The sequence below is a fragment of the Streptomyces bullii genome (genome assembly GCF_042657145.1).
Lineage (GTDB): Bacteria > Actinomycetota > Actinomycetes > Streptomycetales > Streptomycetaceae > Streptomyces > Streptomyces bullii.
This window is the reverse complement of sequence record NZ_JBHSNY010000004.1, coordinates 173015-230685: the sequence shown is the minus strand read 5'-3', so window position 1 is coordinate 230685 and position 57671 is coordinate 173015. Positions and strand designations below refer to the sequence as shown.

Genomic DNA, 57671 nt, shown 5'->3' with positions numbered 1-57671 from the left:
GACCGCCCACAGGTACGGTGCGCCGAGCGCGGGCTCGGCCCACGCTTGCCAACCAGCCAGCCCCGCCTCGTCGGTCTCAGTGATCAGGGCGCGCGGGTCGGCGTCCTGGATGAGCGGCGGCACCTCGCCGAGGCTCATGTGCGAGGTGAACGTCGGGTCCGTCGCTGCCACCTGGGGCTGGTCGATGTCGCGGAGCCATCCGTGTGCGGCGACGGCGTCGAGGACCAGCTCGGGGCCGGCGAGCGGCATGGCGGGCTGGTCGCGGGCGTCGAGCGCGAGGAGGAAGTCGGCCACGGCCTCGCCGGGGACGTCGGGGGTGAAGTAGGCCGACCACTGGGCGAGCGGGCTGCTCGTGTCCGCTCGGGCGGAGATCTGCCAGGCGATCGGCAGGTCCCCCAGGTGGAACGGTTCGTCCGCCAGGCTCCACTGGGCCCATCGGAGGGCGTCGGGGCTGATGTGCAGGACGGTGCTGCGCAGGACCTGGCGGTCCTCGGGAGCGTCGTCCGGCTCGTGCCGTCCGCGGACGATCGTCAGGCTCGTCCAGCCCAGGCCGACGAGCGTATCGGCGACGGCGTCGTAGAGGCGCCCATCGTCACCGGCCAGGTGCCGGGGGCCGACCCAGAACGCGGGCTGGCCGCCAGGTGGAGTGGACGGGTCGGGCGGGAATTCGGGGTACAGGGGCGCCTCCAAGGGGCTCGGTGCGGGTCTAGTTGCCGCCAGCACGGCGGCGGGGGCGGCGCGGGGGTGCCTGCGTGTCGCCCTGCCAGGTCAGGGCGACGGCGACCTCGGGCGGCAGATGGCCGAGCTGTGAGCTCTCGTCCCGCCCTTCGGCGAGGTAGACGACGGTCTGGCCGGTCTCGTCCACGGACTGCACGACCTGCGCCAAGCGGTGTGCCATCGGAAAGAACGGGTTCATGGCCTGGCGGACCGGTGCACTGCGGTCGCAACCGGACAGCAGGTCGATGAGATCGCCGACGGTCATCTCCGTGGACGTCATGAACGGCCTCCTTGGGTGAGGAAAACGGTGAGCGATGGAATCGGCCAGCGTCAGCCGACCACCCCCGGCGAGGACTACGCGTGGGCGCCTGCACTGTCATATGCGACGTGAGGTTTCCAGCACGCGCGCCACGGCGGCAGCGACGATGTCGGCCGGCGTCTCGGTGTCGAACGACAGCTGGTAGCCGGGTACCTTGGCGGTTCCGGTGACGGCGATCTTCCATCCCTCGCCGTCGGTGCCGGGACGACCGAGCGGGAACCAGCCGAGGTAGAACCGGCCGTCCTTGGAGCTGACGTGCACGTCCGCACGGTCGTCCACGATGAGGTTGAAGTCCTCGGCGCAGAACTGGTCCATGACGAGCGTGGGCTGGCCAGGGCCCAGCTGCCACTCGCGCAGCCGCAGGGCTTCGACGGTGGTGGAGAAACCGGGGCCGACGGAAGCCACGGTCACAGACAATCACCTCTCTGACCTGGGGTTTCTTGCAAGGTCGTCTACGTTGACATGCTCCCGCGCAGGTTGGCCAGTCTTTCCGTGATCTTTCCTGTCTGCCCCCGGCGAACTGTCGTCCTTGGACAGTGAAGCCAGTCGCCCTGGCATCTGATCCAGGCGCTTGACAGCGAACCGAGTCGTGGGGGCTTCCCACGCCGCCACGGGCCCGAGGAAGTCAGCGGGAACGTCGCGATGCGGGTCTCTTGTCAGCGGCACCTCCTACACTCCGCAGATGCCACAGGCCAGGATGATGAGCTGCCTGGCCGTGGCCCTCCAGGCCATCAGGGCTGATGGGCATGGCGTCTGCCAGGCGCCTGCATGTCCCACAGGTCGCCGACAGCACGCGCCGGCAGAGCTTTCACGAGGACGGTCTCCGGTGCGGATGTCGGAGAGGGTTCCATTACCGTCCTTGTCTAACAGGGGGATTAGAGCTGTGCCTTCCGCTACTGGCTTGACCGACCTGCGCGAGCAGTGGATCCAGAAGATCTGCGCGGGGATTGCCACCTCTGTCGGTCGCCACCACCCGTTGCTGGATCCGGCGCGGATCGTCGGTAACCCGAGTGATCTGGATCTATTGCGTGCCCTCCTGATCCTGCGGATCGCCGTCTTGGACGCGCGTGGCCGGTCCACCGCGCACATCACGGGACTGCTGGCAAAGCACCCGGTCTTCGCCGATCCCAAGCCTGACACGGATCAACTCACCAGCCTGGTCGAGCATGTCCGCCGGCACGTGGGGCGCGACGGCCTTGTCGGTTCCGTCCTGCTGTTCGGCCTCGGACTGCGCGCTGCGGATCCAGAGAGCACGTATGCCCTCCTCCTGGACCACTGGTCACGTCGGTCGTCCCGCGCGGCGACCGCCGCCCAGGTGGCCAGGGAACTGGCCCGGCACTGGGGCGTGGAGGCTCGCACCGGAGAGGCTCTGGTGCCTCTCTCAGTCATATCTCTTGATGCGTACTCCGACACCATCTGGTCCAGGCTGGAAGCGGAACGCGACGCTCATGTGCGGCATGCCGCCTCAGTTGCCTTGATCAGGAAGGGCAACGACGCTCATCGCCTGTGGCTGGCGCAGTTTCCCGCCGACGAGGCCAGGCACCTATGGAAGTTGGGCGCAGATGTGGCCTACTGCACCGCGGCCAAGGAGCACCTTCGAGAGGTAAGCCGACAGCTCCGGAAGAATCACGCTCTGCGGCCAGTGATCGCCCGAGCCTTGAAACTGGTCAACGAGCAGCTAGAGATGCTCGGCGAGGCGATCGGCTGCCTGAGCGACACAGAGCGCGACATGCTGCGGGCGCGCACCCATCAGGAGCGCTTCCAGGACGCTTGCATTCAGACCTTCCTGAACCACTCCCTCGACTTCCGGCAGTCGTACCCAGGCAGTTCCTGTGTTCCTGATGCCGAAGCGGTACACGGCACCTTCGGCCCTCTGCCCTGGTGGAACATCATCGTCCGAACCGCAGCAGAGGCGGAGGCTGCCCTCGCCGCATTCACAGAGGGGGTGCTGCCCCTCGGTTTCGAGCGGGATCCCGAACATCGGAACCGCCTTCTACTCATCTGCCGTAAGCCCAGGACGGAGTCCCCGGGCATGCACGCCCACTTCGTCTTCGACCTGGACAACCCAGGCCACGCCTGCGAGCTGCTCCTCATCGCGAAGCGTGCCGGCGTCCCTATCGACCTCTATGCCCAAGCACACAACGAGTACGACGAAATCGAGTCCACCCACCTAGGCACTGTGTACGCACACATCGGTCCGGAGCTCGCCAGTCTGATCACGGAAGCCGCCACCAATGCACTGGCCCGATCCCTGCCAGACTTCCGTAACCGCGACTACGACGAACATGAGGGGATCGAACCGCTCGAAGAAGCGTTGCGCTGTCTGTCCCGCGCTGAGGTGGAGCACTTCTCCTCGGGACGCCGCATCACCGTCTCATCCCGTCACAACCTCAAAGGTGGGATCGAAGTACTGTCGTCCGACCCGCCAGTCACGCTCTCCGGGTTCTCCAGGGGCACCAAGAGGCAGAAAACCGGCAGCTCACGGAAGACGGGCAACGGGACTCCTCTGCCCCTTCCTCGGACCACTGGGTTCGTGTACGTCCAGCGGAACCCTGCCTTCCCGGACATGCTCAAGATCGGCTACACAGACCTGCTCGCGGAGGACCGAGCCAAGAACCTGTCGGGCACATCGGTCCCCTTCCCCTTCGACGTGCTCTTCAGGGCCCACACGTCCCGGCCCAAAGACGTCGAACAGGCTGTCCACCGCCTCCTCACCGCCCAACGCGTTAACGCAAGCAAGGAGTTTTTCCGCGTCTCCCTGGACACGGCCATCGAGGCGATCCGCCGGTGCCAGAGGGAGGTAACCGGTATCAACAGCTGGGAGCCGATCCCTGCGCTGCATCGCCTGCCCGCGAATGACCGAGTCGTCCTGCCCCTGAGGGCAGGGCAGTTGTTCGTGCTCACCGCGTACCCCCATCTACTCAGCTCGTCCGCTGAGGTTCTCGACATCTGGATGGCCCACGCGGACGGCGACCTCCTGGAGATCCACTCCACGCATGACCCCGGGCACGTGGCCGGAATCAGCGACAACGATCCCGGCGCTTACGAGGACCCCGTTCCCTTCCTCGACAGAGACGGAACCGTGCGGAACGGCATGCTCCATGGCAGGGAGCGCCTGGTAGCCGGCGACCGGCTGATCTGGTTCTCGGACGAGGAGGGGCCGACCGACGCCCGCGGCGTCGTCTTCGAAGCGAACGCCTCCTGCCAGGTCACCTACCGGACATCAGCCCCCCAACGGGGCCCGCTGGGTATTCCTCTCCTGCTGAACGATCCTGACCGGGACCTTCCCGATGCTATGGGGGCACTCGTCAAGGATGTCCTCGCACTGCGCCCGCCGCGCACCTGGGCTCCCCGGAACCCTCAAGAAGAGGACGGCTGGGCGGTAGCAGCCACGGATCCCCAGCCGCCCGAGCACTGGCTCCCTCAACTCGAACCACGGCGAAAGGACGTGCGCCGGGACCGCTCCTGAGTACCGTGCGGTATGGGGGCCAGCTCGACGAGTCCATGTCCAGCGCCAGGACTGAATTACCAGCAGGATCGATTGCGCCGCGGCTCCGTAGACGGCTCGATACCCGGCTCCGGGAGCGGTCTGAGCACATGCCAGAGTGAACCGCATGATCCCCGCGCACATCCCCGACGAGCCGCCGCTGACCTACCCCGACAGCTTCGACATACCAGTCCTATTCCGAAACGGACCCGCGAAGAAGCCTCGGCGGCAGTGGCGGACGGCCAAGCACAAGGCGTGGGCGGGATCGGACGGGTTCCCGGCGGCCGACGGCTGGTACGCCCCGACCACCACGTGGCGGGAGATCATCAAGGCTGCCACCGAAGTCGGCCGGGACGTCACCCCGCACCTGCAGAACCAGCCGCGCTACGCACACGGGGAACTGGTCGCTCGGGTCTCTCCGCTGTACGCGTACCTTGGCGCGCACGTCGTTGAGCCCCGTCACCCCGTGCCTGGGTACAAGGGGCGGCGCCTGACCTGGAACCCGGTGTACGCGCACGGCACCGAGCGCAGCGCGAAGAACGCCGCCGGCTACCGGCTGGGCATGACGATGACCGAGTGGGCCTGCCGTTCGTTGCTGGGCCTCGGCCAGACCGAGCACCTCGAACTCGGCGGGCCCATCCCCGCTCTGTACGACACGTTCAAGGACCCGAAGAAGAAGCTGCCCGACCTGTGGGGGCGCCACGAGGCAGAGGAGAGGTACTGGCTGATCGAGGCCAAGGGTGGCGACGTCGGCCTGGGCACGCTCCGCAAGGGGTGGGCGCAGCTGGCGGCCGGCAGCAAGATCCTCGGCGCGTATGCGCACCGCACCGTCCTGGTCGGAGCGTCCGTACGTCCCGGTGACGATCTCTTCCTCACCATCGACCACGACCTGCACCCTGGACAGCCGCCCCTCAGCCCTGATGGGTCTGGCATCGACGAGGAGGCGGCGGGCGCGGGCAACCTGGAAGACCGCCTCGGCGACAGCGACGACGCGCTCATTGGCGCGGCCCGCGCCCAGATGCTCACCTACCTCGCCTTGCGCTCCGCTCCCGCCTCGCAACTGCGCACGGTGCCCGTGCCCGCCGACCGCACTTCTCGCCGTCGGCGCACCGGACTCACCACGCCCCTGGAGCACGACGGCCTCACCCTCGCCATGCGGGCCGATGCCCGCGGAGCAGCGCTCCAAGCCGAGCAGCACACCTTGCGCGCCGGTATCCGCTCCATAGGGCTCGACGACTTCCTCACCTGCCGCATCCCCGGAACCGAAGTGCACCTCGGCATGTCCCGGAAGCTCTTCGCCGCCTGCGAGCGCCTCCATGAGGAAGACCTCGCCATCGCCCGGCGCACTCCAGGACTGCGCGCCGAGGACGAGCCGAGTGGTGACCAAGAGCTCAGCGACGAAGCCCAGGAAGAACAGCGGCTCACCCAGCGGCGGATCTTCCGCGAGCAGCAGGAGGAAGCCCGCCCCCGGCTGCGCCTCCTGCTCCGCGACGCCTACGAGCGGGGTGCGACGAGCGACTGGAGCAGCCTGCTGCGCCGATCCCAGGAGCCGGCACTCGACCTGGAAGGCGACGAGAGCCTCCTCGAAGCGGCGACACCAGAGACGTACCTGGCGGTCAGCCGCTACGACCTGCCCCCGGCACGCGCCTAAATCTCCACATCAGCCGATACCAAGCGTGCGGGGGTGCGCCAAGGAGCAGCTCCCCTTGCCGGCATGACAGGCGGCAGCTGGCGCCTGGCGGTTGGAGCACCGAACGCACAGAGCCGATTCGCCGCTGTGGGGGCGTAGCTGAACAGTCGGGCGCGTGATGGCATCGATCAAGGTATCGGGGTAGACCGAAGGGTGTTCGCAATGGGATCTCTGGCCGCTGCCGCGAGGGCTGCCCGGCAGCGGCCGGGCAGAACTGCGAGGGCTTCGCGCCGTCGCCTACGGCTCTGAGCGCGGCTGATTCGACAGCGACGGTCGCAAGTCGGGAGACGGGGCTGCCGCCCGTGCGGCAGCCCCTCGCGGTGGTGCCCGCCCGCTCGTTCGGGAGGGGATCATGCGTGTGAACTGGGACGCGTTCCTGGCAGCGGTCCAAGAACGGGGCGAATACTCGACCATGGAAGAGGCAGAACGATCCTCCCGCGTCGTGCTCGCTCTGCTGGGCGCGCGCACCTGGTGGGCGAGGTGCGAAACGAGCTGGCCGCCCGCCTCCCCGAGACGCTCGCGTTGGTCCTGCTCAACCCGCTCCAGGCACACGAACCGCTTGTGCCAGAAAGGTTCGTCCGGGCGACAGCGGCCTGGATCGAGGGCGCCACTGAGCAGACCGCGGCCTGGGATGTCAGCGCCGTGCTCAGCGTCGTCGCCGACATCGCTGGCGACGACCTGCTGAACCGGATCCTGCTGCAGCTCCCCCGCGGGCTACGACCTTCTCTTCGGTCGCCCCCAGCCAGCCTGACCAGTCGGGGCGCAGCACGACACAGCGCTCGGCCGTGCCGGTGCGAACGGTCCACGCGCGGACCGGCCTGCGCTATGCCAGGCCAGGCATAGCGGCGGCACGCCGCACGTGCCAGAGGTGGGGCAGCGGTTCGGCGTCGATAAACGCCAGCAGGCTCCCGGATGCGCTTCACGGGAACCTGCTGGCGGTGGTTGATCTTCGGCTAGTTGGTCTTGCTGTTGTCGTCGGTCCCGGACTCGGCAGCCCTACGACGGCGCACAGCGACCAGGGTGACGGCGCCGGCAACGATGAGGATCCCCGCGCCTGCGGCGATCCAAGGGGTTCCGTCGGCACCGGTGTGGGCGAGGGAGCCTGCCGGGGTCGCCGGCGTGGAGCCGCCGTCCGGGACTGCGGCTGCGGTGGACGAAGGGTCGCTATCCGGCGTGCCGGTGCCCGGCGCGGAGGGCTTGACCCCGCCGGTCTCGCTGCCCGGCCTATCCGCAGGTGTGGACGGGGTACCGGTGGGCTCGGTGGTCGGCTTGTCCGAGGTGTGGGGCTTCGGGCTGGTCGCGGCCTTGGTGTTGGTGACGGTCACAGTCACCGGTGCGCCGGGGCCCGCGGAGAACGTCTTGGACGGCTTGTGTAGGTCGTATCCGGCGGGTGCCTTGACCTGCTTGACCCAGAACTCCGTCTTCCGGCTCGACACCGGCAGTTCCCCGGAGGCCGTGCCCTTGGCCCCGGTCGTCAGGGTGAGCAGCGTCGAGGTGCCGGTGCCGATGTTCACGGTCGCGCCGGGCAGGAGCTTGCCGGTCTTGTCGTCCTTGGCCTGCAGGAGGACCTTGGCGGCCTTGAACGAGTCCGTGATCGTCAGCCGCGTGGTCACCCCGGGCGTGACGATGACGTCTTGGTCGGCGACAACCTCGTGGAGCGGGCTGCCGGAGGCCGTCTCCTTGAGCCGGTAGACGCCCGGCGTGAGGTCGGGGAAGGTCAGCTTCCCCTGCGCGTCGGTTGTCCCGCGCCCGTCCTCCTGACCGGCTGAGTCGAGCAGCAGGAACGCGGCGCCGGGGAGCACATCTCCGGCCGTGTCCCTGGTGGTGATCTCGACGCTGCCCGCGTCCGCGGCCGGCGTGTCGGCAGCGACTGCCGAGGTCGAGGGTGTCGATTCGGAGGGCTGGGCGTTCGCGGCCGGCGCCCAGGTGAGGGTGCCGGTCACTGCGGCGGCGACGGCGGCGGATCGGACGGCGCCACGGACGAAACGAGCGTGCACGAGGAAGGGGACTCCTTGATCAGTTGGTGGAAGGTCGGTCACCGGACGGGGATCCAGGTCAGGACTCAGCGGGTGCGGGCTTGGCTGCGGGTGGCCAGCGGGGCGGGCGCCCGGTGCGAGGAACGACCCGCGGTGCGGTTCGGCATGGACGCGGCCCAGGCGCCGGGGAACCAGACGGCGGTGTACTGCTCGATGGCGTCGCGCAGCCCGGTGGTGACGGCTCCCTCCCACGGTGGACGGCCGGGATAGCGGTAGGTGCGGAACGTGCTGTACTGCTTGGTGTTCGGCTGGGTGTTGTGGGCTTCGTCGCGGCGGTGGAAGGTGCCGTGATCGAGGAAGCTGAGGGCGACCGCGTCGATTTCACCGCGGTCCGGGTGGATGACCGCTACACGAAGACCGCCGTAGGTGTCCGCGTGGATGGTGGCGGTGAAGTCGATTCGCAGCCGCAGCGGTGCGCCCGGGACCGGCACGGCGAAGTAGGTGGCTCCTACGACGGCGAAGTCGTGTAAGGGAAGGCACAGCTCGGCGAAGAACTCGGCGGCCTGCAGGGACAAGAGGAATCTCCGGTCGGGGGTGGGGCCGGCGTCATCGGCGCGGGCCGGGCAGGGCCGGTCGGCTGGTGGTGCTCCAGCGTGGGACGCTGGCCGCGGGCAGCGCGGCCGGGCGGCGGGATGCGGCAGCCCGCTGCACGTCGAGCGGGGTAGGGGCTGGCGGCTGCGGGGGAACGATGGGGGTGAGCTGGGCCATGCCCTCGATGTAGCTGAGGGTGTCCTGGCGCCACCGGGGAAGCGGGGCCGGATCGGCGACGCACTGCGTAACGGCGGTGAGCAGGGCGACGGGGGTGTCGGTGCTGGCCGTCGCGTACCAGACGGGCCGGTCGATGGATTTTCCCGCCCACAGCTGCCAGCGGGCGTCACGGGTGGTCAGCTCGGCTTCCGGATCGAGGTCGCCGGTGGTGAACTCCATGCCGGCGAGCCCGTCCGGGGCTTGGACGGCGAAGACGCCCCAGCGGGGACGGTCGATCTCCCAGCCCTGCTGCAGGAGCGGGACGACGGCGAGGAAGGGATCGTGCTCGTGGATCCCGGTAACCGGCCGGGCGAGGTAGGCGTCCGGCCCCTGCTCGTAGGCGGTGGCGAGCGCGGTGGTGAACGCCTGGACGAACTCGGTGGGGACGCGGTCGTTGAAACAGACGCCCCATGTCGGCGGGCCGAACGGGTCCTTGTGGGCGTTGATGCGCCAGAGTCCGTCGTCCTCGCCTTCGGGCAGGTAGCCCAGGCGCACGCGCCGGTCGGGGGAGTTCACGTACACGTTGCCGAGGTCGTCGTGCTGGAGGTCCCAGCCATGGTCGAGGAGCGGGGTGAGGGCGGGGTCGCCGGTGAAGGTGCTGCTGGCGAGATGGCGTGGGGAGACGAAGACGTCTCCGTCGAGCGTGTGAAGGTCGTCGTGGAGGGACACGGGTTCCTCAGTAGCGGCGAGGCGGATGAGTCAGGCAGCGGGCAGCAAGGCTGTTCGGAGGGCGTCGGTGGAGCCGGTGTAGTGCAGCGTGCGAAGGCCCAAGCGGGCGGCGGCCTGGCAGTTGTGGGCGCGGTCGTCCACGAACAGGACACGTCGTGGATCACGGACCCCGGTGGCGTGCAGCGCCTGCTGGTAGGTGGCCGGGTCGGGCTTGCACAGCTGGAGGCGGGCCGAGTAGAGCGCCTGGGTCATCATGCGGCGCCAGTCGTGGGTGTCGAGCACGGTACTGAGGTGGGCGGGTGCGTTGGACAACAGCACCATCGGCAGTCCGGTGGCATGGGCGCGGCGCAGGACGGACAGGACACTGGCGTCGGTCGCGGTCCACATGTCGGTGTCTGCGGCAAGGAGTTCGCGCAACAGGCGGGGGCCGGGGTGGGAGCCGAGGACGCGGGCCCAGTACGCCAGGTCGCTGAGCTGGCCGGCGTCGTAGAGGTCGCGGGCGTTCCAGAAGGCGCGCTGGAATGCTGCGAGATCGTCTTCGGGCCAGGAAGCGGTACGGGCCAGCCGTAGCCACTGGGCGCGGGTGGGCTGCAGGCCGAGGACGCCGTTGTAGTCGAGGATGACGGCGTCGGGGCCGGTGGGGCGGGTCAAGGGGCGGTGTTCTCCAGGGCTCGGCGGGTGAGGGCGGCGAGAGCGGCTGCGAGGAGGGCGGGCAGCAGCAGGGCCGTGGGCAAGGTGGTGGCGCTGGCGAGGGCGCCGATGACGGCGGGGCCGGCGAGGAGGCCGAGGTAGCCGGTGACGGAGATCGTGGCGACGGCTCTTGGGCCGTGTCTGCCGGCGGCGGTGATCAGGGAGGGCACGGTGCCGGACAGGCCGAGTCCGAAGACCGCCCAGCCGGCCAGCGCCGCAGGCACGCTGTCGACCAGGACGCCGGTGGCCAGTCCGGCGGCGGCGAGCGCAGCGCCGGTGCGGACCACGGCAGGGGCGCCGATGGCGGCGGTGACGCGGTCGCCGGTGAGCCGGCCGATCGCCATGCCCGTGCTGTAGAGGGCGAACGCTGTCGCGCTGAGGGCGGTTGTGGCGTGCAGCGTGTGCAGGTGGACTGCGGCCCAGTCGGCTGCCGCCCCTTCGCCCAGCAGGCTGGCAGCCGCCAGCGCCCCCAACAGCCACACACCTCCCGCCCTGCCCTGACCGGGCTCCTGGGGCTCGGGGAGCTTAGGCTGGTCGGCGCCGCTCAGTGCGAGGGTGCGCGGGCTGGCCACGAGCACGGTCGCGGTCAGCGTGAGCCCGGTGGCCAGGAACAGGGTGCTGTGGGCTGTGCGGGCCGTGGCGGCGGCCAGGGCGGCACCGCCCAGGGCGCCGATCGAGTACGCGGCGTGCAGGGAGGACATGACCGGCCGGTCGGCGGCGTTCTGGCAGCGGACCGCCGCGGTGTTGGCGGCGACGTCCAGGACACCGTGCGCGGCACCGAAGGCAAGGGCCGCCGCGAGTAGCGAGGCCAGCGTCCGGCACTGCCCGAGCAGGGCGAGGGCCGCTGCCAGTGCGACCGCTCCGCCGATCAGGAGCAAGGGGAGTCGGTCGGGCCGGGCGAGCCGACCGCCGGCCTGCAGTCCGGCAACCATGCCGAGGGCTGCGGCGAGCAGGACGAGGGACAGGCCGGCGGTGGTGAGGTGGGCGGCGTGCTGGACGGCAGGCATCCGGGCGCCCCAGACCGCCATCACCACGCCCAGGCCGAAGAAGTAGCCGGTCAGCAGGACACGGCTGCGGCGAACGGAAGCGTCGGTGCAGCTCATGCAGGGCGGCCACCTGGAACAGGCTCGTCGGTTGTGCGGGGCGCCACGTCGACCTGCAGATGGCGCACAGCCTGCTGGGCCCGGTCCTGGGCGAGGTCCGCGGTGGGCGCGGTGGTGATCAGGTAGCCGATACGGGCGGTGAACATGTTGCCGCCGTCGGCCGGGAGGAGCAGTTGGTCGCCGACCTGGTGCTGGAAGTGCACGCGTTCCAGCCAGCGCGGGCTGACGCCGTCGAATCCGAGGCGGAGCAGGGTTCCGGAGGTGTCGGGGTAGAGCAGCTGGATCGCGGCGGCCGAGGACCGGGTCGGGGTGAGGTCGGGGGCACGGCCGCAGGCGATGTCGGCGGCGGCGCGCGGTAGGTCGATGCCGGTGGCGAGCTGGACGAGGTGGCCGATCATGTCGCCGGCGATCCGGCCGTTGACCTCGACCAGCCGCGGCCTGCCGTCGACCAGCCGCATCTCGACATGGGAGACGCCGTCGGTGATCCCCAGGGCGTGGATCGCGGCGCGTGCCGCCGGGGCGACCAGGTCGAGCAGCGGGTCGGCGGCGTCGACGGAGTGGGCCAGTTCCTCGAAATACGGCGGGGCGCTGACCGTCTTGCGGGTGACGGCCACCACGGTGGTCTCACCGCTGTAGGTGACACACTCGGCCGACACCTCGGGCCCGTCGAGATATTCCTCCACCAGCACGCTGGTGGACTCGAGCCCCAGCCCGGCCGCCTGGTCGGCGAACGCGAAGGCGGCGGTGAGCTGTTCGGGGATGTCGGCGCGGATCACCCCGATGCTGGCCGCGTGCGCGGCGGGCTTCAGCACGACCGGGTAGCCGATCCGCTCGGCCGCTGCCTCGGCCTCGGCAGGCGTGCGCACGCTCACCGAGGCAGCCGACGGAACCCCGTGCCGGGCGAACAATGCACGGGAGGTGGCCTTGTTACGGCATGCCTGCATGGCCTCCGGGACGGTGGTGGGCAGGCCGAGCTGGCGCGCGAGGCGGGCGACCGGGACGAGGTACCACTCGGTCCAAGTGAACACGCCTGCCAGGTCGTAGCGGTCGGCCAGGGCCCGGCCGGCGGCGGACAGCGCCGCCTGGTCGGTCGGGTCGGGCACGACCACGCAGTCCCGCAGGTACGGCGTCTCCCAGGAGGGCTCTTCGCCGGTGATCAGGACGATGTCGTAGGCGGCGGCCACGGACTGAAGGCAGTACCCGCGGTACGCCTCGGCCTCCATGTCGGATGCAGCGACGACCAGGACGACAGGGCGGTCGGACAAGAAAGGGCTCCTCGGAGGGGGCGTGGATGTGTGGACGGCGGACCTCGGCGGCCGAGGAACGCTGCGCCTGCCCCGCCTGCTCCAGCGCGAGCGGGACAGGCGGGGCTGAGCGGCGTAGTCGGTGCAGGGCCGGGTGCTCAGAGGGGAGGAAACGGACGGGGAGCTGTCAGTCGGCCCGGCTGCGGCGCAGCTCGAACGCGCTGGCCCAGTTCGGGTGCGCGGCGATCAGCCGCCGGGCGTAGAGGGCGGTGAAGTTGTTGTTCAGCCCGGCGACTCCGTACGGGAGTTGGCGGCGCAGGTCTTCGAAGAGGTCCTTTACGCCGACGCGTGTGGCGCCTGCGGCCAGGCGGCGGGCGGCCATGCGTTCCAGGGCGCGGTAGACACGCGGGTTCTGCGTGTCGAAGGCGTGGAACCGCTCGGTGATGGTGCGACCGCTCGCACGGTTCATCCTGGAGACGGCGGTGGGCATGGGGTTCTCCACAGGCTGGGGGAAAGTGCAGGGTCAGGTGCGCAGGGCTGGGTCGGTGCGCAGGCGCGTGAAGGCGAGGGCCAGTCCGAGGCCCTGCAGGACGGCGCAAGCGGTGATGACGTGGCCCAGTGCGTCGGGCGGCGTGAGCGCGGTCAGTACGCCAGCGACGGGGTAGGGCAGCAGGAGGATGAGGATGGTCGCCGACAGGGTGCTGCCGAACTTCTCCGGTGGGATCAGCAGGGAGCGCAGCGTGCGCAGCACCACCGTCATGCCGCCCTCGGCCGCCATGAGGACCGCGACCAGGACAAGGTAGGAGAGGTAGTCGGGGGCTTGGGCGGCGGCGAGGGTGGCGAGCGAGGCAAGGGCCGCGCAGGCGGCGCCCACCGGCCACAGGCCCAGGCGGTCGATCGCAACCCGGCAGAGGGTGACGCTGAGGAGCGTCGCTGCGGCAGCGGCGGACCAGACCAGGCCGACGTTGGTGGTGGACTGCCCGAAGTGCTTAACGACGATCACGGGACCGGCCGCCTGGAGGAGCCCCGTGGCGAGGTTGGACAGGGTCAGCCCGGTCACGAGCCAGCCGAGCGCGGGCAGCGATCGGATGGTGCGCCACACGGTGAGCAGCCCGGCGCTGGCCTGCCGCTTCGGCGTGCGGGCCGGGGCGACGGGCGAGGGGGGTGTGCGCAGGGCGAGCAGGGCGGCGAGAAGCGACAACACGGTGATCACCGTGAGCATCGGCGGCGGCCCGGCGAGCAGGAGCACTGCGGCGAGCGCCGGCCCGGCCAGGGTCGCAATCTGGTCGATGCCGAGCAGGACGGCCTGAACGCGATGGGCCCGCGTTCCCGCTCGGCGGCCGGCGGCGGCGCCCGCGGTCTCGGCCGCGATGTAACTGAACTCGGTGAGCACGCCCGTGACCGCCGCGAGCACCATCACGGTCACGCTCGCCACCGTGCCGGACAGGTGAAGGTGGAGCAGGACCGCGCCGGCGGCGAGAGCCATCGCACGTCCCAGGGAGGCGAGGTGGAAGACGACGGACGCCCCGCGCCGGTCGACGATCGATCCGGCCCACCCGAACGCCGCCAGCCTCGGGATCCACTCCAACGCGAACGCCGCTCCCGTGAGCGCGGCGGAGCGCGTGGTGGCCAGGACCAGCAGCGGGATGCCGTAGGTGGACATGGCGAACGCCAACGCGTCCGCCGTGCGCGGCAGGTAGATGCCGCGCAGCAGCCCGGCGGTGTGGCGTGCGTGCCGGGGTGTAACCGCTGCGCTCACGCGACCGGCTCAGGCTCGAACGCCCTGGCCACCTGGGGGTTAGCGGCCAGCCACTGGATCAGCAGCGTGCGGGGACGGGCAAGGCCCGCCGCCCCGGCGCCGGTCACGGCGGACAGCGGTGCGAGGCCATCGCCGTGCTCGGTGGTGAGCGAGGGCGCCAACAGGTCGAGGACGTGCCGGACACGGCGGCTGAACTCGCAGACGGGGGCCGGGACGGCGTGACGTCGGGCCCAGCGCGCCACCGCGTCGTACAGGTCGGCCAACTCCGATCCACTGTCGGTGAGTTCCAGACCGGCGCCGGACGCGACCCGGATGAGACCGTGGGTGCGGGCCGTGTCGGAGGCGCTTCGCAGGTGGTGTGTGGAGAGGTCGGGCAGGGTGCCGGCCAGCCGTCGCGGCGGTATGGCGCCGTTGTCGTCGATCTCGGTGACCAGGCGGATCAAGGAGCGCGAGGCGAGAAGTTCGACGGCGTGGCGTACTTCGGCAGGGGTGAAGGGGGTGCTCATCGGCGCGGGCCTCCCGCCGGGATGGCTGCCTTCGGGCGGGCGGTCGGGGCGTGCGAGAAGAGATCGCGGTGGTGCCACGCCGGAGAGGATCCGGTCGTGCGAACGGGTGGGAGCGCCGCGGGGGCCGGCCGTGGCTGGCTGCTGAGCCACGGCCTCGGCGCGGGCGTCGCCTGCGGGTGTCCCCAGACCGGATGGTGGGACGCCTGGTCGAGGGGCTGCCCGGCGGACCAGGCGGACAGGGCTCCGAGCACGGGGCCAAGGCCATCGCCGGCTGCGGACAGCCGGTAGGGCTGGCCGATGCCCTCGGTGTCGACCAGGCCGTCGGCGACGAGCTGCCGCAGCGGCGGGTAGATGTTGGTCCAATCGCTGCTGGGCATCACGATCCGGGCCAGGGCCCGGCCGCTGACCTCCTGCCGGGACTTGAGCACCCACAGGATGGCGGCGGCGTGGCGCCGGGTGAGCAGGGTCAGGCTGTCCTCGATCTGCTCGATCGCGGGCAGCGGGCGGTCCGCCTTCTCCAGGTGTTCCTCGGCCCAGGTGACGATCACCGGCAGGACCTGCAGCAGGGCCGCACCGCGTTCGGTGTGGCGGTAGGTCACGTGCCGTGCGGTGTGTTCGGTGCGTTCGACGAGTCCGGCATCGCACAGCGACTTGAGCTTGGGGTGGAGCTGGCCGTTCTGCAGCCAGGACACCTTGGCCGCCAGCTCGCTGTAGCGCAGCGGCGGGCCGGAGAGGGCCAGGAGGATCCTCACGTTCCAGCGCGGGGTGATCATGGCAAGGGCCTCGGTGACCCGGGCGATGTCGGCGTCGGTGTCAGGGGGCAGAGCGGTGATGGCCAAGGGAGGAGCTCCTGGGTGAAGGAAAGAGAGGGATCGCCTGGGGTCAGCGGCTGTGCGCCGGGCTCGGCGCCGCAACAGGTGGAGCCGGAACGGGCGGCGAGCAAGCCGGCGGGGCATGCGTGGGGGCTGGGACGCGGGCCAGGCTTTGCAGAACGGCGGCGGCCGACTTGGCATGGACGTCGCGGACGGCGACGGCTTCGGCTAGCCGGCGTGCACCGTCGAGGAGGTGGGAGACCTCGTGCGGGCCGATCTGCCGCTCGGGGTGGAGCAGCCGGGCGAGGTGGTCGCGGTGGACGTCGATGCTGCGCTCGGCGAGGGCGAGGCCCTCGTGCATGCCGAGCAGGGCGGAGAGCATGCCGGGCGGCTGGTCCTGGGCGTGGGCTTCGAGGTCGGCGAACGGCGCGCCGTACAGGTCCTCGATCCGTCCGGCTATGTCGGTGGACGTGAGGTGGGGCAAGCGTGGGCTTTCACGGTCGGCGGGCCCGGGCCGCCCCGGCACGCTGGGGTGCCGGGGCGGCAGACGGGGGCAGGGTCGCGATGGCCCTGAACTGTGCCGTGCGGACGGGACGTTCCTGCTGGGCAGGCGGGGGCATGGTGCGCAGCAGTTCGCCGAGGGCGGCGCGGTAGCCGTCGCGGGCCTCCAGGGCTGCTTCCAGCCACTGCGCGTCGAAGCGGAGCTTGTCCGCCGACAGTTCGCCCATGTCGCGGTCCGGGTCCATGTCGGCGTGGACGCGGTCGCGGACGCGGGCGACCTGCTCCTCGGTGAGCGCCAGGAACGAACGCAGCTCCAGGGCACGGGTGAGCGCGGGGGAAGCATCCTGGCCGGCAGCCGCCTCGTACAGCTCGGGTACCGGCTTGCCGAAGACCTTCTGCAGGTCGTCGTCCATGGTGCTGGCCTTGTCCCGGCTAATCGGGCGGCCCTCGTCGACCGCCACGCCGACGCCGGTGCGGATGTACCGGCGGGACGGTGGGGAGCGCTGGTCTGCACCGCCGGGCCGGTGCGGGGCCGGAGGCGGGCGAGGCGCTGGGCGGCAAGGTCCTTCTTCCCCGGAGCGTCCGGGTCGAGGAGCCACCGCACGACCATGGCCCGGCCGTCGCGGGCGGTGACGGCCGCGTTCACCCGGTGGGCGAGGCCCATCGTCGGATCGTCGACCTCGCTGGGCTGGGTCTGCAGCGCAGCAACAAGATCGTCCTCCGCACGGTCCAGCACGGACTGGGCCTCGACGAGAAGGCCGTGCCACTTGACGACGTCGGTGGCGTCGGGATTCGCGGTCGGCGCGGCGGCGACCGCGGACTTCAACTGGTCCATGCCCATGCCGAAACGCGCTTCGATCCGTTCGGTGAGCACGCCCACGACATCCTCGGACTCATCGGATATGCCATCGGGCAAAGGGAAATCTCCTGTTCTCAAAAGGCCGATCCCTGGGGAATGGGGGACTGCCGTACCCGGTGGCTCAGCCGCTTACGCGCACCTGCTTGGGCCTGTCAGTCCAGGCACATCCGGACGTCGCGGTAGACGTACGTGCCGGAAACCCAGCCGTTGACGCCGGTCGTCTTGTCCGTGATGTAGAGCCAGTTGCCGCTCTTCTTGTGCACGCTGAAGCGGTGGCTCTTGTAGAGCACGCCGAGCGCGGTGGAATGCGTGGTGGCCTTGGACCGAATGGTCACGGCCGCGGTGTGCACCTCGTACGGCAGCGGCGGCTGGGACGAGCAGCTGCTCGCGGGGGTCGCGCTGGCGGTGGTGGCGGACAGCACCGGCAGAGCGAGGGCGCCGAGCATGGCCGCGGATATGGCAATTCGGGTGGAGCGCATGCGGAAGAAACCTCCGTGAAGGCATAGGGATTGCGGGGAAAGTGCCGCAGGGTTGTCCCGGCGGCTGTATAAGAGTCCGGAGAATCGCCGGTTTGGCTAACCGGCGATCGTCGGCTATGTTGCGCCGCCCTGGTCGGCTTTGACGCTCAGCGTGAGCGGCCGGGCGGGCGCGGCGCAGGGGCCTTCGGCAAGCCGGCCGGGCGGCTGGCGGCGGCTGCCGGGCGGACCGGCGGGAGAGGGCCGGACTCGCCGGTGAGGCGGTCGTCGCACCACTGCGGTGCCTCGCCGAGCGTGTCGAAGCCGCCCTCGCGCAGGGTGTGCGTCCACGTCTCGGTGTCGACCTCTTCGACCACGACGCGGAACGGTGAGGGGGCTCGCTCGTCCAGGGCGCGCAGGGCCACGACGATGACGATGTCTTCCGGGTCGTCGCTGGTGTAGGAGTAGCCCATGGCGTAGTGGTCGCCGTTGCCGGCGAGGCGTCGCTCCAGGGCTCGCGTGGCCTCGTCCGCCGGCGGCGGGCCCAGCGGGGCGAGGGCGATGGCATCGGGCGGACAGCCACGGTGGATGAGCCAGGACTGTGCCATCGCGGGCAGCGGTAGAGGGGCATGCTCGAAGCTGAACGTCCGCCTCTTGTGGTCCCGTTGCGGATGCACGGCGAGCACCTGCGGCACGCCGGGGTGTCCCCAGGTGGCGGTGCGGTCGAACAGGACGTAGTAGCTGCGCGCCGCGATGGCGCAGGTTCACGGCTCCCACGGCTTGCAGGGCGTCGCGTAGCCACAGGGCCGGGTTACAGCCGGCTCGGGGCGCAGGGGCGCCGAGGGACATAAGCTTGGCTTCGACGTACTCGTGCCCTTGCTCCTGTTGTCTCACCTTCTGGGCAGAGCGGTCGGAAACGCGCGGGCTCGTCGATTCCTGGATGCGGTCGTGTTCCAACCCGCGCGTCGGTGGTGGTTTTGGCGCCCTCCACGAGCGAGTTCGCCGCTCGGACAAGCGAGGACGACGACTGTGGGGATGGTGGCGAGCTCGTCGCGTACGACGACGGCGTCGGCGGTCTCCAGGGCAAGGTCGGAGCTGGCCTTGCCCATGGCGATGCCGGTGTGCGCGGCGGCCAGCGCCGGGGCGTCGTTAACGCCGTGGCCGACCACCAGCCCCCTGCGGCCCTGGTCCTCTACTGTAACTCCCGTACGGTGACGACCTTGTCCTGCGGGAGCAGTCCGGCGCGGACGTCGATGATGCCGACCTGGGCGGCCAGGTGGCGGGCGGCGCGCTCGTTATACGCCGACAACTTCAGGTCGGCGCCGGTGAGGTCGGCGCCTGACCTCCGGCGGGCCTAGAAGCGGCCCTCCTTGTCCAGGTTGATCAGCATGACGATCCACACGGCGGCGGCCCGCACCACGCCCAGCGCCTCAATCCGGGTCAGCTCCACGTCCTTCTGGCCGCCGCCGTGGCGCACCCAAGGCATCGCGGAGCCGTAGTTGTGCAGTTGGTTGATCGCCTGGCACAGCGGGGTGCGCTCGCCTTCGGGGAACAGCCGGCGAAGCCCGGAATTGATGTCCTTCTGCCCGGAGGCGATCTTGACGACGCCTTCCAGGGTGTTGACGGCCAACGCGACGGCCTGGCGATCGTCCCCGGCCTTCTGGGCGGTCAGGGCCTTGGACCAATTGCTCCGGGCGGTGGCGTACTTCCCGGTGAGCAGGGTCAGCGGGCGGACCGTGGCGTCCTGGACGTCCAGTTCTTCGGCCCCCTCGTCGTCCTCAAGGAAGGAGCCGTCGACCATCACGAGAGCGATTTCGGCCTCCTTGAGGATCTTGTTTACCCTCTCGTCGTAGGCCGATGATCCCCACATGCCGTTCGAGGTCAGGGCCTGCTCCAGCAGGTCGAAGACCTTGGGGTCCGGCAGCCGCTGCAACTGCTCGTTGATCCATTCGGGCAGGTCCCTGCCCCACAGGCCGGAGGGCACCGGGATGTCGAGCCAGGCGGCGAGGGTCGCAACCGCTTCCTCCTCCAGGGCGTGCACGACGTCCTGGAGTACTCGGCGTAGCCCGGGCGGGGCTACCTCACGTTCGTGACTCATCGTCAGTCCTTGGGCGCGGCGTGGCGCTTCAGCCTTCATTGTCGCCGAGCCGGCTGCTGGGCTCGGCCCGTTTTCGTATGAGTGAGCCGCGCTGGACCACGCCGGGGCGGCGGGTGGCGTGCGTTCCCGGCCAGCGGAGTGGCCCAGGAGTGGCTCTGCCCTGCGGTCCTGGGAATTAGGCCGTCGGGTCAGGTGCCATGCGCTGCCCGTGCGCGTGGCTGAGCAGGTACAGCGCCGCTTGCAAGATGAGCGCGACGTGGTGCTTGGGCGGGGTGCCGGCCAGGCCGTGGAGGATGTTGTTGCGCAGGTTCATCCCGCGGTCGGGGTCGACCAGGAGAAGTTCCAGCGCTCTGCTCCAGTCCGCCGGATACCCGGCCTCCGGCATGCTCTTCAGGAGCTTGCCCAGCAAGTCGACTCCACCGGGGCTCGGCCCCCAGGCCACGGAGACGACAGGAACCCGGGAGCGCAGGAGTTCCCGGAGGATCTGCTCGACCTGTGGCAGGGCGACGCACGCCGCGGCGTCGAATTCCTCCAGCCAGTAGTAGCAGAAGGCTCGGGCGAGGGTCCGCGCGCGCGGCTCGGGCAGCACCGCCTCGTGTGCCAGAGCGGCGGTCATCTCGAACTCGTCAGGTCGAAAGCGTTCGTGGATGCGGTCGAGCTGGATTGCGGTCAGGATCCCGAACAGTCCCAGGCCGCGGACCTGCATCGCCACGGCGAGGTCGTCGTTGGCCTCGACGGGCGGTCGGACGAAGACCGGCCCGGCTGGGTTGATGCGCGAGCACGGGATCCGTAGCAGGCCCTCGAGCGCGCCGTCGGCCTCGGCCTGCGCCCGCATCGCCGGGTGGATGTCCTGCACGGTGAGCCACAGCGCGGTCCGCAGATCCTCGGCTGCATCGACCCGGGCCTGCTGCCCGGCGATCAATGTGCGCGGGATGGTGCCCTCGGGCCGGATGGAGGTCCACTCCGGCGTGGTCTGCTGCAGGGCCATCTCGGCACGGGCCCGCAGGTCGGGCAGTCCCCGCTTCTGCGCCTGGGTCGCTGCCTCCGTCAGCAAGTACAGGCGGCGGTGCCTTGCATCGGCGGTATCGGCGGCGTCGAGGAGCGTGTGGACCACGGCGGCATCGATCTCCGTGTGGCGGCTGGGGCCCGCGTCCTTCCACAGTGCATCGAGGAAGCCAAGCCGGACATCCACGTCGCGGGCGAAGAGGTCGGCCGCCCGTTCGGCGAGGTCCGCGACATCGCAATCCAGGGTCTGCAACGTTTCCAGGACAACCAGCAGAGGTCCCCCCTCGTCCTCGGCGCTGGCTAGGAAGCGCTCGGCAAGGGCGAGGGCGTCCTTGGTTGCGCGTTCACGAACGTCGTGCTGCTTGAACTTGAGGGACAGCTCTCCGGCCCTCTTTAGGCACCGGGCGGCCCGCGGCAGCCCGTGGCCGTCCTGGGCGGCCAACAGCAGCTGCGCCGCGTCGAGGTATCCGGAGGCCGCGCCACGAACGTGGTCGGGTCTACGGCCGTGTCCGGCGTCGAGCAGCAGATGATGAAGGTGGCCACGGAGCAGAGGATCATCCACGTGGTCTGCGTATAGGCTCCAGATCTCCAACTGGGTCGGCGGAATCGGCGGGGCCTCCCGCGCCTCCTTCCGGGCCTTTAGCACCTCAGACGGCCGGCGACGCAAGGCCGCGACCAGCGCATCCCGCTGCTGCTCGACGGTCGTACTCGAACCGACGTCCATGGCCGTGAGGGAGAAGGCGACGGCTGCGTTGGAGACGGCGTCCTTCGCCGCCGCCATGAGCGCTGTCAGCACGCTCGGCTCGATCTGCGGCACGGGACCTCACTTTCGTCACCAGCAGTATCGAAGCAGCCGGTGTCCGAGCGCACTGATTTTCGTGCGCCCTGGCGGGAAGCCCTCGGGTTCAGCGGCCGCGTCGGCACGGCCACGGTGACGGGCACCCCGAACATGGCCACCCGCGCAGTTGCACCCCGTCGGCGTCGATGTCGTACAGACCGAAGCGGAACCGCGCGGCGGAAGGAGCCGCAGTAGTAGTGTTCGACCACGAAGGTCTTCGATTCCTTCTCCGGCAGCAGCTCGGCCGCGTACCGCCGGGCGTCGAACCCGCCCTCACCAACGTCACGGAAGGAGTGCCGTGGGCCGTTCCACCGCTGGCACCAGACGGGGACGGTAGGGACTTCGGCCAAGCCGTCGAACAGAGGGGTGTCTTGGACGGTAGTCACGGCCGCGAGCGCGGCGCGCTGGTAGCGTCGTCAGCAGAGCGGCAACACGTGGAAACTGTCCGCAGAAGCTGTGCGGGCTGTCGTGGTGTTCGGCGAGGGGAACGAGCATGTCCTCGTGGACGGCGACCTTGCGGTAGAAGTCAAGGTACTTCTCCTCGTCGGCGTCGAGGTCGTCCAGGTCGAAGTCGACTTGGGGGATGGACTTCCGGTCCGGGTCCGGCGCCGGTCGGTGGGAGACAACAAGAGCCTTTCGGTGAAGTCAGCGCCGCTGCGCCGGGGCGAGCCGGGACCTTCGGCGCCTGCACCGTGGGAGCCCGGCGGGCGGCGAACAGCGCGGCCCGTCCGGCGTCGGTGAGCGCGACCGGCTGGCCTGCGTGCACAGGGTGGCCGGTGTCCCGGGCGACCAGGCCGGCGTCCTCCAACTGCTGCAGCTTGGCGTGGGGGATGCGGGTACCGGAGGCGGCTGTGACGGACATCCGGCCGGTCAGCAGGTGTTCGTAGAGCTTGGCGCCGCCGGCGATGGCGAGCAGCGCCGCCTGGTCATCCGTCGAGAGCTGCCGGGGGTCGGGCGCGCGAGCCGCCGCTGCTGCTTCGATGGGCTCCAGGGCGGCGAGCACCTTCCTAGCCGCGGCGTCCCGCGCGGCGGTGGCCTCTTCCAGCTGGTCCATGGTGCGGTCGATGCGCGTGAACAGCGCGCTGTCGACGTCGAACTCGCCGCTGGACAGGCGGTTGAGGAGCCGGAGGTAGAAGGTGACGCTGGTCTGGGCCTTGGCCAGTTCACGGGGCCGGTCGACCAGGTGGGCGTGCTGCTCGTCGAGGATGCCGCGGTCGCGGTAGGCCCACAGGGTGTCGATGTCGTGCCCGGTGACGGCTTGGAGGCGGTGGTCGAGCGGGGAGACCGCACGCCGGGTGGGTGCCGGCGCGGGTGGAGGGTGCATAGGCGGATCTCTGTGCGTTCAGCGGGTGTGATGGTGCGCGGGGTTTGGGGCGGGACGGGGTAGCCCCGGCAGTGCGGTGGGCGGCGGACCGGGCCGGGGTACGGGAGCGCGGGTGGTCAGCTGCGGGGAACGCGAGCGTGCCGCGTGGGTGCGGGCGCTCAGCGGCCGACGGGTCATCCCTAGGCGGCGGCCGACTTCGTCGTAGACGTCGTTGCCTGCTCGCGGCCGGATGGCGACGACGTGGATCTCCTTGGGATGCGCGGACTCCGCGGGTGCCGGGCGGACGCCGTAGACGACACGCCAGTCCTTGCGCAAGTCCACGAACAGCTTCCTGAATCCCTCCAGGTCACCGTCGAGACGCAGGCCGAAGCGCTGCGCGTTCACGACTTCCTGCAGGTAGGCGAGGGTGAGGTCGCTATGTCGCTTGGGGCCTGGAGGAGATCGGTCAGCGCGCGGGGGTCGAAGCTCAGTGCGAAGGCGGGCTGTCCCGCTCCCGCGGTCATGACGTCGGCTCGTCCGGTTCGGCGGCTTGTGTCGTGTTCGCCGTCTCCGTGCGCACGGACGGCGGCGGGCCGGGCAGAAGGCGGTGCGCGGGCCGGTCGGGCGAGGTCATGCAGGCCGACAGCGGCCCACCCGGCGCGCGGATCGCCGCGACGGCGTGGGTGAGGAAGTCCCGGTGCCACACGAACAGACCGGCCAGCCCGGCTTCGGGATCCTTGTGCTGCTGGTAGGCGAGCCACAGGGCGTGGAGCCAGGCCACCACGTCGTCGTGCTCCTGCCACTGCAGGCACCAGGGAGCCGCGGTGGTGACCTCCGCCCCGTACACCGGGAGGAAGAAGTCATCCACCCATTCGGACAGGGCGTCGAGTTCGTCCTCGCGTTCTTCTCCGTCGAGTTCCAGGATCGGGCGGGGCTCCGGTGGAGCGGCGGGAGGCGGCCCACCGAGTCCTGGCATGCCGAAGGCCGCGAACGGTGATCCGCTGGGCGGCGGGGCAGACGCGAGGTGGTCGAGCTGCTGAGCCTGTTGCGCCGACTGCTCCATGAGCCGCCGCACGCTCGCCTCGATTCCCTCCAGCTGTCGATCCGGAATACGAACCGGCTCCAACTCGCCATCGTCAGGCGACTTTGTTGATTCGGGCATTGAAAAGCTCGGCCTCCTACGAGACACGGGATGAGAAAAGGACGGAAGCGTCTGCGCGCGGCCCATCCGGCGAGCTGCACGGCCACTACGGCGGTATGTCGCCGACGGCTACGCTTGGGGAGCCGGTCGCCTTGGCAGCAGGCAAGGACGGGGCTCAGCCGGTAAGGTCCACGTCGTCCTGCGTGAGGGTTTCGCGGATCGTCTCGGTGAGCCGGTCGGCCGCGATCGACGCGTAGTGCTCGGTCTTCTCCACGCCGATGAAGTCCCGGCCTTCCAGCAGAGCGGCCACGCCCGTGGAGCCGGAGCCGGCGCAGAAGTCGAGGACCGTGCCGCCCTCGGGGCTGATCTTGACCAGCTCGCGCATCACCTCGACCGGCTTCTGCGTGATGTGCCGGCGCTGCGCGCCCGACGGCTGCGACGCCGAGTACATGCCGGGCAGATAGACCGGGTTCTGGGAGCCGTCGATCGCCCCCTTAGACGCCCAGACGATGAATTCGCAGTTCTGGGTGAACCGGCCCTTCTGCGGCCTGGCCTGCGGCTTGTGCCAGGCCAACACACCGCGCCACAGCCACCCCGCGGCCTGGATCGCGTCCGTCGTCGTCGGGAGCTGACGCCAGTCGGTGAACAGCAGCGCGGTCCCGCCGGTCTTCGTCAGACGGTGCGCTTCGGTCATGATCTGCGTCAGCCAGAACGCGTAGGACCTCTGGTCCATGTTCTCGCCGGTGAAGTCTGCGAGGTCGTTCTTGGCATCGGCGGAGGTGTACTTCTGCTTCGCGGAGCGGGTGGTGCGCTCCTTCGCGGTCCGGCCACCGCTGTTGTACGGCGGGTCGGTGATGACGGAGTCGACGCAGCCGTCCGGAAGGCCGGAGAGAACGGCCAGGGCGTCGCCCTGGTGAAGGGAAAAAGGCAAAGAGGGGCCCCTATTCGGGTGCGGATTCACGGTGGGAACTAGCCGCCTCGCACAGGAGTCCTCGCAGGCCGGAAGTGGGCGTGCAGAAGCCCAGGGCCGCAGACCGAGGAGGCGAGGGGAGTCCAAAAACTGTAGAGGCGAATCCGCCGACGACCAAGAAGTGCCGTGCGAGGGTGCCGGATTCCGGCACCCTCGCGCCAGCTTTTTGGTCAACCGCCAATCCGCATCTACTGTTTTTGAACCGCCCGGCGCACACCGCCGCTGGCTACTCCCCCGCCACACCTCACGGAGGTACCCCCTTGCCCCGGCACACCTAGCTCACGGCCCGGCCAGCTGGGAGCGAGCGGCAACTCGCCCCGCATCGGTTCGCCTTGATCGCCCACCCCGGCCGCCGCGCCCTTCCACCACGCCTCGCGCACGCGGCACGCCGGACACCGCACCCCCGAAGGACACGCTCATGACGTCTCGCTACCCACCCCTGCCCGACCTCGCTGACCCACGAGCGGTCCGCTCCGGTTGAAGGCGCTCGCCGCCGGCATCGGCGTCGTCTTCCTCTCCCCGCTTCTGCTCGCCGGCACCGGCATGATGATGGCGTCCTCCGCGGACGCCGTTCAAAGCAGCAGCAGCTCCCTCATCTGCCTGAACGACATCGACACCGGCAAGGTCGCCGAGCAGGTCACCAAGATCCTCGACGGGGCGTCCGGCAAGACCGTCCACGTCGAGGGCCTGGACCTGCCCGCCGAGCAGGTGCCCAATGCCCAGACGATCGTGGCCACCGGTATCAGCCTCGACGTCCCCAAGAAGGGCCAGGTCATCGCGCTCGCCACGGCGATGCAGGAGTCGAGGCTGCGCAACCTCAACTATGGCGACAGGGACAGCCTTGGGTTGTTCCAGCAGCGTCCCTCCCAGGGCTGGGGCACCGCCGAGCAGATCCGTGACCCGACGTACGCGAGCGAGCAGTTCTACAAGCACCTGCTCAAGGTGAACGGCTGGCAGCAGATGACCGTCACCCAGGCCGCCCAAGCAGTACAGCAGTCCGGCCTGCCGGACGCCTACGCGCAGTGGGAGCACCTGGCCACCGCGCTGCAGGAAGCCATCGCCAAGACCTTCCCCGGCGCCGGCAACAACAAGGACGCCAAGGAGCCGAACCCAGGCAAGGACCCGGGAGCCGGCACTACCGGCTGCGCTCCGGGCCAGGACGGCTCCGGCTTCGGCCCGATCCCCGAGGGCAGCGTCCCGAAGGGATACAAGATCCCCAAGGACGCCGACCCGAAGGCACGCAACGCCATCGAGTGGGCGATGCACCAGCTCGGCACCCTCTACCAGTGGGGCGGATCCTGCACCAACGCCCACGGCCCCGACCCGATGGGCCGCTGCGACTGCAGCTCGCTGATGCAGCAGGCGTACGCACACGCCGGCGTCACCCTCAGCCGCACCACGTACACGCAGGTCAACGAAGGCCAGGCAGTCTCGCCCGCCCAGCTCAAGCCCGGTGACCTCATCTTCAGCCGCGGTACCGCGGGCCGTCCCGAGCACGTCGGCATGTACATCGGCGAGGGCCTCGTGATCGAGGCACCGCGCACCACCAAGCCGGTCCGGATCACCCCGATCAAGGACTGGACGATTCTCGCCGCCCGCCGCGTCATCTGACGCCACCGCCCGGCCACCGCTCCAGGCCGGCCGCCGCGGCGATGTCCCGCGCCCCGAGCGCATCTCCCCACCCCCTCTGCTTTCCCTCCCCCCGCCGGCCCCTCGTCTGGCCCGCGTATGCAAGGAGCCCGCCACACCTATGTCCCTCCCTCTCGCAGACCGCGTCATCCAGCTCGCCTACGACCCAGGGATCTCGCCCAAGGGCGGCGGCCTGCCCGGGCTCAGCGTGCTGAAGAACGTCGTCAACTCGATCAACATGTTCGGGATCATCGCCGTCGTCGGCGCCCTCGCCGTCTCGCTCGGCGTGTGGGCATGGGGGCACCACACCGGCGGCCACCAGGCCGAGGCCAACGGCAAGAAGGGCGCCGTCGTCGCCGCGGGCGCCGCCCTCGGCCTCGGCGCCGCGAACGGAATCGTCGCGTTCTTCTCCACCCTCGGCTCGCAGGTCCACTGATGCGGAACCGATTCCCCACCCTCTCGCTGACCTCTTACGGCGTCGGCTGGTCGGCCAACCGACGCATCGCCATCGTCGCTCTGATCGTCACCGTCCTGCTCACCATCGCCGCAGCCGTCGCCTGGCTGTCCGGCAGGGGCAACGCCCACCGGGATCCGACCGCTGCCGGGCCAGCCGCGACGCACAGCCCGTCCTCCTCCGAGGCCCCCGCCCCGAAACCCGAGGCCGACTCCGGTTCTGTGCCCAAGCCTCCGCAGATCTCCGAGCCGGTCGCGTACGCCAAGGCAGCAGCCCAGATGCTGTGGTCCTACGACACCCGCGACACCAGCCGCGACCAGCAGCTCGCTGGCATGCGCGCGTGGATGACCAAGGAGCCCACCTATGCCGACTGGGCGTCCGTCTCCGGCCAGGTCCCTGATCCGTTGCTGTGGTCGCGAATGGCCGACCAGGACCAGCACGCCACCGCCCGCGTCACCGAAGGCCACTACCCGGGCGCGTTCAAGCAGGCCCTCGCCGAGGACCCCTCGGCGATCACCGAGGCGTACATCTACGTCGTCACCGTCAACGGCGCGCAGCAGATCGCCTGGAAGAAGGGCGGCGGCGGAGCCGAGGAGCGCGCCGTGACCCTCGCCGTGCAGTGCCGCCCCGGCCACGACTGTGCCCTGGCCGCCATCGCTCCGAGCGTCACGCAGTGACCCACGCCTGACACGAGACAAGGAGGAGTAATTCCCCGTGGGTTTCTGTGATTACCCCCTGGCGGACAAACTCTGTGCCGTCGGCGACGCGGTCGATTTCGCCTCGGACCCTGGCAAGGCCATCGGTGACTGGATGGCGAAGTCCGCAGGTGAGCTGGCTGCGGCAGCGGCCGACTTGGCAGCCAAGGCGGTCAACACCACCACGAGGGTGGACCTGAACGCCGGTTGGTTCCGCGACAACTACGAGATGCTGCTGCCGTTGGGCCTGGTCCTGCTGGTCGCCACCTTCTGCGCGCAGCTCGTCCGGGCCGCCGTCAGACGCGACGGACAAGCCCTCACCCAGGCGTTCACCGGCACCATGTCAGGGGTCCTGTTCGCGTTCTGCGCCATCGCCCTGACCACGGTCGCCGTCGAAGTCGTCGACGCCGTCAGCGACGGCCTGTTCAAGACCGCGCACCTGAGCATCGAGTCGGCCGTGCGCCGCATCGTGAAGGTCAGCCAGATCGGGTCCCTGGCCGGACTCGGCTGGCTCGTCCCGGTCGTCGTCGGTCTCGGCGCCGCCATCGGCGCCTTCCTCTACTGGTGCGTGATGATGGTCCGCAAGGTCGGCATCCTCGTCATGGTCACCCTGGCCGTCTTCGCGTCGGCCGGCGGCGGCTGGGAGGTCGCACGCCGCTGGTGCAAGGGCTGGATCGAAGCCACCGCCACCCTGGTCGTCAGCAAGCTGCTGATGACTGTGATCTTCGTGCTCGGCATCGCCGCCATGGGCAAGACCGACGCCACCGACGGCATCGCCGCCCTCGCCGACGTCATGTCCGGCATCGTGATCATGATCCTGGTGCTGCTGTGCCCCTATGCCGTCTTCAAGTTCGTGCACTGGGCGGCCGACGGCACCGACGGCGAGTCCATCCACCGCGCCGGCGGAGCCGGAGCGCAGATCGCCAAGGCCCACGCCGAGAACGCCGCCCGCAAGGCCGCGGCCGCAGCGGCCACCGCAGGGACCGGCGGAGCGGCAGCTGGAGCGGGTGTCGCCGCCGCGGAAGGCCCCGACGCTGGCGGAGGCGGATTCCCCGGCGACATCGCCGCCAACCCGACCGGCGACAGCGGCGGCGGCAAGGACGCTTCGCAGGGTGGCGGAACGGGCGGCTCGCCCGGTGGCGGTGCCATGAAGTCCGGCCTGGAGAAGGCCGTCCAGCCCGGGCCGACGAGCGTGTCGGATGACACCAGCGGCCAGGTGGGCGGCAGCCCGGGGCCGGGTGGATCCGGCATGAGCGCCGCGTCCGGCCAGCAAGGCGGCTGGCAGTCAGTGCCGCCGACCACGACCCCGCCGCCGCAGGGCGCACCACCGTCCCCTGGGGCACAGAACGCCACGCCCAGCGGGACGGCCTCACCGCCGCCGCCTGCGACCGGCCTCTGATCCCCTGTCCGTCTACCGGGGGCGGGACGTGTACTGCACCCCCGCCCCCGGGTTTCCGCCCGCGCTTTCAGGACCCACCCCTTGACTGATCTCTCCGTCGCTCCGGTCACGGTGAAGTTTCCGCACCGGTCCCGCCGCGGCATCCTCCTCGGCCTCTCCCTGCCCCAACTCGTCCTTGTTTCCTGCACGCTGGCGCTGTTGCTGATGACGGTGGTCTCCACCGGGCTGGTCGGCGCCGTCGCCCTGGCACCGCTGTGGGCGGCATCCGGTGCGCTCGTGGTGATCCGACGGCACGGACGCTCCCTGATCGACTGGGCGCCGATCGTCGCCCGCTACGCACAGCGCCGACGCACCGGCCAGACGCTCTGGCTCGCCCGGCCCGTCACCCGGCCCCGGCAGGACGGCATCCTCCACCTGCCCGGCACGGCCGCCTCCCTCAAGGTGGTCACCCCCGGCGACTCGGCCAACGGCGCCGCGGCCGTGCACGACCCGCACCGGCAGACCCTGACCGCCATCGCCCGGGTCAGCAGCCGCGCCTTCGCCCTCCTCGACCCCGCCACCCAGAACCACAACGTGGGCAGCTGGGGACGCGCGCTTGCGGGCATCGCCCGCACCGGGCACATCGCCACCGTGCAGGTGCTGGAGCGCACCGTCCCCGACAGCGGCGACACCCTCACCCGCCACTGGGCCCAGAACGGGCAGCCCCAGACACCGGTCGCCGGACAGATCTACTCCGAACTGGTCGCCTCGGCCGGTCCCGCCGCCGCACCCCACGAGACCTACCTCGCCATCTCCCTCGATCTGAAGGCCGCTCGGCGCCTGATCTCGCAGGCCGGCGGCGGGCTGCCCGGCGCGTTCACCGTCATGGAGCAGACCACCGCCTCCATCGCCCAGGCAGCCCGCAACGCCGGACTGATGGTCACCGGGTGGCTGACTGCGCGGGAGATCGCTGCCGTCATCCGCACCGCCTACGACCCGGGGGCCCTCGCCGCACTCCAGCAGTGGTCCGACACCGGCCGCGCCGAAGCAGACCCCGCAGCCGCCGGACCCGTCGTCCAGGTCGAGGAGTACGACCGCCTCGCCACCGACAGCGCACGGCACGCCACATATTGGGTGGAGAACTGGCCTCGCACCGAGACGAACGCCGGCTTTATGCACGGCCTCATGTTCACCGCTGGTGTGCGACGCAGCCTGTCCCTCATCTACGTACCGCAGGGGCTCGAGTCCGCGCTGCGGGACGTCCAGCGCAAGAAGGCCGCGATCATCGCCGACGCCAACGAACGCGCCCGCCGCGGGCAGGTCGACAGCGAAGAAGACTCCGTCGAGTACGCCGACGTCAAACAGCGAGAGCGCCAGCTCATCGCCGGACACGCGGACGTCGCCCTGACCGGCCTCGTCACCGTCACCGCCGAGACCGACGCCCTCCTGGACGCCGCCTGCGCACAGATCGAGACCCACGCCGTCACCTCGGGCGTCGACCTACGACGGCTGAACTACCAGCAGCCCGACGCGTTCGCCGTCGCCGCACTCCCCCTGGCCCGCACCACCCTGTAGCTGCCAGTTCGCCCCCACACCCCGCTCCCGCCCCTTTGACGGCAAGGACCTCCCATTGATCCCTCCCCGTCCCAGCGCGCCCGACGCGCACCCCTACCTTCGGGCCGCCACCGCAGGCGTCCGCCACCACGCTCGTGCCCTCAACCGTGCCGCGCCCCCGGATCGCGGGCACCTCGACACCCTCCACGCCCACCTCACCGAACTACACCGGTACATCGACCAGTTGGCCGAGGTAGCACGGCCCCCGCACCCTGTAGCAGGCCGCCACCTCGCCACCGCGCACACCCGCCTGTGGCAGGCCACCACCGAGCTCCACTGCGCCTTCCACCTGCTGCCCGGCAACACAGCGCAAGCAGATACCGAGACGAGCGCGTGCCATCCGGAACGGCTGCCCGACGGGCCGCCCGTGCTGACCATCTGCCAACGCCACCTCGCCACCGGGCACAGCATCCGGCGCAAGACCACCCCCACCGACCTCCGTCCGCACACCACGGCCTGCGTGCGATGAGCACCACCCGCAGAATCGAGGGCCCCCGATGAGCCACCGGCCCACTCGCCGCGCCCGCCGCGCCTCCGCCAGCCCGCTGTTCACCCCCCACGGCACCGACCGGGCCAGCCGCAAGGCAGCCCGCCGCCAGCTCGCCGAAGCCACCGCCAAGGCCCGCGCCGAAGCCACCGCCCACCAGGCCGAGAGCACACCCGCCGAGCACGAGATGCCCGCTCCGCTCTACCCCCCGAGCGGACGTTCCGGGCCCGCCTCCGCGCGCAACAACCGGCTGAAGCTGCCCGCACACCGCATGACCACCGCCGTGGCCGCCGGCGCCTACCCCTTCCTCGCCGAAGGCGGGCTCGGCGCCGAGGGCATCTACATCGGCCGCGACGTCCACGCGGAAGCATCGTTCGTCTTCGACCCGTTCGCGCTGTACGGCAAGGTCGAGGGATTCACCAACCCCAACCTCCTGCTCGCCGGAGTGATCGGCCAGGGCAAGAGCGCGCTCGCCAAGTCCTTCGCACTGCGCTCGGTGGCCTTCGGCTACCGCGTCTACGTTCCCTGTGATCCGAAAGGCGAGTGGACGCCGGTGGCGAACGCGCTCGGCGGCCGGTCCGTCGCGCTCGGCCCAGGACTGCCCGGACGGCTGAACCCCCTGGATGCGGCCCCGCGGCCGGACAGCGTGACGGAGGCGGACTGGGTCGGCGAGATCCGCAAACGGCGCCTGCTCCTACTCGGCTCCCTCGCCCGGACCGTCCTGGGCCGGGACCTGATGCCCATGGAGCACACCGCCCTCGACGTCGCCCTCGACGCCGTCGTCACCCGCGCCGCCGCCACCGGCCGCACCCCGCTCCTCGGCGACGTCGCCGCCACCCTCAACACCCCCAGTGCGCTCGACGAAGCCGCCGGCATGATGTCCGGCCAGCTCGGCGACGCCGCACGCGACCTGGCCCACGCGATACGCCGCCTCGTCCACGGTGACCTGGCCGGCATGTTCGACGCCCCCTCCACCGTCGCCTTCGACCCGCACGCGCCGATGCTCACCATCGACCTGTCCCGGCTCGGAGGATCCGGCGACGACACCGCCCTCGTCCTGGCCATGACCTGCGCAAGTGCCTGGATGGAGTCCGCCCTCTCCGATCCGAACGGCGGCCGGCGCTGGATCGTGTACGACGAGGCGTGGCGCCTGATGCGGCACGTGGGGCTGCTGCAGCGGATGCAGGCCCAGTGGAAGCTCTCCCGTGGCCTCGGCATCGCCAACCTCATGGTGATCCACCGGCTGTCCGACCTGCTCACCGCCGGCGACGCCGGATCACAAGGCCGCGCCCTCGCCGAGGGCCTCCTGGCCGACTGCAGCACCCGCATCATCTACCGCCAGGAGACCGACCAACTCCACGCCGCCGCCGCCCTGCTCGGCCTGACCTCCGTGGAAATGGACGCCATCGCGCACCTCAACCGGGGCCGTGGTCTGTGGAAAGTCGCTGGCAGATCCTTCATCGTCCAGCACCTGCTGCATCCCCACGAGCTGGCGCTCTTCGACACCGACGCCCGAATGCATTGAAAGAGCGTCTAGTTCACGAATCCTGACAACACCCCATCGAAGGACTTTCGTATCTCCCCGCGTGACCCGGACTTCGACCTGTACGACAACGTCGGCCGCGACGCCGACCAGATCCACGCCGCCCGGTACAACCTCGCCACCCGCGGCGACCTGAAGCGGTGGGCGCGACGCGACGCGCAGCCCTTCCGCGACGCGCATCCGCTGCCGGACCAACCCTGGCCCGCACCCGACCTCACCCCCTACCTGGACGCCCTCGCCGCGGCTCAGACTCCGGCGGAGATCGAAGCAGTCACCGACCACTTCCTGGACGCCGCCGAACCTGCACTGCGTGCCGTGAGCGACTACCTCGTCGCCGCCGCCCGGTGGCGGCGGGAGAACCGCGGTGCGGCCAAGGGATCTCCCTCAAACCTGCTGATGACAGCGGCCAGCCGGGCACTGTCGGTCCTGGCCCTCGCTGACGAGGCCGGCCTGAGCAGGCTGCGCGCCGCCTACGACCCGGCCCCCGCCCCCGCGACCCTGGGGCTAGCGCAGGTGTCCCGCCCGCTCCTCCGTCCCCCGGCGCGGCACCCCGCCGATAGCTCTCTTTCGGCGATTCCTGTCCCGCCCGCCTCTCGCAAACGCGATCCCGAAGGACCACCACTGTCGATCGACATGGCACCGCCACCGCCTGCACACGGAGTCCTCTTGAAACGTCCCCCTCACGTGAACGCCACCGAATGGGCCGAAGACCAACAACGCCGAGCCGAACTCGACGACCTCATGGCACAGGTCGCCGACCAGGAAGCCCAGATGGAACACGACCTGATCGCCACCCACGACGAGTACGAACTCGGCTTCAGTCAGGAGTCATAGCCGGGAGTCACCCCCGCTCGACGGACGCCTCCACCACACCGATCGCCCGCCTCCTCCCGCGGGAGGAACCGTGGCCGCTGACGAAGCGAGCACCCCAGACTCCCGCCGCGTTGCCTCGCTCGCACCGCTTCCCGACCACCGCAACGTGGACACCCCGTGGTGGCAGGAGCTGTGGCGTAGACACGCGCACATCACCACGCCGCTGCGGGCGCGCGGCCTGCAGTGCGACATCGAGTTCGGCCTCAGCGCCTACATCGTGCGCGTCTCGCTCCCCGACGACAGTTACCTGATCATCGGTCCGCAGCAGGAGCCGTCCTCCGAGCGCCCGCCGGGAAACCCGGAGGGCTGGATCGCGACGCGTGAGCACCCCGACGACCCGTCGCTGTTCGAGGTCCTCTACGACTCGGCCCCCTCCGACGACCCCCGTGCTCCGCAGCGGCCCGAAGCCCGCCACGGCGGCAGCGCCCAGCCCCTGATCGAGGCGATCGACCAGCGCCTGGCCCAACTCGGGCTGCTGCCGCACTCTGTCTTGCCCGGCGAAAGCCCACACGTGGACTCAGCCCAGCCGGCGCCCGCGCCCCAGGCCCAGGGCGTCCCCGGCACACCGGACCGTGCTCCCGTCTACGTCTACGGCGACGCGCTGCGCGCTCTGACCGACCGACTCAACGGAGCGGAGTCGCACGCGGATGCCGCTGCCCTGCTGCACCAGATCCTGGAGCCCACCGACGGCCTGCTGGCGCAACTCGGCGAGTTCTTCGAAGCAGCCGGGGAGAAGGCCAAGGAAGCGGAGGAGGACGACGGCTTCGACCTGTCGTACGACCTCGCCGACGCCGCCGCCGAGATCCGCAACCTCGCAGAGGTCCTGCACGTGGCCGAGGACCGGATGCGGGCCCTCACCCCCCTCGCGTCGGCACCGCGACTGCCCTGCAGCCCGGCCCGTACACCGTCCCTTCCCTCGCGAGTGCTCCCGCCGGCGCAGCCGCGGAACGCGCGCTGACCCGGACCATCGCTTCCCTCCAGGAACACATGACCTCACCCCGCACCGACCTGGCCGCCTTCGCCGCCGGCCTTGCCGCGCGCCTGCCCGGCACCTGGACCAGCCAGTACCAGTGCCACGCGCAGTACGCGGACCAATTCCCCTGTACCGAGCAGCTCTGGGACACCGGTCACGTCGACTATGTCGTCAGCCACGTCCTCACCCACGACGCCGTGCTCCACGGGCCGGCCGACCAGAGGCTGTACGTGACCGACCGCCCCCGCTATCTGCACCAGTTCGTCGTCGCCCCGCTCGCGCCCGACAGCAGGCACATCAAGCCCCACCACTTCGCCGGAGTCGAGGAACCCAACGGCATCGCCGTTCCCAAGGACCCCGCACGCGCGGCAGCACGAGTCGCCCGGCGGCTGCTGCCCCGCTACGAAGAAGCCCTGCAGGCCGTCCTCAACAACGCGGCGCACCAGCCCCAGCCACCGCACCGGCCCCAACCGCCACAGGTCGACCAGGTCCTCACGCTGACCCTCTACAGCGACGGCGCCCTCGGCGCGCCGTACGAAAGCGTGCCGGTCGATGCCCGCATGACGCTGTACGCCCACGGCTTCCAGTACCACCCGCACCAAGCAGCGTTCCTCCTGCCCACCGCCTACGGGGACACCGCTCGCGCCCTTCGCGTCCACGCCGTGGTCCAGCAACTCACCGCCCAGGGCATCGGCGTGAACCAGCGCCACTCGGCGCCCACCACCAGCGCCGCCCTTCCGCCGGCCTCAGCGAAGGCCGCGTCCCCGATCCGCCGTACGCGCTGACCCGCCCCCAGACCTTGGAGTCTCCATCCGCATCGCCCGCCGCACCCTGCCGCTGTTCGTCGGCGCCGCCTGCCTCGCCCTGGCGCTCACCGGTTGTGCCACCGACAACGATGCTGCCGTCGCCAAGCAGACGCCCAGCGCCAGCAGCGCGCCGCAGCCGGCGCCTGCCCTCAGCGCCGCCCAGGCCCGCGCCGTCATCACCCACTACTCGCAGATCAACAACGAGGCCAACGCCGATCGCAACCGCGCTCTGCTCGGCACCATCGAGGACGGCCCGCTGTACGCCATGTCCGTCTCGGACTACGCCGAGACCGAGGGACTTCCCGCGACCGACCGCACGCCCTACAAGCCCTGGTCCTACGACACCGCCAGCACCACGCTGTACATCCCGCGCCTGGCCGCCGGACAGGACCGCTGGTTCGCCGCCGCGCTCTCGGACGACAAGGGCAAGGCCCCCTCGCGTCTGGCGGTGTTCGCCGAACGACCCCAGCACAAGCGCTGGGAGATGGTCTCCGTCGTCGACCTCGACAGCCCGAAACTGCCGGACATCGCACTCGACCACGACGGGTACGCGACGGCCGTCGCCGCCGACGGCAACAAGCACCTCGCCGCCGACGCCGGCGTTCTGCGTGCCGCGGTGCTCGACAACTTCGCCACCGGCGGCACGCACACCGGGACGAAGGTCTTCACGCCAACCACGGCAAGCAAGCGGCAGATCGAGGTCCACGACAAGACTGGCACCCGCTACGGGGACCAGGGCACCACCGTCTTCGCCGGCGCCGACAACCGCTACAAGGACGCCTACGCCCTCAAGACCACCGACGGCGCCGCGCTAGTTCTCTTCTCCCACATGCACACGCAGACCGACGCCGTCGCGCACTCCGGCCTGCAGATCAACCCGGGCAAGGAGGACCGGGCCTGGCTCCACGATGTGCCCCGCACCTCCATCAGGTACACGTTCGTGTGCAACGACGCCGCCACCGTCCCCGCGAAGGCTGCCCCGTCCCGCCTGATCGGCTACACCTGCGCCCGCACCGATGCCTCCGGCCCGCCGGTCCCGTCCAGGTCGGACCGCGTGTAGACGCACCCGCGCGCCACCTGATGGCCGCCGAACATTTCCCGCCCCCTGCTTGCTGCGGAGAGCTCCCTGTCCACTCGCTCCTTCATCGCCCGCCCCACCGTCGGCACGGGCTACAGCGGCATCCACGTCCAGCTCGACGGCGTGCCCAGCCACCACCTCCCCCTGCTCCTGGCCGCCTACCAGTACAAGTTCGGACGCGACATCAAGGCCATGTGCCGGCACCTCATCGACGACGTCGCTCTCGGCTGGGACGAACTCGGCACCGATCTCCTCGACGATGCCCCGCCCGCACTCGTGACCGCGCTGACCGGCGGCAACCACTGGCCCAGCCGAACCCTCGACCACCTGGTCACCCCGGACGGCTCGCCGCCGGTACGCATGTCGGTCACCGACGAGACCGCCGATGCGCAGGACATGAAGTGGGGGTACGTCCTGCACAAGGAGGGCGTCGAGGTGATCAGCCTCCTGCACGAGGACATCGGCCCCATCGTGAGCTGGGCCATCGACCCGCGCACCGCCTTCAACGACCACCCGGCGGCCTGGTCCTCCCGCGACTCCCCGCCCGCTATCCGGGCATCGCGCAGCACGCCGAGTCCGAGCGCTCCTGCCGCAACCCCGGCAAAGGCCGGCCCCTCGCGCCCCACCGCCCGCCGCTAGCTTTCCCTCGTCTTCTCGGAGCCTTCCCTGCCCCCGCGCACCACGCCCTTGATCACCGTCGTCATCGCCAGCCGCCTGCGCGAAGACCGGCTCGACTACCTGACCGCCATGCACGCGAGCCTGACCCGGCAGTCCGTGCCGTGGGAGGCCGTGATCGCACTCGACGGTGCCTCGCCCGACCGCCTGCCGGCCCCCCTCGCACAAGATGCCCGCGTTCGCACCCTGTCGCTGCCCCGGCCGGCCGGCGCCGCCTGCGCCCGCAACCTGGCCCTGAACCACGTACGCACCCCGTACACCAACTGGGCGGATGACGATGACGAGTTCACCGACGATGCGATGGCCGTACGGCTGAACACCCTGGAGTCGACCGGGGTCGGCTGGTGTGCGGGCTGGAGCGAGGACCACTACCCCGACGGCTCGACCACCCTGTGGCGCTGCCCCACGCCGCCCGGCCGGCACGAGGCCGGCGACGTGTGGACGTACTGGAAGTCGCCGGCGGACACCATCCCCATCGGGCCGACCACGATCCTCGCCCGCACCGACCTCGTGCGCGCCGCGCCGATGGGCGGCCTCGTCCAAGGCGAGGACTACTGCGCAGCCCTCGGCGTCACCGCGCTCGCGCGCGGGATCCTGCTGCCAGTGCCCGTGTACAGGTACCGCAAGTGGAACGGGCAGATGACAGCCCAGGTCGGATACGACCAGCTGGAATTGGCGGCCCGCGAGCACGCCTGGGCGTACGGCCGCAGCCTGCGCTCCGTCCTGCACGGCGAGGACCTTCTAGGATCCGCGAATCCGTGAGCATTTCCGCGTGATCATGAGGATTGGCAACGTTCAGTAGTTGTCACTTTCCTCAAGCCCGGGTGTCAGCGCGGGCGCGGCCGACCTCCTCCTGGATGCGGTCGCGCAACCAGGGCGGCATGTCCACCGGGGCACCCTCTGCGTCAGCGAGATAGATGCAGAGTTGCCCACGCATCTCGTCCTGGCGCGGATGACCGAAAGCTTCGACGACCCGACGACCCACCTCATTGAGATCTTGGTGTGGAGCATCCACGTCCGACTGGTCATAGAACATGTGCAGGCCGGGAACACCGGGCAGGGGTCGAGTCACCTTCGGCCCCGCATCCCCGACAATCCGGCTCTCGGCGTCCCAGTACCGGATGAAGCGCAGGTTGTACGCGCTAACGACGGCCACCATCGCCAGGTCGCTCATAGCCAATCTCCTGCCTCGCAAGGGAGTTTGGACTCTAGCCGCCGCGCCGACCTGCTGGGCCGAAAGCGACCTGGTCCACCAGCGTCAAGGCCGACCCTGGTTACCGGAACCAACGTTCACCGCGGCCATTAGTACCTCACTCGCCGTTACCTATCCGAGCTAGAAGAACCACCGATTGCTCAATCTCCTCCTACAGCGCCACTGCTCACTGCGTGCGGATTTCGATGTTTCCGCGGGAGCCCGTGCTCACGAAGTCGCGCTCCCTACAGACCTGGTCCATGGCTGAGGCGCAGATCATCCTGACGCACAGCCGGGAGTCCGGGATCGTCGCCATCGCCTCGGGCGAGCAGTACCCCTGGGCGCACACCGCCCTCGCGGAGAACGGCTTCCAGCGGGACGACGACGGCGTCTGGCACCTGCCCGCGGACAGCACCAAAACCACCGTGGTCGACCTGATCAGGTGCGCGAAGCGGCACCGCACCAGCGTGCACACGAGCAGCCGCCGGTTCATCGGCGACGCCGCCCGCGACCTCACGCGCCTCCTGCCCGGCCAGTGGCGCGCCTCGGTCGAGATCTACTCGCACCCCGCCTGGCAGGAAGACCTCGTCCCCTGGATCTGGGACAGCGGCGAACTCGGCCGCGCCGTCCAGAGCGAGCGAATCCCCTACGCCGCGCTCCTCACCGACGCGGTGCAGGGCACCACGCTGCTGTTCATCGAACGCCCCGGCCGTCAACTCGACTATCTGGTAGGGGCCTTCTCGCCCGAGGGGCTGGAAGGGGGCTACGGCGATCCCCACGCCCCGCGCAGCATCGTCTTGCCGCCGTTTGCCGGACGGGCTGCCCAGGCCCTCACCGGCCGGTACCTCCCCGCCTACGAGCAGGCCGTCCACGCCCGCCAGACGGCGGCCATCGCCGCCGTGCTCAGGGACATCCGCTGCGAGCACGACACCTGGCAGGCCATGAACGCCTCCGGCCGCTACAGCGACGCCACCCCGCTGAGCGCCGCCGCTCTCGGCGCCGCGACGGAGTTGTTCCTCAACCACGCCTGGCGCCGTTTCCTGACCGTCGTCGACCACGCCCCGGCGCTGCTGGACCGGTGCCGACCCGCGAGCAGCCCGTGGCCCGACGACGCCGCGGCCCTCTCTCGTCTGGCCGACGCCGTGATCGATGCCGAGACCCTGGTCGACGAGATCGTCCACGGCGGCTTTGTGCCGGAGCAGGAGCGCCGAGCACGCGCGTGGCCCGCCATCGAGACCTGGCTCACCGACGGCGAAACGTTCTTGCGTCAGGCCCGCATCAGCGCACCCCACCGCCGCCCGGCCCTGCCCGTCGCCGCGCCGGCCCGCCCCCTCACCGCGGCCCGGCCCGCGCACCGCGGCCCCTGACCTTTCCGCCCCCCGCCCCAAGGAGAACACCGCCCCCTTGCAACCCGGCACCCACTTCGCCTTCGGCGACCACGAGGAACACGGCTTCGTGGCCTCCTTCACCGCCTCTATGCCCGCGCACCTCGCCCACTGGTACCTGGAGCGCGAGCAGTTCGAGCCCGTTCCCCAAGAACCCGGCCTGTACCGGCTCAGCGAGCCCGAGCGCGACGGAGTCCGCCGCACCCGCCAAGCCGTCCACGACCTGCGCCGCCACGGCTACACCGTGCAGGCCGACATCCGCCTCGACCCGTCCCTCTCGGCCGGCCCGGCACACCCCGCCCGGCCCCACGGACTCGAGGAGCGCCGCAGCCGTCTCGCCCAGGCCGCCGCCGGCCGGACGACGCAGCGCTCTACACCGCCCACCACCTCCCCGCCTTCGGCCCGGCCGATCCCGCCGAAGCCCACCTACGCTCCGACCGTCCACCTGACGGCCGCGACCGGCGGGCGGTCCCGATGACACCTGCGAGCAGTCCGGCCCCCGACGGCCCCTTGCAGATCGCTCCCGAACTGGCCAACGCGGCACGCGACTTCCGTTTGCGGATGGCGGTCATCGACCGCGAGACCGAGGCCGCGCTCGACATGCCACGCGACCGCTACGGCCGTACCGTTAACGCGGGCGCCGCGGCAGCCGCACGAGCCCACCGCGACAAGGCCGCGGTGGAGGCGTACGCCGCCCACCTTGCGCCGCACGCCGAGGCGCTCCTCGATACCGCCCACCTGGTGCTCGATGAGCTGCCACCCGCTCGGCACCTGGCCGGGTGGCGGGCCGTCCTGGACGGCCTGGCCGTTTCGGCCTCCGAGATCCGCCGGGCGCTCGACCGGCCAGCCGCCCCTGGTTCCCCGGCCGCTCGCGCTCAGCAAGCGGCCCTGTGGCCGCACCTGGCCACCTGGGCGGACCACGGCTCCCTTGCCGGCAACCTCGCCGACCAGCAGGGCGGCCAGCACCACAAGGCTCCGCTGACCGACGAGGAACAGCAGATGTGGACCGAAAGGGCCCAGGCCGCGCAAAGGCGCGGCGAGCTGGAGCTGACCGAGTCGTGGTACGCCGCCGACGGGCAGCCGATCACCCTCGCCTATTTGGTCGAGGATGACGACTCGACGGTGGTCGCGCTGCGCGGCGATCCGGACGCACCGGGCTGGCAGGTTGTCGGGCACTATGCCCACGAGTACGAGGCGGGCAAGGTGCTGCCCGCTCCGGTTCCGGCCGGCGTGCTGCGCGCGGACGTCTCCCGGTTCAACCGCCCGGCACCGGTCCCGGAGGTGTCCCTGCAGGATCTTATCCGCGATGTCGTCGAAGGCCAGAGCGCCGGTGACGCCTCCAATGCACTTCTCAGCGCCGTCCAGCGCGGCTATAACGCCGGCCCGATGGTCCGCCTGCAGGAACTCCTGGAGATCAGCGGCCAGTTCGCCAGCGCCCTGGAGACCGTGCAGGGCCGCCAGATCGCCGCCCGCTTGGCAGCGCTGAGCCGACAGATCGAGTTCCTCACCCGCGAAGTCGAAGAGGCGGCCGAGGACCTCGGCGCGACCGTCGCCGTCCTGCCCCCGCACCGCACCCCCGTGCTGCGCGCCCGTCCGCGCCCCGCCGTGGACACCACACCGCCCACGCCGCCGCCCCGCGCCAGCACCACCGCCCGACACCGCTAAGGCCGTGTCCTGCATGGTCTTGCCGTACACGAGCCCATGGAGCAGGACGCGATCAGCCTTGCCCTCGCAACCTACGAACACGATCGTGAGCTGTCTTGAGCGGCCACCGCCTGGGGGCGGCCATGCCAGCCGCCCCCGGAGCAGCGGCTACGGCTGACGCTTACTCACGTGTGACACGGCGGTCATGCTGGCGCCGTAGGTGAAGGCAAGGACGGCACCGCCAGAAGCGACGGCGGTGAGGGCAGGCTGCCCCAGAACAGCGGAGCCGATCCCCGCAACGAGCCCAGCGATGACGGATACCAGAGCAACGACGACAACGTGATACACGCGGTGGTCACAGGTAGAAGTGGTGGCAGACAAGTAGGGCCCTCCATACTCCGTCGGAGCGCCGTCACCTGAATCAGGGCAGGGTGCAGCCTGCGCTGGATTCACGTCACAGCGTCGCCGCCCAGCGGGCGTCGCGATAGGGAAGCGCCGGCCAGGCGCGCCTATCGCTCCTCGGATGGAGCGCCGTAGCGGTTGGCCATCATCACCGATGCACCATGCCTTTCAAGGATCTCGTCAACCACGTCCATATTAGCCAACCCCACTGACACCCAGGCGAGTTGGTAGCCGTTTCTTGGGGGCCCAAGCTGCGACTCCCACTCACCTGGTCGTCACGCGCGAAGCCTCGTTGCAGGCACACCTCTCCTGGTGGCCGTGATCCCTGGCCAAGCATCCCGCCCCCCGCGCCGCCCTCGCCGAACACCTCGCCAAGCAGCCACTCGCCGGCCCACGGCGCGGCCTTCGCTCTCACCGTCCTTCTCGCCGCGCGCCGACGTCTGGGCCCCGCGGGCAGGCGCGGTGCGGCTGGCGCCGGTGCCTGCTCCGTGGCCGGTACATGACGCCCCGATCAGGGCGCAACCCCACTACTTCCAACCCCTTTGAGGAGATCGAATTATGGCCGTGCGTACGCACTGGACCGTGGAGCACGCCTGCTCCCACCGAGTGGATCACGACCTGTCCAATCGCCCTGCCGACAAGCGGGCCAGCTTCGCCCGCTGGCTCGCGTCGAAGGACTGCACCGACTGCTGGAAGGCCGCACGCGACGCCGACTCCGAGTCCAAGGAGGAGTGGCTCGCGGCCAAGCGGGCCGAGGAGCAGCAGGCAGCCCTCGCGTGGGCGAAGCAGTTCGACATGCCGCAGTTGGAGGGCCCGGAGAGGGCCCTGGACTGGGGTGAGCGCTCCCGCCACCAGCTGATGACATCCGCGCACACCGCGCTCGTCGTCGAGGGCACGTGGGACGAGGCGGACTGGGCGGAGCTGGAGGAGAAGGCCCGCACCATCACCCGTGCCGGATGGTGGATCGACCAGCGCGACGCCGAAGGCACTGACCTGCTCGAACTCCTCGACGCAGCCGATGAGGCGGACCGCGGGACGGAGAACCCGTTCCGCTGACGGCGGGGCAACATAGCCGGAGAACGCCGGTTAGCCAAACCGGCGTTCCTCCGGACTATTGATGCTCCCACCCCGCCAGCATCTGCGTGGAAGGAACTCATGTCCCAGCCCCCGCCCACCTCGGCGTTCGCACCGACGCCCGACCCGCTCACCCCCGATCGGGACATCACTCACGCCCACTTCCAGGCCGGTGACACCGTCGTCGTCCTGAAGGGGATGGCCGGCGGCGAACTGTGGGGCGATGCGATGCGCGTCGTGGCCCCGTCCTGGCACACCCCGACCGACGAGGACGGCTGGCGGCTGCGTGATGCGACCGGCGGCGCCCAGTCCTACGTCACCGCCCACCCCCGCTACCTCGTGCACCTCTCGCGCCGCTGCCCGGACTGCCTGATCTACCTGCGGGCCATGGAGGATGCTCTCCTTACGCGGTTCGCCGACCGTGACGAGCTGATCGACTGCGGCTGGTACACCACCACCGCCCTGGGCCAGCTCGTGCACATCGCGGACATCCGGGGCGGCCGATGACTTCCTCCATGCACCGCCCCGGCCGCACCGCCCTGGTCCGCGAGCGCTCCCTGCTCTGCACAGCCCGCGACCTTCATCAGCACCGGCCGCCCACCCGCATGCCGAGCCGGGTGCCGTCATGATCCCCCGCCTTCACGAGCGGACCCATTCGCCGCGCGACCCGCTCGCCGAGGCACTCGGGCGGCCCCTTTCTGCGAACGAGGGCCTGACGGAGTACACCATCGTCGCCCACTGGCCGGGCCTGGACTACTACACCCCGGATGACGAGCAGCGCACCTGGACGTCCGTTCAGTGGGCCGAGCACCTCGAAGATCCTTACCTGGAGCATCCGTTCGCTGCCAGTGCGGACGACGACCGGCGGGCGATACTCCATCTCGACATCCGACTCCACCCGGACGACCGGGAGCTCACCGGCCCCGAGTGGGCCGAAACCGCTCACCGGTTCGCGCGGGCCGCCGGTATCGAGGTACCCGGCTCCGCAGAACACGGCTGGCGGTGGATCGCCGTCCAAGCCCAGCCCGGACGCCTGGATCTGCTCGCCAACCTGATCCACCTCGACGGCACGTGGCGCACCCCGCCCGCCGACATCCTGCCGCGCCTTACGGACGAGGCACGCCGCATCGAGCAGGACCTGAACCTGATCCCCGCCCGCACCGGCCCCACGACGCGGCCCGCGGCCCGCACGGTCCCCACCGCATCCGCGCAGCTCGCGGGGGTCCTCACGCATCTCGCCGACGAGCAGGCCGGCCCGCTGGCCACAGTCCGCGGACTGGTCGAGCACACCGCTTACCGGATCGCCCGCCGGCCTGGGGCTGCCAGCACGGATACGGCGCACCGTCTGGAGCTGATCGCCCGCCGCCTCCACTCGATTCAGCAGGACCTGGACACCACCGCGGCTCACCTGGTCCAGCCCCGGGTCGCCGCCGCACCGGCCGCGGCCCGGCGCACCGCCCACCGATCTCCGTAGGAGAAACGTCTCCTTGCCCCGCGCCTGCGACCGCTTCCTGGACATCCGCCGTGACCCGCGCTCGGACGAACTCCTCGCCCGCGGCGGCGACTCCGAAGCACACAGCATTCTCCAACGGGCGGGATTCGTCGCTGTGGTCCGCCTCCACGAGGCTTACCACCGCGCCCCCGTCGGCCTCACCGCGGACAACGAGTCCCGTCTCGCCACCGATGCCGTAGCGCGCCTGCGGGCTGCCGGGTACCACGTCGACTGCGACGAACCGTTCAACACCGACGCCCGCCCCGCGCGCTATCCCACGCTCGGTACCTCGGTCTCCCACCTCGCCGAACGCCTGCGCGAAACCACCGACACCGCCGAGGCAGCCGACATCCTCACCGAACTCACCGCGCCCCACGACGGCATCCTCGCCGGGCTGGAGGAAACCCTCGGCGCCCTGGCGGAGTTCTTCGACGGACTCAGCAACGCGACCGATCCGCACACCGCCCGGCGCCTGCGCTACCTCGCCGACGAATACGTCCGCGTCATCCACTCCGACCTCGCGTACACCCGCGAACGGCTGGCCGACCGGCACGCCCCTCACCCCGGCCGCCGCGCCTGCGCCGAGCAGGTTCCCGACCACGAGCCCGAACGCTCCGCCGTGTGCGCCTGCCCACCCCCGCCGCGGGCACTGCCGGTGCCGGCACCGCCGCCCGTCGGTGCCACCCGCCTGCGCCGCTGAGCCCCTGCAACTGCCCAAGGACCACCATGCACGACCACGACACCTCCGAGCGCCTCGCCTCGTACGCCGACGTCCTCGCCGGTGAACTCCCCGACACCTGGACCAGCACGCATCTGACGGCCGACGCCAAAGACGACCTCGCCGAACTCTCCGACCGGATCTGGGACCTGGATCTGGTCGCCGCCTCCCTCGCCGAGCACCCGCTGACGCAGGCAGCCGTCCTCAGCCGTCCCGACGGCGCACAGCTCGTCCTCCTGGACCGGCACGACGGACGCGACGGCTTCCTCATCGCCGCCGTCGCCCCGCGCGCCCTGCCCGACGAGGCGTACCGGGCTGTCCCCGAGCCCAATGGCATCGCCCTGGCAGACGACCCGTTCCTGAGTGCCGAGCAGGTCGCCGGCGATCTGCTCGCCCGCTACGACCGTGCGCTCGCACAGGTCCGGCACAACGCCCTGGGTGGCATCCAGCCCTCCCAGCCGGACCGGATCGTCCTGACCTGGCAGCCGGACGGCAGCGTCGCCACCGCCCCCGCCGACGACCGGGCCGGCGCGATCCTCGTCGCCCACGGCTTTATCCAGGACCCGCACAGCGGCATCTACCGCCTGGGTGGTGACGACACCCAGGTCCAGGCCCGTTCCCTGCGCGAGATCGGCCCGCGCCTCGACGCGCTCGGCATCGGTACCGCCCTCCAGCACCCCGCCGGACGGACCGCGCCCACCTCCGCCCCGGCATCCATGCCACCGGTACCGGCCGCCACCCGCACGCCAACCGCCAGGACTCGATGAACCAGGCGGAGGCCGGCCTCGGTATCCCCGCCCTGCACCTACCGGCGGGCCGTGCACGGCCTCCGCACCCGAGCGGCCCGTCCCTCCCCTCGGCAACCGATACCGGTCCGCCGTACCCCCTGTAAGACGCCAGGGCGGCCCCGGCACCCCGCCGGGGCCGCCCGGCACACCGCCCGACTCCCGGAGAAACCCGTAGCACCCCGCACACCCCCACCGATCAGCAACCGGCTCAAGCCCCGGCTCGCCACAGCCCTGTTCCGCCGCTATCTGCGCGCTTGCATACCGACCGGTCCCGACCACACCTCCCCGCTGACCGGCGCCCGCCCGGAGGGCGTCCTCACCGAGTCACAGCGCGTCGGGCAGCGCCACCACCACTGACCGTTCACCGCCCCGGAGGAGCATGTCCCACCCCGCCCCCTATCCGGTGAGACTGGCCGACGAGATCACCCGCCAGCTCGGCCAGCTCGCCGACCATCTCTCGCAGCTTCCCCCGCCCCAGGCCGCGCAGGTCATCGCCCGCGTTCTCGACCCGGACGTCGGAGTCCTCGGCGGCGTCACTCACCTCGTCGCCACCGGAAGCGTGTTCGCCAAGGACCAGGCAGAGCGCGGCGCGCTCCCCGCGGAGGTGTGGCTCGCTCTGGGCCGTGCCTCGAACGAACTGCACGACATCACCCTCGACCTGGACGAACACAAGGACGCCCTGGCGCACGTCAGCACCCAGCCCGCCACCACCGCGGCGAAGCGCCCAGTGCCCGCACCGCTCGTGGTCCGGCGGCGCCGGTGAAGAAGAAGCAGTGGCAGGGCTGGGGGCCAGGCGAGCAGGCCGAGCAGCACTACCTCGTCCAGCCCCGTGCCCTGGCAGGCGGCGGCGACGTCCGGCATGTCTCGGAGTTCCTGCGTGCCTCGGGCTGGCGGGACAAGTCCAAGACCGGCGGCCCCTTGTTCATGGAGAGCCCGGACCGGACCGTCCGCGTCGCCTACGACCCTTACGTCCTTCCCGGCGGCTGGACCATCCACGGCCGGGCAGACGGGGCCAGCGGCGAGTGGTCGGCGCACCTGGGCCGTCAGGCCCCGGTGGAGATCGTCGCCGGCCTGACCGACGCCCTCACCCGTCCCCGCTCCGCACACGCCCCCAACGTCTGGGCTCCGCTGCAGGAGCAGAACTGGCACACGCGTTTCGAGGGCGAGCACTACGTGGCGACCAGCCCCGATAGCACCGCCTGGATGCAGTACCGCCGGAACCCCGACGGCACGGCGATGTGGTGGACCGGAGCGCAGGACAAACAGGGCAACGGCTGGACGGCCCACTTCACGCCGAACACCCCGATGCACCTCGTGCAAGCCTTCTCCACCGAACTCGCCAGCCCCGACCCCGTGATGCGCCCGCGCGGACGCGTCCCGCACAGCGCGCAGATCCGCACCTGGTCGGTATCCGTCAAGCCCTCCCAACTCAGCACCTGGCAACAGGCCCGCATCACGGCCGCCCGAGCCGCCACCTGGGCCCGCAACAGCGCCCGAAGCACCAGACCGCGCACCACCGCCCGCGCCCACGCTGCCGGCGACAGCACACGAACCCGCCGCTGACCACGACACCCACCACCCCGAGGAGACCGATGCCCGCACTCACCCCGGACACCATCCGCGCCGCGACCGACACCCTGTGCCGCCTCACCGAATACCTGCGCGAGAACCCCGACCCCAAGGAGGCGCTCGCTCTCGTCGAGCCCCTCCTCGACGAATACACCGGCCTGCCCATCCAGCTCGGCGACACCCTGCGCGCCCTCGCCCGCGCCGTACAGAGCCACCCGAACACACCGCGCAGCGAGAAGATCAGTGATCTGGTCACCGAGCTGCGTGCCGCGGCGTGGGTGCAGACCGACCAGTACATACTCCACTACGTCCTGGACGAGCTGCGCAAGGAGATCGGCAGCGCCGCCGCGAGTGAGCCGGGGTGCGGTCGGTGCCGCTGAGCGAACGGCAGCTCGCCGGGTTCGCCGACAAGCACGCCTGGCGGATCCCCTTCGACACCAGCCCCCGCCATCTCGCCGGCCCCGGGGATGCCCGCCACGTCACCCACGGCTTGGCCGCCGCCGGATGGAGCGCCGTCTCCGACCCTTTGAGTGCCGAGATCGTCCTGCGCAGTCCCGACCTTCGCCACAGCCTCCAGTTCGACCCGCAGTCCGCCACCTCCGCATGGTGGCGGCTGCGGGCCGAGCCCACCGACACCGAGCCCGGCTGGTACGCCGAGTTCGGTGAACTCGTGCCCGCCGAGGTCCTCGCCGGCTTCACCGATGCCCTCATCGCCCCGCCGCCACAACAGCCAGACCCCTGGCAGCCGGTGACCTCGGCGGGCTGGCACCGCGACTCGGACGGTACGGCGCGCTCGCCGGAGTCCATGTGCCACATCGAACTGCGCCCGTTGAGCGAATTCAGTGGCCGGTCGTCCTGGCACGTTGAGACCTGCGAGCCCGGCGACGGGCAGTTCCCCGGCCCGCGCATCTGGCACGCCTACTTCGACGAGGACGTCCCCGCCCACCATGTCGGATCGTTCCTCACAGCGCTGGCCGACCGCAGCCCGCTCCAGCGCGGCATGTACGACCGCACCGGCCACTACAGCGCCTTACAGGAGCCCAGCCCGCTGCGCCCGCAGCAGGTGGTCGACGCCCACACCGCCCGTATCGAGTCGCTCCGTGCCCGGGCACGCTCCGCCCGCAAGCAACAGACGAAACCCGCACCGACCCCGGCAAAGGCCCACACCGCCCAGCCGGCCGCCCGCCGCTGAACCGACAGGACCCCTTTCCCATTTCCGCAGATCACCGCGCCCACCGCGCCCTCCTCCGTCACCTCGACCATTACGTGAGCGACAGCAAGAAGATCCTCGACGCCTGGGACGCCTACTCCGACGAACACACCGACCTCGACGGCTGGCCCTACGACGACCACGCCTACGGAAGGCGCGCGAGCCAGCGCGACGCCGACACCGCCGAGGCGTTCGAGCCGCTCCGGTACGGCGCCCGTCACCTGCTGGCCACGGCCGAACCGCAACTGGCCCACCTGCCTGAGACCAATGTGCAGAGCCGCTGGGTCTACCAGCTGGGCGTCCTGCGCGACGCACTCGACCGACTCGACGAACTGCACAAGCAATGGCTGGTCACCCGCGACGCCCTCCCCGCCACCGCCAAGCCCGGCACCCCGGACTTCGACGACGCACTCGCCGCACATCACGCCGAATCGTGGAGCTACCTCGACGACTGGGCCACCCACGGCAAGGCGCTCCGCGAGATCAACACGGCCGCCCGTAAAGCCCCTTCACCCCTGGCCCCCACACCGACACCGACACCGACACCGGCCCCGGCCACCGCGCCAGACCGGCGAGCTACGGCACGGAAGTGAGCACGCCCGCCTGATACCCCGGGTCCTGCTCTCCAGCCCGGACCAGGAGACCCTCCTGCGCCTGGAACCCGATCCCGACGGACAGTGGTGGACCCTCAACCATGCAGCGGAGCCGGACCGGCCCGCCTGGTACGCGAGTTTCGGCGCCCGCACCCCGGTCGACGAACGCGTCCACGCCCCCACGACGCGCCGCACCGTCCCGTCGAGCACTCCAGGCCCGCCGCGCCAGCCGCCGGCCAGGAACAGCCGCAGCCGCTGAATGCCCCGCCCCCGCCCGGAAGGCACGTAATTCTTTGCCCCCCACCTCCTCCAACACTTCCACCGACGGGTACGACATCGTCCTGCGCCTCCTGATCGGAGTCGCAGCCGTCGTCGTCCCCCTGTCCCACCTCGCCTGGCTGTCCGGCAACATCACCGCCTACCTCACCGGAGGCGGCTGGGCGCCGTACCAGCCGACCACCGCCCTGCTCCACCCCCAGCGCCTCTGGCCCCACGCGGGAGAAACATCCCTGCTGATCGGGGCACGCATCGTTCCCGTTCTCCTCCTCCTGGCCCTCGGGACAACAGCGGGCATCCTGTGGGCCCGGCACAAGAACCGCAGCGGCGGCCGGAAGAAGAAGATCACCGGCATGGCCAAGGCCCGGGACATCGAACCGATGATGGCCAAGGCGATCACCGACAAGGCCCGCTCCCTGCGCCCGAGCCTGAAGGACGCCAAGCACATCGAGGCCCGCGACACCGGCATCCTCCTCGGCAACCTGCAGGGCACCAAGCAGGAGATCCGCATGGGCTACGAGGACGTGGCCGTCGCCATCATGGCGCCCCGCTCGGGCAAGACCACCTCGCTCGCGATCCCCTCCATCCTCGCCGCGCCCGGCCCGGTCCTGCTGACCTCGAACAAGGCCGCCGGAGATGCGTTCACCGCCACCTACGACGCCCGCGCCGCGGTGGGACGGGTGTGGTCGATGGACCCGCAGCAGATCGCGCACGCCGCACGCGAGATGTGGTGGAATCCCTTGGCGGACGCCAAAACCCTCGACGGCGCCGGGCGGCTGGCCGGCCACTTCCTCGCCGCCTCCGTGGACGCCTCCCAACAGGGCGACTTCTGGTCCAAAGCCGGATCCAACATCCTCGCGCAGCTCTTCCTCGCCGCGGCCCTGGACGAGCGGCCGATCACCGACGTCATGCAGTGGCTGGCCTTCCCCGCCAACCGCACCCCGCTCGACATCCTCCGCGACCACGGGTTCACCGCCGTCGCCGCCCAACTCAAGGGCACCGTGGAAGGCCCGCCGGAAACCAGGGACGGCATCTACGAGACCGCCCGCCAGTACGCCGCCGCGCTGCTCAACAGCGAGATCGCCGCCTGGGTCACCCCGCAGAAGAACGTCCCCGAGTTCAGGCCGTCCGAGTTCGTCACCTCCACCGACACCCTCTTCCTGCTCAGCAAGGACGGCGGAGGCGGAGCCTCGGCGCTGATCGCGGCGTGCGCCGACTCGGTGATGCGGGCCGCGACCGCCCAGGCCGAACGCGCCGGAGGACGCCTCGACCCGCCCATGCTCGCGATCCTCGACGAGGCCGCCAACGTGTGCAAGATCTCGGACCTTCCGGACCTGTACTCGCACCTCGGGTCGCGCGGCATCATCCCGATCACGATCCTGCAGTCCTACCGCCAGGGCCAGAAGGTCTGGGGGGACGCCGGCATGGACGCCATGTGGTCCGCCTCTACCGTCAAGGTCATCGGCTCCGGTATCGACGACCCCGACTTCGCGGACAAGCTGTCCCGCCTGATCGGCGACCACGACGTCGAGACCACCTCGACCTCGCACTCCGAGTCCGGCAAGTCGACCTCGGTGTCGATGCGACAGCAGCGGATCCTTCCCGCCGACGAGATCCGCGCCCTGCCCAAGGGCACGGCCCTCTGCTTCGCCACCGGTCTGCGCGCCGCCATGCTCGACCTGCGCCCGTGGTACCAAGAGCCCGGCGCGGCAGAACTGTCCGCGGCGTCCGACCGCGCATCCAAGGCGATCACCGCCCGGGCCATCGCCAAGCACGCACCGGTCCAGTCCGACTTCGGGCCCGCCGCGTGAGCCATCGCGCCGGCACCTGGTGCCCGTCCGCTCTCGGGACGCCAAGGAGTTCGTCCGCCTCTGGCACCGGCACCACCCGCCGCCCGCCGGACAGATCTTCTCCCTCGGTGCCGCCGACGAGCCCAACATCCTGCGCGCCGTGGCCGTGGTCGGCCGCCCTGTCGCCCGCCACTTGGACGACGGCACCACCCTCGAAGTCACCCGCACCGCCAGTGACGGCACACGCAACGCCAACTCCCTGCTCTACGGAGCTGCTTGGAGAGCGGCCAAAGCGCTCGGATACCGGCGGCTGATCACCTATACGCAGGCAGGGGAGAGCGGAGCCTCGCTGCGCGGCGCGGGGTGGCGCGTCCTGGCCCACCGTCCTCCAAGGCCGGGCTGGCACACGCCGTCCCGGCCGCCGACGGACCGCGGAACCTCGCAGATCGCTCGCACACTGTGGCAAGCGCCCTGACAAGACACGCTCATCGGCACCTATGCATCCCACGAACGCGACGACATGACGTCCGTCAGCAGCGCTGGACGCGGTCATCGCCGCGGCCGTCCGGCTCGGCAGGCGCGGTACCACCACGTGCAGGCTCGCCGGGCCCGCTGAAACAGCCACCAGATCCCGTTCCCCGATCCCCTGGACCACCGTGTCTCTTTTGGACTTCCCCGATGTGTTCATCGGGTCCACCGACGACGGGCACACCTTCGTCGTCATCAACCGCCGCATCCGCGATGCCGACCGGCTGCTGACCGAGGCCGGGTTCCTCGCCCGGGAGCACCTCGGCCGCACGCTCTACCTGCTGCCGCCGGGCACTGCCCAGGACGCGCACGAGCGTGCCGGGATTGCGATGTACGGGCTCCTGGCCCACACCCACGACCTGGTCGATCTCTGCTGGACGACCCGCTGGAGCCCCGACAGCCCCGTCTCCGATCCGGAGATTCGCTTCCACTTCAGTGCCGGCACCGTGGCGGTGACGGCCAGGACCGCCGCCGCCCGCTCCCTCCTGGAGCAGCACGGCTTCACCCCGGTGGCGAACGGCTCTTCCTATCGCCCGCCGGACGGGCTGGACGAGCGCGGCCTGCTCGGCGCCGTGACAGCTGCCGAAACCCACGCCTACACCCACGGTCTCGGTGTCCGCGTCGACCTCGGCATCCCCACGCCGGCCGACATCCCTCCCGCTCCCCGCCGCCCGTCAGCTGCCGCCCCCCGCACGCCGACCACGCCTTCAACCCGTCGTCGCACCCGCTGACCCCACGCGGGTGCGGTCGGGGTGTGAACCATCGCCGAGCTGCGGCCAAGGGCGCGCGGCGGTACACACCTTCGCACTCCAGCCGTTGACCGCTATCCCTCTTGGAGTCTTGCCACGTCATCCGACACCCCGAGCGCGCATGACCTCGCCTGCGCGCTTGCGGACCAGATCCGCCCCGGCGCTGCTCTCCGTGATGTGACCGTCAGCTTCAGCGTCCGCCGACAGGCGGCAGCCAAGTATGACCACGGCTCCTGCGGCGGCCCGGTGACGGTCTTCGCCCAAGCACTGCACGCCCAGCTCTACGGCCTTCCCACGGACGACGATGCGCTGCCTACCGCCCTGGACGCGCTGCTGCAGGCCACACACATCGCGACCGCCCCCGAGCAGCAGACCGCGATCCTGCAACAGCTCGCCGAGCAGCTGCGCAACGCTACCGAGATCATCCAGCGCTACCAGTACCAGGCTCAATGGGACCGGCTCCCCGACAGCGTCGCCGAGCAGCTCCGGGATGCCCGCGACCAGGCTCAGCAGGTCACCAAGATCCTCGACGCCGTCGCACCCGCTTTCAGCAGCCAGCCCGCCGCGCCCGTGCCGCCTGCCGCGCAACCGCGCCACACCGCCAGCCCACCCGCGCCCACGACTCCACCGGCCGGGCGCCGCCGCTGACTTCCGGCGACAGCCCACCCGCCGGGAAAGGCACCAAACTGGCCACCGCCGATCCCCTCCAGACCTGCCTCACCCAAGAATCCTGTGCGCTGGGCGTGTTCGTCCCCGCCGGCCTGCACCCGGCAACCGCACAACGCCAGCACCTCGATCAGCTCGCGCAGGCAGGTGCCGACCTGTTCGAGGTCGGCCTGCCCACCGAGGACGCAGCCCTCGACGGCCCCGTCATTCAGGCCGCCTACCACCGCGCCCTGCGCAGCGGAAACGCCCTCGACCACGCGGTACGCGCCGTCGAACACGCCGCCAGCCTCCGGCCGACCGTTGTCATGACCTACTGGGAGCCCGTGAGCCGCCACGGCCCCGCGTGCCTGGCCCGCGTGTTCGCCGACGCCGGCGCCGACGGCGTGATGATCGTCGACCTGCCCGCTCACCAAACGGCCCGCTGGCACGAAATTGCACGGGCGACGGGCCTTCGCACCCCACGCCTCATCCCGCGGACCACCCCTGACCCCCTCCTCCCGGCCGCGGTCGCCGGCGCCTCCGGATGGCTCTACGCACCCGCCAGCACGGCCCCCACCGGCTACCGAGGGCCACTGGACATCCCGGCGCTCGCCGGCTTCACCCAGCGCCTGCGCGCCGCGAGCCCGCTGCCCGTGGTGTCGGGAGTGGGGATCTCCACCCCGGCCCTCGCCGCTCGCGTCGCTCCGCTGGTGGACGCCGTCGTCATCGGCACCCCCGTCGTCCGCGCCCTGGCCACCGATCCTGCCCAAGCCCCGGACGTGACGGCCGCGTTCGCCCAGGCCCTGCGCCCGCCCACTCTCACGGAGACCCGTGCCTGATCGCTCCGCCCCGACCGAGGCCCTCGACCGGATCGTGGCCGACGCCCTTGTCCTGCACCGAGCCCTGCGCACCAAAACCATCGGCCACGCGAACGCGCTGGCCGCGCGGATCACCGACGCCCAAGACCTCGCCGGCGCCGCCCTGCGACTGTTCCTCGACCTCGCCCAGCACACGCCGCACACCACGGCCGGGGAGCTGCTGCTCCTCGACCACATCGCGCAGATCGCCAAGGCCGCCCAGGACGCAAGCGCCGAACTGACCGCAGCCCTTGCCCGCGCCGTGGAGAACCAACGCCGCCGAGCCAACGCCACGACGAGGCCGGCCGTCCTCATCCGCCCCTCATCACAGCAGTTCATCGAGTCGGCCACCGACCTCCTCGACCGCATCCCCGCCCTCCACCACGCCATACACCGCGACCGGCTGATCCCGCCCAGTCGGCTGACGCACCAGCCTCATTGAGGGCGCGCCGCCCATTTCCTCACCTCCAGGACAGGCCATTTCAGATCAGCCTCAATTCCGTGCCCTTTCCCTGGGCGCGGGAGTTCAGTCCAGTACCCTGCTCGCCCTTTCCGCAGAAGGGATCCTCCCGAAGGTCGACTACGCGATATTCGCCGACACCGGATGGGAACCCAAATCCGTTTACGCCCACCTGGACCGACTGGAACAGGCGATAGCCAAGCCCGCCGGCATACCGGTCCTCCGCGTCTCATCCGGAAACATTCGCAGCGACGCCCTGAACCCGGACCACCGATTCGCCTCCATGCCCCTGCACATCCTGAACAAGGACGGACGGCCTGGCATGACCCGCAGGCAGTGCACCGGCGAATATAAGGTAAAGCCGATAAAGCAGAAGGTACGCGAACTACTCGGACACCCCTACCCCTCACGCATCCCCAAGGGCGTGTTTGTCGAGCAGTGGGTGGGAATCTCCACCGACGAGTTCCACCGCGCCAAAGACGCCGACGTGAAATACATGCGCAACCGGCATCCACTCCTGGACCTTGGCTGGAGCAGAGCGGACTGTGTCCGTTACCTGACCTCGCTCGGGCTGGCCGATACACCGAAATCGAGCTGCCTGGGATGCCCGTTCCACGGAAATGCACAGTGGAGGCATATCAGGGACATATCCCCTTCCGAGTGGGCAGACGTCGTCGAATTCGATGCAGCCATCCGGCAGGGCAATGCCCGCGCCAACGCCTCGGGCAGCCGACTGCTCGGCGAGGCGTTCCTGCACCGCTCCCGCGTCCCGCTGAGCCAGGCGCCGATCGACCACGTCACCGCCGCCGAACGGGCAGCACTGCGCATAGACGCAGACGAAGCCGACGCGCTGGAGAACGGCGTCGTGGACGGCTGCTCCCCCTGGGCGTGCCGAGGGGACACGGACGCGCTGACCCGCGACGACTTCAGGCTGGCCACGTGATACTCGACCTCTTCGCGGGGCCGGGCGGCTGGAGCAGGGCACTGGGCGTCCTCGGCGTGCGCGACGTCGGCCTGGAATGGGACGAGTGGGCATGCAAGACGCGCGTGGCCGCTGGACAGTTGACGATCCGGACGGACGTGGCCATGTATCCGACGTGGCCCTTCCTCGGCCGCACGCGCGGGCTGATCGCCTCCCCGCCGTGCCAGGCGTGGAGCATGGCCGGCAAACGCCTCGGCCTGGTGGACCAGCCGCTGGTGCACGCGGCGGTGGAGGATCTCGCTGCCGGACGTGACACCCGAGAGCGTCTCCTCGCCGCCTGCCGCGACGAGCGCTCCCTGCTCGCGGCCGAGCCGATGCGCTACCTGCACGCCCTCAACACGGTCGGCGAGCCCGAGTGGGTCGCGATGGAGGAGGTGCCGGACGTCCTGCCGCTGTGGAAGCAGTACGCGGCCGTTCTGCGCGGCTGGGGGTTCTCGGTCTGGTACGGGATCCTCAACGCCGCCGACTTCGGCGTCCCACAGACGCGCAGGCGAGCGATCCTGATCGCCTCCCGGGTCCGTACGGCACAGCCTCCCACGCCCACCCACGCCCAGGACGCCGAGCCGGAATCGCTGTTCGGTCCGGGCCGCGCCCGCTGGGTCAGCATGGCCGAGGCCCTGGGATGGGGCGCGACCGACCGGCCCGTGCCCACCGTCTGCGCCGGCGGCGGACCGGGCGGCGGGCCCGAACCGTTCCCGTCGGGCTCCCGCAAGTCGCTCTCCGACGCCCGGGAGCGCGGCACCTGGATGCCCAGGCCGGACGGTGTTCTCCTGCAGTCCCGCCGCGAAGGAACTGGCTGGAAGGCACGGCACGGCGCACGGCAGAACCGTGCCGCCGACGCTCCGGCGCCGACCTTCACCACCGAGGCGCACCGCTGGTCCTGGTCCCTGCGCAGCAACAACCAAGCGAACGCCACCGTCCGCCCGCTGTCCGAGCCGGCGGGCACGCTGTTCTTCGGGCACCGCGCGAACGAGTGCACCTGGGTCGCCGAACCCGCCTCGCCTCCGACCGAGGACACGGACACGCCAGCGGTGCCGGAGCCGATCCGGATCACCGCCCGCGAGGCCGGCCTCCTGCAGACCTTCCCCGCCGACTACCCCTGGGCTGGCAACAAGGGCCAGCAGTTTTCACAGATCGGAAACGCCGTACCGCCATTGCTCGCCGGCCACCTCCTCGCCCCGCACCTCGATGTCGCCCTCGACCCCGACGACTTCACCCTCGCCGCCTGATGCCCCGCGCCCCCGAACCCGAAGAAGACGACCTCGACGCCATCGCACCTCCGCAGCCGGTGTTCCACGTCGAGCAGGCCCTCCTCGGCGCCCTGCTACTCGATCCGCACCGTCTCGGCGACGTGACCGGCATCGCCGCCGACTCGTTCTCCACGGCCGCGCACGCCGCCCTGTTCGCCGCGATCAGCACACTGCCTCCGCCCGACCCGGCCGAGCACGCGAAGAACACCAAGTGGCTCGACCGAGTGCTCGCCACGGGCCAGCAGCAGGCGCGCGAACTGACCGCCTCCTACCTGCACACCCTCGTCCAGGTCTGCCCCTGGCCCCGCCACGCACCGGCCTACGCCCGAATGGTCGAGGCCGAACACGCCCGCCGTCGCCTGCAGACGGCCGCCGAACGCCTCATCCAAACCGTCCACGACGCCTCCCACCCGCACCCAGACGAGACAGTGCTCGCCGTGGCCGACGCACTTACCGCGGTCGTGGACGACATCGCGAGCCGGTTCCCGCCGCGCGCCGGAGTGCTGCCCCGCACCGCGGCACCGCCGCCGGCCATCACGACCGACCGCACCGAGGCGGTCGAGGAGGAGCAGCTGCTCCTAGCGACCGCCACCGCCCACCCCGCCGACATCGAGTCCATCCGGTGGTTGCTCCCCGACGACCTCACCCGGCCCCTGCACGCCGGCCTGTGGCAATGCCTGACCGCCCTGGCCCGCCGCCGCGAGCCCGTCGACCCCGTCACCGTCCTATGGGAGGCCCAACAGCGCGGCCTGCTCGACAACGCAAGTGAACCCGACGAGGTGCTCCGCCTGCTGGCCGAACCGGCCGGTTCCGTGGAGCACTGGGGCGAACGTGCCCTGCAGCGCTCTCTCCTAGCCACCGCCGATCACGCTGGCCGGCGCATCTCGGCGTACGCCGGAGACCCGGCGAACAC

The 57671-nt window shown here is 70.7% G+C and carries 61 protein-coding genes and 4 pseudogenes (2 of these 65 running past the window's edge); 39 read left to right on the top strand and 26 right to left on the bottom strand.

The annotated features are described in order from the left end of the window. The 3 genes from ACFPZJ_RS12390 to ACFPZJ_RS12380 all read right to left on the bottom strand — a co-directional run. Window positions 1-690: the 5' portion of an SPDY domain-containing protein gene (locus ACFPZJ_RS12390; RefSeq protein WP_381020475.1), read on the bottom strand. The gene continues 132 nt to the left of window position 1, outside the view; 690 of the gene's 822 nt are visible here — the first part of the coding sequence; its start codon is at window positions 688-690; the stop codon falls past the left edge of the window. 16 nt (window positions 691-706) lie between these two features. Next, complete coding sequence (locus ACFPZJ_RS12385; protein WP_381020473.1) at window positions 707-997, bottom strand: hypothetical protein; 291 nt, start codon at window positions 995-997, stop codon at window positions 707-709. Between the two features lie 96 nt (window positions 998-1093). Then, window positions 1094-1447, bottom strand: a complete 354-nt coding sequence (locus ACFPZJ_RS12380) for an SPDY domain-containing protein (protein ID WP_381020471.1) — start codon at window positions 1445-1447, stop codon at window positions 1094-1096. Window positions 1448-1937: 490 nt separating this feature from the next. On the opposite strand from ACFPZJ_RS12380, the gene ACFPZJ_RS12375 reads away from it, so the two are divergent. From ACFPZJ_RS12375 to ACFPZJ_RS12365, 3 genes and pseudogenes are all read left to right on the top strand, one after another. Next, a complete protein-coding gene (locus ACFPZJ_RS12375; RefSeq protein ID WP_381020469.1) occupies window positions 1938-4505 on the top strand; it encodes a GIY-YIG nuclease family protein in 2568 nt (855 codons plus the stop codon). Window positions 4506-4650: 145 nt separating this feature from the next. Then, the gene (locus ACFPZJ_RS12370) at window positions 4651-6174 is read left to right on the top strand and encodes a gamma-glutamyltransferase (RefSeq protein WP_381020467.1); all 1524 of its coding nucleotides are present in this window, start codon (window positions 4651-4653) and stop codon (window positions 6172-6174) included. Window positions 6175-6565: 391 nt separating this feature from the next. Then, window positions 6566-6964 (top strand): annotated as a pseudogene (locus ACFPZJ_RS12365) (DUF2267 domain-containing protein). A 202-nt stretch (window positions 6965-7166) separates the two neighbouring features. Here the strand turns inward: ACFPZJ_RS12365 and ACFPZJ_RS12360 are convergent. The 22 genes and pseudogenes from ACFPZJ_RS12360 to ACFPZJ_RS12255 form a co-directional block, all read right to left on the bottom strand. Then, a complete protein-coding gene (locus ACFPZJ_RS12360; RefSeq protein WP_381020465.1) occupies window positions 7167-8210 on the bottom strand; it encodes an MSCRAMM family protein in 1044 nt (347 codons plus the stop codon). Window positions 8211-8275: 65 nt separating this feature from the next. Beyond that, window positions 8276-8764, bottom strand: coding sequence for a hypothetical protein (locus ACFPZJ_RS12355; RefSeq protein WP_381020464.1), 489 nt, complete (start codon window positions 8762-8764; stop codon window positions 8276-8278). 31 nt (window positions 8765-8795) lie between these two features. Beyond that, entirely contained in the window at window positions 8796-9665 is an 870-nt protein-coding gene (locus ACFPZJ_RS12350; protein ID WP_381020463.1) for an SPDY domain-containing protein, read from the bottom strand. 30 nt (window positions 9666-9695) lie between these two features. Next, window positions 9696-10316 carry an HAD-IA family hydrolase gene (locus tag ACFPZJ_RS12345; protein ID WP_381020462.1) on the bottom strand — a complete coding sequence of 207 codons (621 nt, stop codon included), beginning with the start codon at window positions 10314-10316 and terminating at the stop codon, window positions 9696-9698. Continuing rightward, window positions 10313-11458, bottom strand: a complete 1146-nt coding sequence (locus ACFPZJ_RS12340) for an MFS transporter (RefSeq protein WP_381020460.1) — start codon at window positions 11456-11458, stop codon at window positions 10313-10315. The genes ACFPZJ_RS12345 and ACFPZJ_RS12340 overlap by 4 nt, the downstream gene beginning before the upstream one ends. Beyond that, window positions 11455-12681 carry an ATP-grasp domain-containing protein gene (locus ACFPZJ_RS12335; RefSeq protein WP_381021294.1) on the bottom strand — a complete coding sequence of 409 codons (1227 nt, stop codon included), beginning with the start codon at window positions 12679-12681 and terminating at the stop codon, window positions 11455-11457. The genes ACFPZJ_RS12340 and ACFPZJ_RS12335 overlap by 4 nt, the downstream gene beginning before the upstream one ends. Window positions 12682-12889: 208 nt before the next feature. Beyond that, window positions 12890-13192: a hypothetical protein gene (locus tag ACFPZJ_RS12330; RefSeq protein WP_381020458.1), complete on the bottom strand. Its 303-nt coding sequence runs from the start codon at window positions 13190-13192 to the stop codon at window positions 12890-12892. A 33-nt stretch (window positions 13193-13225) separates the two neighbouring features. After that, window positions 13226-14461, bottom strand: a complete 1236-nt coding sequence (locus ACFPZJ_RS12325; protein ID WP_381020457.1) for an MFS transporter — start codon at window positions 14459-14461, stop codon at window positions 13226-13228. Next, entirely contained in the window at window positions 14458-14967 is a 510-nt protein-coding gene (locus ACFPZJ_RS12320; protein WP_381020455.1) for a regulator, read from the bottom strand. The genes ACFPZJ_RS12325 and ACFPZJ_RS12320 overlap by 4 nt, the downstream gene beginning before the upstream one ends. After that, entirely contained in the window at window positions 14964-15806 is an 843-nt protein-coding gene (locus ACFPZJ_RS12315) for a winged helix-turn-helix transcriptional regulator (RefSeq protein WP_381020453.1), read from the bottom strand. Before ACFPZJ_RS12315 ends, ACFPZJ_RS12320 begins: the two co-directional genes overlap by 4 nt. 43 nt (window positions 15807-15849) lie before the next feature. After that, window positions 15850-16263 carry a hypothetical protein gene (locus ACFPZJ_RS12310; RefSeq protein ID WP_381021292.1) on the bottom strand — a complete coding sequence of 138 codons (414 nt, stop codon included), beginning with the start codon at window positions 16261-16263 and terminating at the stop codon, window positions 15850-15852. 10 nt (window positions 16264-16273) lie between these two features. Further along, window positions 16274-16717: a hypothetical protein gene (locus ACFPZJ_RS12305; RefSeq protein ID WP_381021291.1), complete on the bottom strand. Its 444-nt coding sequence runs from the start codon at window positions 16715-16717 to the stop codon at window positions 16274-16276. Next, window positions 16717-17196: pseudogene (locus tag ACFPZJ_RS12300) on the bottom strand (hypothetical protein); the annotation flags it as partial. The gene ACFPZJ_RS12305 and the pseudogene ACFPZJ_RS12300, both read right to left, overlap by 1 nt. 95 nt (window positions 17197-17291) lie before the next feature. After that, on the bottom strand, window positions 17292-17618 hold the full coding sequence (locus tag ACFPZJ_RS12295; RefSeq protein ID WP_381020452.1) for an SH3 domain-containing protein: 327 nt from the start codon (window positions 17616-17618) through the stop codon (window positions 17292-17294). Window positions 17619-17764: 146 nt separating this feature from the next. Next, window positions 17765-18349, bottom strand: coding sequence for a hypothetical protein (locus ACFPZJ_RS12290; RefSeq protein WP_381021289.1), 585 nt, complete (start codon window positions 18347-18349; stop codon window positions 17765-17767). A gap of 258 nt (window positions 18350-18607) precedes the next feature. After that, window positions 18608-18897, bottom strand: a pseudogene (locus ACFPZJ_RS12285) (HAD family hydrolase); the annotation flags it as partial. A 51-nt stretch (window positions 18898-18948) separates the two neighbouring features. Beyond that, the gene (locus tag ACFPZJ_RS12280) at window positions 18949-19692 is read right to left on the bottom strand and encodes a hypothetical protein (RefSeq protein WP_381020450.1); all 744 of its coding nucleotides are present in this window, start codon (window positions 19690-19692) and stop codon (window positions 18949-18951) included. A gap of 175 nt (window positions 19693-19867) precedes the next feature. After that, window positions 19868-21514 (bottom strand): hypothetical protein, encoded by a 1647-nt coding sequence (locus ACFPZJ_RS12275; protein ID WP_381020448.1) that lies wholly within the window; start codon window positions 21512-21514, stop codon window positions 19868-19870. Between the two features lie 547 nt (window positions 21515-22061). Continuing rightward, a complete protein-coding gene (locus ACFPZJ_RS12270; RefSeq protein ID WP_381020446.1) occupies window positions 22062-22859 on the bottom strand; it encodes a hypothetical protein in 798 nt (265 codons plus the stop codon). An 18-nt stretch (window positions 22860-22877) separates the two neighbouring features. Then, window positions 22878-23362, bottom strand: a pseudogene (locus ACFPZJ_RS12265) (hypothetical protein). Next, window positions 23359-23901, bottom strand: coding sequence for a DUF4913 domain-containing protein (locus tag ACFPZJ_RS12260; protein ID WP_381020444.1), 543 nt, complete (start codon window positions 23899-23901; stop codon window positions 23359-23361). The pseudogene ACFPZJ_RS12265 and the gene ACFPZJ_RS12260 overlap by 4 nt, the downstream one beginning before the upstream one ends. Window positions 23902-24154: 253 nt before the next feature. After that, window positions 24155-24910, bottom strand: coding sequence for a DNA-methyltransferase (locus ACFPZJ_RS12255; RefSeq protein ID WP_093721462.1), 756 nt, complete (start codon window positions 24908-24910; stop codon window positions 24155-24157). 516 nt (window positions 24911-25426) lie between these two features. On the opposite strand from ACFPZJ_RS12255, the gene ACFPZJ_RS12250 reads away from it, so the two are divergent. The 13 genes from ACFPZJ_RS12250 to ACFPZJ_RS12190 all read left to right on the top strand — a co-directional run bounded on the left by ACFPZJ_RS12250 (window position 25427) and on the right by ACFPZJ_RS12190 (window position 37916). Next, the gene (locus ACFPZJ_RS12250; RefSeq protein ID WP_381020442.1) at window positions 25427-26560 is read left to right on the top strand and encodes a C40 family peptidase; all 1134 of its coding nucleotides are present in this window, start codon (window positions 25427-25429) and stop codon (window positions 26558-26560) included. 139 nt (window positions 26561-26699) lie between these two features. Then, a complete protein-coding gene (locus ACFPZJ_RS12245; protein ID WP_006143162.1) occupies window positions 26700-27014 on the top strand; it encodes a DUF6112 family protein in 315 nt (104 codons plus the stop codon). Further along, window positions 27014-27709 (top strand): hypothetical protein, encoded by a 696-nt coding sequence (locus tag ACFPZJ_RS12240; RefSeq protein ID WP_381020441.1) that lies wholly within the window; start codon window positions 27014-27016, stop codon window positions 27707-27709. Before ACFPZJ_RS12245 ends, ACFPZJ_RS12240 begins: the two co-directional genes overlap by 1 nt. Before the next feature lie 37 nt (window positions 27710-27746). Next, a complete protein-coding gene (locus ACFPZJ_RS12235) occupies window positions 27747-29126 on the top strand; it encodes an SCO6881 family protein (RefSeq protein WP_381020439.1) in 1380 nt (459 codons plus the stop codon). An 81-nt stretch (window positions 29127-29207) separates the two neighbouring features. Next, window positions 29208-30680 carry an SCO6880 family protein gene (locus ACFPZJ_RS12230; RefSeq protein ID WP_381020438.1) on the top strand — a complete coding sequence of 491 codons (1473 nt, stop codon included), beginning with the start codon at window positions 29208-29210 and terminating at the stop codon, window positions 30678-30680. Window positions 30681-30735: 55 nt separating this feature from the next. Further along, complete coding sequence (locus tag ACFPZJ_RS12225) at window positions 30736-31188, top strand: DUF6238 family protein (RefSeq protein ID WP_381020436.1); 453 nt, start codon at window positions 30736-30738, stop codon at window positions 31186-31188. A gap of 28 nt (window positions 31189-31216) precedes the next feature. Next, entirely contained in the window at window positions 31217-32731 is a 1515-nt protein-coding gene (locus tag ACFPZJ_RS12220) for an ATP-binding protein (RefSeq protein ID WP_381020434.1), read from the top strand. A 333-nt stretch (window positions 32732-33064) separates the two neighbouring features. Further along, complete coding sequence (locus ACFPZJ_RS12215; RefSeq protein ID WP_381020432.1) at window positions 33065-33583, top strand: hypothetical protein; 519 nt, start codon at window positions 33065-33067, stop codon at window positions 33581-33583. 70 nt (window positions 33584-33653) lie between these two features. Beyond that, window positions 33654-34580, top strand: coding sequence for a hypothetical protein (locus ACFPZJ_RS12210; RefSeq protein ID WP_381020430.1), 927 nt, complete (start codon window positions 33654-33656; stop codon window positions 34578-34580). Between the two features lie 29 nt (window positions 34581-34609). Beyond that, window positions 34610-35380, top strand: a complete 771-nt coding sequence (locus ACFPZJ_RS12205; protein WP_381020429.1) for a hypothetical protein — start codon at window positions 34610-34612, stop codon at window positions 35378-35380. A gap of 25 nt (window positions 35381-35405) precedes the next feature. Beyond that, the gene (locus tag ACFPZJ_RS12200; protein ID WP_465269679.1) at window positions 35406-36461 is read left to right on the top strand and encodes a DUF8094 domain-containing protein; all 1056 of its coding nucleotides are present in this window, start codon (window positions 35406-35408) and stop codon (window positions 36459-36461) included. Window positions 36462-36602: 141 nt separating this feature from the next. After that, window positions 36603-37118, top strand: a complete 516-nt coding sequence (locus ACFPZJ_RS12195; protein ID WP_381020426.1) for a hypothetical protein — start codon at window positions 36603-36605, stop codon at window positions 37116-37118. Window positions 37119-37166: 48 nt separating this feature from the next. After that, a complete protein-coding gene (locus ACFPZJ_RS12190; protein ID WP_381020424.1) occupies window positions 37167-37916 on the top strand; it encodes a glycosyltransferase family 2 protein in 750 nt (249 codons plus the stop codon). A gap of 52 nt (window positions 37917-37968) precedes the next feature. On the opposite strand, the gene ACFPZJ_RS12185 is transcribed toward ACFPZJ_RS12190, so the two are convergent. Next, a complete protein-coding gene (locus ACFPZJ_RS12185) occupies window positions 37969-38328 on the bottom strand; it encodes a hypothetical protein (RefSeq protein WP_058082628.1) in 360 nt (119 codons plus the stop codon). Window positions 38329-38606: 278 nt separating this feature from the next. Here ACFPZJ_RS12185 and ACFPZJ_RS12180 point away from each other — a divergent pair, with 278 nt between their 5' ends. From ACFPZJ_RS12180 to ACFPZJ_RS12070, 23 genes are all read left to right on the top strand, one after another. Then, on the top strand, window positions 38607-39713 hold the full coding sequence (locus ACFPZJ_RS12180; RefSeq protein ID WP_381020422.1) for a hypothetical protein: 1107 nt from the start codon (window positions 38607-38609) through the stop codon (window positions 39711-39713). A 37-nt stretch (window positions 39714-39750) separates the two neighbouring features. Beyond that, a complete protein-coding gene (locus ACFPZJ_RS12175) occupies window positions 39751-40209 on the top strand; it encodes a hypothetical protein (protein ID WP_381020421.1) in 459 nt (152 codons plus the stop codon). Next, window positions 40206-41396, top strand: coding sequence for a hypothetical protein (locus ACFPZJ_RS12170; protein WP_381020419.1), 1191 nt, complete (start codon window positions 40206-40208; stop codon window positions 41394-41396). Before ACFPZJ_RS12175 ends, ACFPZJ_RS12170 begins: the two co-directional genes overlap by 4 nt. Before the next feature lie 939 nt (window positions 41397-42335). Beyond that, the gene (locus ACFPZJ_RS12165; RefSeq protein WP_381020418.1) at window positions 42336-42833 is read left to right on the top strand and encodes a hypothetical protein; all 498 of its coding nucleotides are present in this window, start codon (window positions 42336-42338) and stop codon (window positions 42831-42833) included. Between the two features lie 99 nt (window positions 42834-42932). Then, the gene (locus tag ACFPZJ_RS12160) at window positions 42933-43358 is read left to right on the top strand and encodes a hypothetical protein (protein WP_381020417.1); all 426 of its coding nucleotides are present in this window, start codon (window positions 42933-42935) and stop codon (window positions 43356-43358) included. 118 nt (window positions 43359-43476) lie between these two features. After that, the gene (locus tag ACFPZJ_RS12155; RefSeq protein ID WP_381020416.1) at window positions 43477-44325 is read left to right on the top strand and encodes a relaxase/mobilization nuclease; all 849 of its coding nucleotides are present in this window, start codon (window positions 43477-43479) and stop codon (window positions 44323-44325) included. 13 nt (window positions 44326-44338) lie between these two features. Next, window positions 44339-45043, top strand: coding sequence for a hypothetical protein (locus ACFPZJ_RS12150; protein ID WP_381020414.1), 705 nt, complete (start codon window positions 44339-44341; stop codon window positions 45041-45043). A gap of 26 nt (window positions 45044-45069) precedes the next feature. Further along, complete coding sequence (locus ACFPZJ_RS12145) at window positions 45070-45828, top strand: hypothetical protein (protein ID WP_381020413.1); 759 nt, start codon at window positions 45070-45072, stop codon at window positions 45826-45828. A 400-nt stretch (window positions 45829-46228) separates the two neighbouring features. Further along, a complete protein-coding gene (locus tag ACFPZJ_RS12140) occupies window positions 46229-46612 on the top strand; it encodes a hypothetical protein (protein WP_365154889.1) in 384 nt (127 codons plus the stop codon). Continuing rightward, window positions 46609-47412: an SPDY domain-containing protein gene (locus ACFPZJ_RS12135; RefSeq protein WP_381020412.1), complete on the top strand. Its 804-nt coding sequence runs from the start codon at window positions 46609-46611 to the stop codon at window positions 47410-47412. The genes ACFPZJ_RS12140 and ACFPZJ_RS12135 overlap by 4 nt, the downstream gene beginning before the upstream one ends. A 29-nt stretch (window positions 47413-47441) precedes the next feature. Next, window positions 47442-47798, top strand: a complete 357-nt coding sequence (locus ACFPZJ_RS12130) for a hypothetical protein (RefSeq protein WP_381020410.1) — start codon at window positions 47442-47444, stop codon at window positions 47796-47798. Then, window positions 47789-48610 carry an SPDY domain-containing protein gene (locus ACFPZJ_RS12125; protein WP_381020408.1) on the top strand — a complete coding sequence of 274 codons (822 nt, stop codon included), beginning with the start codon at window positions 47789-47791 and terminating at the stop codon, window positions 48608-48610. Before ACFPZJ_RS12130 ends, ACFPZJ_RS12125 begins: the two co-directional genes overlap by 10 nt. A 74-nt stretch (window positions 48611-48684) precedes the next feature. Then, window positions 48685-49221: a hypothetical protein gene (locus ACFPZJ_RS12120; protein WP_381020407.1), complete on the top strand. Its 537-nt coding sequence runs from the start codon at window positions 48685-48687 to the stop codon at window positions 49219-49221. A gap of 10 nt (window positions 49222-49231) precedes the next feature. Continuing rightward, window positions 49232-49480: an SPDY domain-containing protein gene (locus ACFPZJ_RS12115; RefSeq protein ID WP_381021287.1), complete on the top strand. Its 249-nt coding sequence runs from the start codon at window positions 49232-49234 to the stop codon at window positions 49478-49480. A gap of 34 nt (window positions 49481-49514) precedes the next feature. Continuing rightward, entirely contained in the window at window positions 49515-51308 is a 1794-nt protein-coding gene (locus ACFPZJ_RS12110) for a type IV secretory system conjugative DNA transfer family protein (protein WP_381020405.1), read from the top strand. 19 nt (window positions 51309-51327) lie between these two features. Continuing rightward, complete coding sequence (locus ACFPZJ_RS12105) at window positions 51328-51762, top strand: XF1762 family protein (RefSeq protein WP_381020404.1); 435 nt, start codon at window positions 51328-51330, stop codon at window positions 51760-51762. Between the two features lie 181 nt (window positions 51763-51943). Further along, window positions 51944-52546: a hypothetical protein gene (locus ACFPZJ_RS12100; RefSeq protein ID WP_381020402.1), complete on the top strand. Its 603-nt coding sequence runs from the start codon at window positions 51944-51946 to the stop codon at window positions 52544-52546. 195 nt (window positions 52547-52741) lie between these two features. Next, window positions 52742-53212, top strand: a complete 471-nt coding sequence (locus ACFPZJ_RS12095; protein WP_381020401.1) for a hypothetical protein — start codon at window positions 52742-52744, stop codon at window positions 53210-53212. Beyond that, entirely contained in the window at window positions 53209-54048 is an 840-nt protein-coding gene (gene trpA, locus ACFPZJ_RS12090; RefSeq protein ID WP_381021286.1) for a tryptophan synthase subunit alpha, read from the top strand. The genes ACFPZJ_RS12095 and trpA overlap by 4 nt, the downstream gene beginning before the upstream one ends. Then, complete coding sequence (locus tag ACFPZJ_RS12085) at window positions 54041-54508, top strand: hypothetical protein (RefSeq protein ID WP_381020399.1); 468 nt, start codon at window positions 54041-54043, stop codon at window positions 54506-54508. Before trpA ends, ACFPZJ_RS12085 begins: the two co-directional genes overlap by 8 nt. A 97-nt stretch (window positions 54509-54605) precedes the next feature. Beyond that, the gene (locus tag ACFPZJ_RS12080; protein ID WP_381021284.1) at window positions 54606-55469 is read left to right on the top strand and encodes an adenine nucleotide alpha hydrolase family protein; all 864 of its coding nucleotides are present in this window, start codon (window positions 54606-54608) and stop codon (window positions 55467-55469) included. Further along, a complete protein-coding gene (locus ACFPZJ_RS12075; protein ID WP_381020397.1) occupies window positions 55466-56737 on the top strand; it encodes a DNA cytosine methyltransferase in 1272 nt (423 codons plus the stop codon). Before ACFPZJ_RS12080 ends, ACFPZJ_RS12075 begins: the two co-directional genes overlap by 4 nt. Continuing rightward, window positions 56737-57671, top strand: the 5' portion of a protein-coding gene (locus tag ACFPZJ_RS12070; RefSeq protein WP_381020395.1) for a DnaB-like helicase N-terminal domain-containing protein. It continues 184 nt past the right edge of the window; 935 of the gene's 1119 nt are visible here — the first part of the coding sequence; its start codon is at window positions 56737-56739; the stop codon falls past the right edge of the window. Before ACFPZJ_RS12075 ends, ACFPZJ_RS12070 begins: the two co-directional genes overlap by 1 nt.

Excerpts from the sequence above, each read along its gene's own strand:
- ACFPZJ_RS12385 (WP_381020473.1), bottom strand. The coding sequence starts at position 997 with ATGACGTCCACGGAGATGACCGTCGGCGATCTCATCGACCTGCTGTCC.
- ACFPZJ_RS12370 (WP_381020467.1), top strand. The coding sequence starts at position 4,651 with ATGATCCCCGCGCACATCCCCGACGAGCCGCCGCTGACCTACCCCGAC.
- ACFPZJ_RS12340 (WP_381020460.1), bottom strand. The coding sequence starts at position 11,458 with ATGAGCTGCACCGACGCTTCCGTTCGCCGCAGCCGTGTCCTGCTGACC.
- ACFPZJ_RS12335 (WP_381021294.1), bottom strand. The coding sequence starts at position 12,681 with ATGGAGGCCGAGGCGTACCGCGGGTACTGCCTTCAGTCCGTGGCCGCC.
- ACFPZJ_RS12330 (WP_381020458.1), bottom strand. The coding sequence starts at position 13,192 with ATGCCCACCGCCGTCTCCAGGATGAACCGTGCGAGCGGTCGCACCATC.
- ACFPZJ_RS12320 (WP_381020455.1), bottom strand. The coding sequence starts at position 14,967 with ATGAGCACCCCCTTCACCCCTGCCGAAGTACGCCACGCCGTCGAACTT.
- ACFPZJ_RS12295 (WP_381020452.1), bottom strand. The coding sequence starts at position 17,618 with ATGCGCTCCACCCGAATTGCCATATCCGCGGCCATGCTCGGCGCCCTC.
- ACFPZJ_RS12280 (WP_381020450.1), bottom strand. The coding sequence starts at position 19,692 with ATGAGTCACGAACGTGAGGTAGCCCCGCCCGGGCTACGCCGAGTACTC.
- ACFPZJ_RS12270 (WP_381020446.1), bottom strand. The coding sequence starts at position 22,859 with ATGCACCCTCCACCCGCGCCGGCACCCACCCGGCGTGCGGTCTCCCCG.
- ACFPZJ_RS12260 (WP_381020444.1), bottom strand. The coding sequence starts at position 23,901 with ATGGAGCAGTCGGCGCAACAGGCTCAGCAGCTCGACCACCTCGCGTCT.
- ACFPZJ_RS12245 (WP_006143162.1), top strand. The coding sequence starts at position 26,700 with ATGTCCCTCCCTCTCGCAGACCGCGTCATCCAGCTCGCCTACGACCCA.
- ACFPZJ_RS12240 (WP_381020441.1), top strand. The coding sequence starts at position 27,014 with ATGCGGAACCGATTCCCCACCCTCTCGCTGACCTCTTACGGCGTCGGC.
- ACFPZJ_RS12220 (WP_381020434.1), top strand. The coding sequence starts at position 31,217 with ATGAGCCACCGGCCCACTCGCCGCGCCCGCCGCGCCTCCGCCAGCCCG.
- ACFPZJ_RS12205 (WP_381020429.1), top strand. The coding sequence starts at position 34,610 with ATGACCTCACCCCGCACCGACCTGGCCGCCTTCGCCGCCGGCCTTGCC.
- ACFPZJ_RS12185 (WP_058082628.1), bottom strand. The coding sequence starts at position 38,328 with ATGAGCGACCTGGCGATGGTGGCCGTCGTTAGCGCGTACAACCTGCGC.
- ACFPZJ_RS12180 (WP_381020422.1), top strand. The coding sequence starts at position 38,607 with ATGGCTGAGGCGCAGATCATCCTGACGCACAGCCGGGAGTCCGGGATC.
- ACFPZJ_RS12170 (WP_381020419.1), top strand. The coding sequence starts at position 40,206 with ATGACACCTGCGAGCAGTCCGGCCCCCGACGGCCCCTTGCAGATCGCT.
- ACFPZJ_RS12165 (WP_381020418.1), top strand. The coding sequence starts at position 42,336 with ATGGCCGTGCGTACGCACTGGACCGTGGAGCACGCCTGCTCCCACCGA.
- ACFPZJ_RS12160 (WP_381020417.1), top strand. The coding sequence starts at position 42,933 with ATGTCCCAGCCCCCGCCCACCTCGGCGTTCGCACCGACGCCCGACCCG.
- ACFPZJ_RS12155 (WP_381020416.1), top strand. The coding sequence starts at position 43,477 with ATGATCCCCCGCCTTCACGAGCGGACCCATTCGCCGCGCGACCCGCTC.
- ACFPZJ_RS12145 (WP_381020413.1), top strand. The coding sequence starts at position 45,070 with ATGCACGACCACGACACCTCCGAGCGCCTCGCCTCGTACGCCGACGTC.
- ACFPZJ_RS12140 (WP_365154889.1), top strand. The coding sequence starts at position 46,229 with ATGTCCCACCCCGCCCCCTATCCGGTGAGACTGGCCGACGAGATCACC.
- ACFPZJ_RS12130 (WP_381020410.1), top strand. The coding sequence starts at position 47,442 with ATGCCCGCACTCACCCCGGACACCATCCGCGCCGCGACCGACACCCTG.